This window comes from Crenobacter oryzisoli (assembly GCF_030385785.1).
GTDB lineage: Bacteria > Pseudomonadota > Gammaproteobacteria > Burkholderiales > Chromobacteriaceae > Crenobacter_A > Crenobacter_A oryzisoli.
In genome coordinates this window covers 56,595-98,594 of the sequence record NZ_JAUEDK010000012.1, presented here as the reverse complement: position 1 = coordinate 98,594, position 42,000 = coordinate 56,595, and the positions used below count along the sequence as shown (strand labels likewise).

44 protein-coding genes (1 of these 44 cut by a window edge) are annotated in these 42,000 nt (G+C 64.0%); 12 read left to right on the top strand and 32 right to left on the bottom strand.

The features are described from left to right. Positions 1 to 270, bottom strand: a 270-nt coding sequence (locus tag QU481_RS23845) for a helix-turn-helix domain-containing protein (RefSeq protein WP_353962180.1), incomplete at its 3' end; no start/stop codon positions are given. A gap of 26 nt (positions 271 to 296) precedes the next feature. On the opposite strand from QU481_RS23845, the gene QU481_RS09135 reads away from it, so the two are divergent. Both QU481_RS09135 and QU481_RS09130 read left to right on the top strand, forming a co-directional pair. Then, on the top strand, positions 297 to 749 hold the full coding sequence (locus QU481_RS09135; protein WP_289829649.1) for a TIR domain-containing protein: 453 nt from the start codon (positions 297 to 299) through the stop codon (positions 747 to 749). Between the two features lie 984 nt (positions 750 to 1,733). Then, the gene (locus QU481_RS09130; protein WP_289829648.1) at positions 1,734 to 2,243 is read left to right on the top strand and encodes a GNAT family N-acetyltransferase; all 510 of its coding nucleotides are present in this window, start codon (positions 1,734 to 1,736) and stop codon (positions 2,241 to 2,243) included. Positions 2,244 to 2,308: 65 nt separating this feature from the next. On the opposite strand, the gene QU481_RS09125 is transcribed toward QU481_RS09130, so the two are convergent. Both QU481_RS09125 and QU481_RS09120 read right to left on the bottom strand, forming a co-directional pair. Further along, positions 2,309 to 2,836 (bottom strand): YfaZ family outer membrane protein, encoded by a 528-nt coding sequence (locus tag QU481_RS09125; RefSeq protein WP_289829647.1) that lies wholly within the window; start codon positions 2,834 to 2,836, stop codon positions 2,309 to 2,311. A gap of 352 nt (positions 2,837 to 3,188) precedes the next feature. Next, a complete protein-coding gene (locus tag QU481_RS09120; protein WP_289829646.1) occupies positions 3,189 to 3,827 on the bottom strand; it encodes a YceH family protein in 639 nt (212 codons plus the stop codon). A 294-nt stretch (positions 3,828 to 4,121) separates the two neighbouring features. Between QU481_RS09120 and QU481_RS09115 the strand changes: the two genes are divergently transcribed. After that, a complete protein-coding gene (locus QU481_RS09115; RefSeq protein WP_289829645.1) occupies positions 4,122 to 4,883 on the top strand; it encodes a TlyA family RNA methyltransferase in 762 nt (253 codons plus the stop codon). Between the two features lie 32 nt (positions 4,884 to 4,915). On the opposite strand, the gene QU481_RS09110 is transcribed toward QU481_RS09115, so the two are convergent. Beyond that, a complete protein-coding gene (locus QU481_RS09110; RefSeq protein WP_289829644.1) occupies positions 4,916 to 5,410 on the bottom strand; it encodes a universal stress protein in 495 nt (164 codons plus the stop codon). Positions 5,411 to 5,597: 187 nt separating this feature from the next. On the opposite strand from QU481_RS09110, the gene QU481_RS09105 reads away from it, so the two are divergent. Together QU481_RS09105 and QU481_RS09100 are read left to right on the top strand one after the other, a co-directional pair. Next, positions 5,598 to 6,389 carry a tRNA threonylcarbamoyladenosine dehydratase gene (locus QU481_RS09105; protein WP_289829643.1) on the top strand — a complete coding sequence of 264 codons (792 nt, stop codon included), beginning with the start codon at positions 5,598 to 5,600 and terminating at the stop codon, positions 6,387 to 6,389. A gap of 185 nt (positions 6,390 to 6,574) precedes the next feature. After that, complete coding sequence (locus QU481_RS09100) at positions 6,575 to 7,198, top strand: LysE family translocator (RefSeq protein WP_289829642.1); 624 nt, start codon at positions 6,575 to 6,577, stop codon at positions 7,196 to 7,198. Between the two features lie 293 nt (positions 7,199 to 7,491). Here the strand turns inward: QU481_RS09100 and pyrC are convergent, their stop codons facing one another. Both pyrC and QU481_RS09090 read right to left on the bottom strand, forming a co-directional pair. Then, the gene (pyrC, locus tag QU481_RS09095; RefSeq protein WP_289829641.1) at positions 7,492 to 8,520 is read right to left on the bottom strand and encodes a dihydroorotase; all 1,029 of its coding nucleotides are present in this window, start codon (positions 8,518 to 8,520) and stop codon (positions 7,492 to 7,494) included. Between the two features lie 55 nt (positions 8,521 to 8,575). Beyond that, complete coding sequence (locus tag QU481_RS09090) at positions 8,576 to 8,806, bottom strand: sulfurtransferase TusA family protein (RefSeq protein ID WP_289829640.1); 231 nt, start codon at positions 8,804 to 8,806, stop codon at positions 8,576 to 8,578. Positions 8,807 to 8,954: 148 nt separating this feature from the next. Between QU481_RS09090 and QU481_RS09085 the strand changes: the two genes are divergently transcribed. From QU481_RS09085 to QU481_RS09075, 3 genes are all read left to right on the top strand, one after another. Beyond that, the gene (locus QU481_RS09085; RefSeq protein ID WP_289829639.1) at positions 8,955 to 9,452 is read left to right on the top strand and encodes a CNP1-like family protein; all 498 of its coding nucleotides are present in this window, start codon (positions 8,955 to 8,957) and stop codon (positions 9,450 to 9,452) included. 127 nt (positions 9,453 to 9,579) lie between these two features. Then, the gene (locus QU481_RS09080) at positions 9,580 to 10,470 is read left to right on the top strand and encodes a DMT family transporter (RefSeq protein ID WP_289829638.1); all 891 of its coding nucleotides are present in this window, start codon (positions 9,580 to 9,582) and stop codon (positions 10,468 to 10,470) included. 25 nt (positions 10,471 to 10,495) lie between these two features. Next, positions 10,496 to 10,852, top strand: a complete 357-nt coding sequence (locus QU481_RS09075) for a 5-carboxymethyl-2-hydroxymuconate Delta-isomerase (protein WP_289829637.1) — start codon at positions 10,496 to 10,498, stop codon at positions 10,850 to 10,852. A 79-nt stretch (positions 10,853 to 10,931) separates the two neighbouring features. Here QU481_RS09075 and QU481_RS09070 read toward each other — a convergent pair whose 3' ends face one another. From QU481_RS09070 to QU481_RS09050, 5 genes are all read right to left on the bottom strand, one after another. Further along, entirely contained in the window at positions 10,932 to 11,645 is a 714-nt protein-coding gene (locus QU481_RS09070; protein WP_289829636.1) for a ParB/Srx family N-terminal domain-containing protein, read from the bottom strand. After that, positions 11,642 to 11,770: a hypothetical protein gene (locus QU481_RS09065; protein WP_289829635.1), complete on the bottom strand. Its 129-nt coding sequence runs from the start codon at positions 11,768 to 11,770 to the stop codon at positions 11,642 to 11,644. The genes QU481_RS09070 and QU481_RS09065 overlap by 4 nt, the downstream gene beginning before the upstream one ends. 328 nt (positions 11,771 to 12,098) lie before the next feature. Continuing rightward, complete coding sequence (locus QU481_RS09060) at positions 12,099 to 12,677, bottom strand: Spy/CpxP family protein refolding chaperone (protein ID WP_289829634.1); 579 nt, start codon at positions 12,675 to 12,677, stop codon at positions 12,099 to 12,101. A 297-nt stretch (positions 12,678 to 12,974) separates the two neighbouring features. Then, positions 12,975 to 14,024: a hypothetical protein gene (locus tag QU481_RS09055; protein WP_289829633.1), complete on the bottom strand. Its 1,050-nt coding sequence runs from the start codon at positions 14,022 to 14,024 to the stop codon at positions 12,975 to 12,977. Positions 14,025 to 14,403: 379 nt separating this feature from the next. Continuing rightward, entirely contained in the window at positions 14,404 to 15,822 is a 1,419-nt protein-coding gene (locus QU481_RS09050) for a DUF2252 domain-containing protein (RefSeq protein ID WP_289829632.1), read from the bottom strand. 737 nt (positions 15,823 to 16,559) lie between these two features. Here QU481_RS09050 and QU481_RS23840 point away from each other — a divergent pair. Further along, positions 16,560 to 16,772: a transposase gene (locus QU481_RS23840; RefSeq protein WP_353962183.1), complete on the top strand. Its 213-nt coding sequence runs from the start codon at positions 16,560 to 16,562 to the stop codon at positions 16,770 to 16,772. A 194-nt stretch (positions 16,773 to 16,966) separates the two neighbouring features. Here the strand turns inward: QU481_RS23840 and moaC are convergent, their stop codons facing one another. The 21 genes from moaC to gatC form a co-directional block, all read right to left on the bottom strand. After that, positions 16,967 to 17,446 carry a cyclic pyranopterin monophosphate synthase MoaC gene (gene moaC, locus QU481_RS09045; protein WP_289829631.1) on the bottom strand — a complete coding sequence of 160 codons (480 nt, stop codon included), beginning with the start codon at positions 17,444 to 17,446 and terminating at the stop codon, positions 16,967 to 16,969. Positions 17,447 to 17,514: 68 nt separating this feature from the next. After that, the gene (locus QU481_RS09040; RefSeq protein ID WP_289829630.1) at positions 17,515 to 17,697 is read right to left on the bottom strand and encodes a hypothetical protein; all 183 of its coding nucleotides are present in this window, start codon (positions 17,695 to 17,697) and stop codon (positions 17,515 to 17,517) included. Then, the gene (gene lpxC, locus QU481_RS09035) at positions 17,697 to 18,608 is read right to left on the bottom strand and encodes a UDP-3-O-acyl-N-acetylglucosamine deacetylase (protein WP_289829655.1); all 912 of its coding nucleotides are present in this window, start codon (positions 18,606 to 18,608) and stop codon (positions 17,697 to 17,699) included. Before lpxC ends, QU481_RS09040 begins: the two co-directional genes overlap by 1 nt. Positions 18,609 to 18,709: 101 nt before the next feature. Continuing rightward, on the bottom strand, positions 18,710 to 19,894 hold the full coding sequence (ftsZ, locus tag QU481_RS09030) for a cell division protein FtsZ (RefSeq protein WP_289829629.1): 1,185 nt from the start codon (positions 19,892 to 19,894) through the stop codon (positions 18,710 to 18,712). Positions 19,895 to 19,960: 66 nt separating this feature from the next. After that, positions 19,961 to 21,172: a cell division protein FtsA gene (gene ftsA / locus QU481_RS09025; protein WP_289829628.1), complete on the bottom strand. Its 1,212-nt coding sequence runs from the start codon at positions 21,170 to 21,172 to the stop codon at positions 19,961 to 19,963. Positions 21,173 to 21,214: 42 nt separating this feature from the next. Further along, positions 21,215 to 21,943 (bottom strand): cell division protein FtsQ/DivIB, encoded by a 729-nt coding sequence (locus QU481_RS09020; RefSeq protein WP_289829627.1) that lies wholly within the window; start codon positions 21,941 to 21,943, stop codon positions 21,215 to 21,217. Next, positions 21,933 to 22,844 carry a D-alanine--D-alanine ligase gene (locus tag QU481_RS09015; protein ID WP_289829626.1) on the bottom strand — a complete coding sequence of 304 codons (912 nt, stop codon included), beginning with the start codon at positions 22,842 to 22,844 and terminating at the stop codon, positions 21,933 to 21,935. Before QU481_RS09015 ends, QU481_RS09020 begins: the two co-directional genes overlap by 11 nt. Positions 22,845 to 22,905: 61 nt before the next feature. Further along, positions 22,906 to 24,294 (bottom strand): UDP-N-acetylmuramate--L-alanine ligase, encoded by a 1,389-nt coding sequence (murC, locus tag QU481_RS09010; protein ID WP_289829625.1) that lies wholly within the window; start codon positions 24,292 to 24,294, stop codon positions 22,906 to 22,908. A gap of 47 nt (positions 24,295 to 24,341) precedes the next feature. Next, complete coding sequence (gene murG / locus QU481_RS09005; RefSeq protein ID WP_289829624.1) at positions 24,342 to 25,412, bottom strand: undecaprenyldiphospho-muramoylpentapeptide beta-N-acetylglucosaminyltransferase; 1,071 nt, start codon at positions 25,410 to 25,412, stop codon at positions 24,342 to 24,344. Between the two features lie 334 nt (positions 25,413 to 25,746). Further along, positions 25,747 to 26,904 (bottom strand): putative lipid II flippase FtsW, encoded by a 1,158-nt coding sequence (ftsW, locus tag QU481_RS09000; protein ID WP_289829654.1) that lies wholly within the window; start codon positions 26,902 to 26,904, stop codon positions 25,747 to 25,749. Further along, complete coding sequence (gene murD / locus QU481_RS08995; protein WP_289829623.1) at positions 26,904 to 28,277, bottom strand: UDP-N-acetylmuramoyl-L-alanine--D-glutamate ligase; 1,374 nt, start codon at positions 28,275 to 28,277, stop codon at positions 26,904 to 26,906. The genes ftsW and murD overlap by 1 nt, the downstream gene beginning before the upstream one ends. Positions 28,278 to 28,280: 3 nt before the next feature. Further along, positions 28,281 to 29,366 (bottom strand): phospho-N-acetylmuramoyl-pentapeptide-transferase, encoded by a 1,086-nt coding sequence (mraY, locus tag QU481_RS08990; protein ID WP_289829622.1) that lies wholly within the window; start codon positions 29,364 to 29,366, stop codon positions 28,281 to 28,283. A 47-nt stretch (positions 29,367 to 29,413) separates the two neighbouring features. Then, positions 29,414 to 30,760, bottom strand: a complete 1,347-nt coding sequence (locus QU481_RS08985; RefSeq protein WP_289829621.1) for a UDP-N-acetylmuramoyl-tripeptide--D-alanyl-D-alanine ligase — start codon at positions 30,758 to 30,760, stop codon at positions 29,414 to 29,416. Next, positions 30,747 to 32,234 (bottom strand): UDP-N-acetylmuramoyl-L-alanyl-D-glutamate--2,6-diaminopimelate ligase, encoded by a 1,488-nt coding sequence (locus QU481_RS08980; RefSeq protein WP_289829620.1) that lies wholly within the window; start codon positions 32,232 to 32,234, stop codon positions 30,747 to 30,749. Before QU481_RS08980 ends, QU481_RS08985 begins: the two co-directional genes overlap by 14 nt. A 13-nt stretch (positions 32,235 to 32,247) precedes the next feature. Next, positions 32,248 to 33,996, bottom strand: a complete 1,749-nt coding sequence (locus QU481_RS08975) for a peptidoglycan D,D-transpeptidase FtsI family protein (protein WP_289829619.1) — start codon at positions 33,994 to 33,996, stop codon at positions 32,248 to 32,250. Continuing rightward, a complete protein-coding gene (ftsL, locus tag QU481_RS08970; protein ID WP_289829617.1) occupies positions 33,996 to 34,268 on the bottom strand; it encodes a cell division protein FtsL in 273 nt (90 codons plus the stop codon). Before ftsL ends, QU481_RS08975 begins: the two co-directional genes overlap by 1 nt. Continuing rightward, entirely contained in the window at positions 34,265 to 35,227 is a 963-nt protein-coding gene (gene rsmH, locus QU481_RS08965) for a 16S rRNA (cytosine(1402)-N(4))-methyltransferase RsmH (RefSeq protein ID WP_289829616.1), read from the bottom strand. The genes ftsL and rsmH overlap by 4 nt, the downstream gene beginning before the upstream one ends. Continuing rightward, positions 35,224 to 35,670, bottom strand: a complete 447-nt coding sequence (gene mraZ / locus QU481_RS08960) for a division/cell wall cluster transcriptional repressor MraZ (RefSeq protein ID WP_289829615.1) — start codon at positions 35,668 to 35,670, stop codon at positions 35,224 to 35,226. Before mraZ ends, rsmH begins: the two co-directional genes overlap by 4 nt. A gap of 300 nt (positions 35,671 to 35,970) precedes the next feature. Continuing rightward, the gene (gene gatB / locus QU481_RS08955) at positions 35,971 to 37,413 is read right to left on the bottom strand and encodes an Asp-tRNA(Asn)/Glu-tRNA(Gln) amidotransferase subunit GatB (protein WP_289829614.1); all 1,443 of its coding nucleotides are present in this window, start codon (positions 37,411 to 37,413) and stop codon (positions 35,971 to 35,973) included. 132 nt (positions 37,414 to 37,545) lie between these two features. Then, positions 37,546 to 38,997, bottom strand: a complete 1,452-nt coding sequence (gene gatA / locus QU481_RS08950; protein ID WP_289829613.1) for an Asp-tRNA(Asn)/Glu-tRNA(Gln) amidotransferase subunit GatA — start codon at positions 38,995 to 38,997, stop codon at positions 37,546 to 37,548. Positions 38,998 to 39,067: 70 nt separating this feature from the next. Next, positions 39,068 to 39,355, bottom strand: a complete 288-nt coding sequence (gene gatC, locus QU481_RS08945) for an Asp-tRNA(Asn)/Glu-tRNA(Gln) amidotransferase subunit GatC (RefSeq protein ID WP_289829612.1) — start codon at positions 39,353 to 39,355, stop codon at positions 39,068 to 39,070. A 223-nt stretch (positions 39,356 to 39,578) separates the two neighbouring features. On the opposite strand from gatC, the gene QU481_RS08940 reads away from it, so the two are divergent. The 3 genes in view from QU481_RS08940 to mreD are tightly spaced (at most 42 nt apart) and all read left to right on the top strand, a layout consistent with a single transcriptional unit that may run on beyond the window. Further along, the gene (locus tag QU481_RS08940) at positions 39,579 to 40,619 is read left to right on the top strand and encodes a rod shape-determining protein (protein ID WP_289829611.1); all 1,041 of its coding nucleotides are present in this window, start codon (positions 39,579 to 39,581) and stop codon (positions 40,617 to 40,619) included. A 42-nt stretch (positions 40,620 to 40,661) separates the two neighbouring features. After that, positions 40,662 to 41,642 carry a rod shape-determining protein MreC gene (gene mreC, locus QU481_RS08935; protein ID WP_289829610.1) on the top strand — a complete coding sequence of 327 codons (981 nt, stop codon included), beginning with the start codon at positions 40,662 to 40,664 and terminating at the stop codon, positions 41,640 to 41,642. Between the two features lie 13 nt (positions 41,643 to 41,655). Then, positions 41,656 to 42,000 carry the 5' portion of a rod shape-determining protein MreD gene (gene mreD, locus QU481_RS08930; RefSeq protein ID WP_289829609.1) on the top strand. The gene runs 153 nt beyond the window's last position, so the window shows 345 of its 498 coding nt (coding positions 1-345); the start codon lies at positions 41,656 to 41,658; its stop codon lies beyond the right edge, outside the window.

Sequence of the window (42,000 nt, the reverse complement as noted above, 5' to 3'; positions counted from 1 at the left end):
TAGCAGTTCAACGACAACGAGGAATGCGGCGCTGTGAGGCTGAAGTTTGCGTGGTCGGCGAGGGAGGCGAGAGCGTTGCCTGGCCTTGCGCCCGGCAGCGGCGGCATCGTAGCGATGGGGGCTGCAGGCATTACGGCGCACTTCCCGGCAGATGGAGCTGGGCGCCCGCCGCAATAAGCGGGCGATGTGGCGCAGACTGTGTCCCTGCGCGGTCATTTGCATGATGCAGGCACGTTCTTCTGGGCAAAGCTGATGGTAGTGGGAGGGCATGGCAACACCTTATCAGGGTGTTGCACTTGGGGTTGGAAACCGCCGTCTTTATAGTTCATGGAAGAGACAACGAGGCGAAACAAGAGGTAAGCCGCTTTATTGAAAGCATTGGGCTAGAAGCAATTATCCTGCACGAGCAGGCAAGCTCTGGAATGACAATAATTGAGAAAATCGAACACTATTCAAGCGATGCAGACTTTGCTCTAGTTCTATATACCCCTTGCGATCAGGGGCGAGGCGTTCATGAATCAAATATACTCCCAAAATACAGAGCACGGCAAAATGTCATATTTGAGCATGGCTATTTAATGGCAAAGCTTGGCAGGAAAAATGTATGCGCTCTTGTAAAAGGGCAGATAGAAACACCTAATGATATTAGCGGTGTAGTCTACGTAGGACTTGATCCGAGTGGAGCATGGAAAACTGAGGTCGCAAAAGAATTGAAAGCATGTGGCTATACAGTCAATTCTTGGTTCTAACAGCGAGAATGAGTTAGGCAGGTTCGTCGTAATCCATCATTCTTTTGGCCAACGTTCCTAAACGATGTAACTTTTTGTCGGTCTCGCCCGACCGGCGAGTTCCTTTTCTTGCTTCGCCAAGAAAAGGAACCAAAAGAAGGCGACCCCACGACGCCGGCCCGCTAAAGCGGGCTACCCTGCGGGCGCCACAGCCAACGTGGCGGCTGCGCAACTCGCACCGGCTGAAGCCGGTACTCGGACAGTGCTCGCCGACTTCCCCCCGTTGGCCGCGCCGTCCTCGGCGGCGTCGAAGGGGAATGGGTGGTTGTCGGTAGCAATCGCTCAGTTTGTTTGGAAATACACTGGATTGCTTGGAGTTTCCGTCGGCTGTGGACAAATTGGCTCGCAGGCATCCTGTTGTGGATAACCGCAAAAAGTGACCGAACGACGTCATCTCATCGGAGAAAATGGAGGGCCGCCTCACAAACCCGACGTCGCTTTTAAACCTTACACACCCACTCATGCCGCAATCGACCTGCCCACCCCCTTTGCGCTGCCGAGCGATCGTCAAGCGGCCAGGTCTTAAGCCGCCGCATGTTCGAGTGGGCGGACGGTAGCCGCCCGCGAGTTCGGCAGCGCCTGGCCGCTTGGCAAGCGCGAGGGAAGCCGAAGGCATGCGCATCGGGGGTCGCCTTTCTTTGCCTACTTTCTTTGGCGAAGCAAAGAAAGTAGGCCGCCTCGCCGGGCGGGACCGGCGCTGTCACATTGCACGCGACTGTGGCCATCGCCCTCAGGACTCCAGTCGAGCGAGACCGACAAAGCCACAGTCCTCTTCCCATGTTGGCCAGAAAGCGTGATGGGTTGCGGCGCCCACGCCTCCACCCATCCTACGTACTGCCACCCCCTCTTTCCCCCGGTTGGCCGACGAGCGGCTTTGTCGACCCTGCGCTATCGGTTACGCTATCCCCACCCCCATCACGCCTCCGAGCAGAAAGCGACACAATCGTGCATCTCATCGAGACGAACCGGCTGTTCCTGCGCGAACTCACCGCCAACGACGCCGGCTTTATCCTGGAACTCTTGAACGAGCCATCGTTCATCAAGAACATCGCCGACAAGAACGTGCGCACGCTGGACGATGCGGTGCGCTACATCGAGACCGGTCCGGGCGCCAGCTACCGCCAACACGGCTATGGTCTGTACCTGGTCGGCTTGCGCGAATCCAACACACCGATCGGCATCTGCGGGCTGGTAAAGCGCGACTACCTGGAGCACGCCGACATCGGTTACGCCTTCCTCGAGCGCTACTGGTCGCAGGGCTACGCCTACGAATCGGCCGCCGCGGTGCGCGACTGGGCGCGCGGCACCGTGGGGTTGAACCAACTGCTCGGCATCACTTCGCCGGACAACAACGCGTCGATCCGACTGCTCGAAAAACTCGGCCTGTGCTTCGTGAAGATGATCCGGACGCCCGGTTCCACCGAAGACACCCGGCTGTTCAGCCTGTCGTTCTGAACGTGCCCCTGCCATGAAAAACGCCCCGCACTGCGGGGCGTTGCCGTTGGATCGGACCGTGTGGCTTAGAAACTCAGCCCAAGACCCAGATAAGGGCCATCGGCCAGCGTGCGGCTGCGGCTGTCGTCCTTGCGGTCGACCTGGTAATAGCGGTAGCCGCCCTCCAACGCCAAGAGCGGGATCGGGTTCCAGCGCACGCCCGCAGTGACGTCGGACACCGACTTCACCGAGCCGCTGGCGAACGACTCCGGCGCATAGTACGCCTGGCCGAACAGGCTGACGCTGTAGCCGGCGTCGACATTGATACGGCCGCCCACCAGGCCGGCGGTCGCACCGCCATCGGCGTCGAGCACCGTGCCCTTCACGCCGGCGGCGACGGTGACCGGGCCTAGCGGCAGTGCGAACTCGGCCCCCAGGCCGCCGGCCGAGCCGTTGTGATCATGCTTGAGATAGTCGAGGGTGAAGCCGATGCCTGCACCATCCGGCGTACGGCTGAAGTTGACGAAGTCGCTGCCAGCGCCAAGCGTCATGGTGCCAGCCTGCGCCGCGCCGCTGGTCACGAGGCCAGCGATCAGCAATGCCCGAATTTTCATACGGGTTGTTCCTTCCCATCTAGGTTCTACGAAGCGCCTACGCCCGCGGACATGGCCGCAGGCGCCCTCCTTCGACGCGATTAGGCGCCGGGCGCAGATGACGCGGGCGGCCAAGGGGCCGCCCGACAGCGTGTGAAGGACTGCGGAGAACCTGCATGGGCCCCGTCGCGAGCGACCCTCAGCAGGATGGAAGAGCAACGCAGGAACCGGACTGGACAGGGGGCCATGAGGGTTCCCGATCGATGGGCGAATCGATAGACTCGCCCGCTGAGCGCATCAGCCCCGTTCAGGGCCGCGCAGCAAGGTGATGGGCAGGTTCTGACAAACCGCGGTCGGTGAAACACACCCTCACTTAGGCGCCCAACTGCGCCTCAAGTTCAGCCAAGCGCGATTTTAGTGCGGCAACCTCGGCCTCGAGCGCGGCGACACGGCCGGCCAGACCCACCTCAATTGCCCCGCACTCGTCGGTGATCACGGCGGCGGCGACCGGCTCACCGCACAGGCAATGTGCCCAGCGCGCCTCGCGTTCGCCCGGCTGGCGCTCGAGTTTGGCGACCAGCGGCGGGTACTTGTCGGCCAAGGCGGCGAGCGCGGTCTCGACCTCGTCGACACCGCTGAACGGGTAGACACGGCCGGCGCGGCCCTTGATCTCGGCGGCGGTCTGCGCACCGCGCAAGAGCAGCAGTGCCAGCGCCGCCAGCCTTGCCCCCTCCAGCTTCCACTCCCAACCGAGCCGGTGCTCGTACTTGGCGACGCGGCTGCCGGCCGGTAGCCGCTCGGCAACCAGCTTGGCGGAGATCAGCGCATCGAGCGCGGCGCTGACGCGGCTCTCGGTCAGCGTCATCACCGGTTCGCGGCTGGTCAGCTGGTTGCAGGCGCTAACCAGGCTGTTCAGCGTCAGCGGGTAGGCATCCGGCGTCAGCGCCTGTTTCTCGATCAGTGCGCCGAGCACGCGCACCTCGGCCGGGTCAAATTGGTATCGGTCGTCCATCGCCACACCTCTCGGGTCATTCGGTATTGCACGATGATCGCACTGCCGCCGGCTGCGGCCAACCCTTCACTGCCCGGCTCGCGGCCGACACGGGGCCGCGTTTCCGCGATGCGACAGCTTGCCCGCTCAGCGGCCGCTGGATCTCATGCAGCCGCTTGTCGTGCGCCTCGTCGGCCAAGTCGATGTACAGCCCCACCGCCAGCAATATGAAAACGGCGCGGCAAACCCGCGCGCTTGACAGCCGCCGCACACCGCGACACCCTAGCCGCCGTTTTTGCCGCTCCGGACCCCGCCATGACCCGTGCCGATTTATTGATCGTAGAACAAGGGCTTGCCGCGTCGCGCACCGCCGCGCAGCAACTGATCGCCGCCGGCCGGGTGTATATCGACCGCGACGGCGAGCTGTCGCCACTGAGCAAGCCTAGCCAGAAACTCGCCGCCGACATCGTCTTGTCGGTCGTGCCCGACCCGTCCGACCGCTACGTATCGCGCGGCGGGCTGAAGCTCGCCGGCGCGCTCGCCGATGCCGGGCTGACCATCGACGGCTTCCACGTGCTCGATGTCGGCCAGTCCACCGGCGGCTTCACCGACTGCGCGCTGCAGGCAGGCGCCGCCCGCGTCGTCGGCGTCGACGTCGGCCACGACCAGCTGGTGCAGAAGCTGCGCGACGATCCGCGCGTGCGGTTCTTCGAGGGGGTGAACGGCCGCGCGCTCGACCATGCAGCGCTGCTGGCTGCCAACGACGGCGAACACTTCGACCTGATGGTCTGCGACGTGTCGTTCATCTCGCTGACGCTGATCCTGCCGTCCGCACTACCGCTGGTGAAACCAGGCGGCTATCTGTTGAGCCTGGTAAAACCGCAGTTCGAGGTCGGCCGCGAGGGCCTGGGCAAGGGCGGCATCGTCAAGGACGCGCGCCTCTACGACGGCGTGCGTCGCAAGATCTGCGACGCGGTCGCCGAACAGGGCCTCGCGGTACGCGGTTGGTACGACAGCCCCATCACCGGCGGCGACGGCAACCGCGAGTTCTTCGTGTTCGCCCAGCGACCCGCCTGAGCGGTTCGGCCGAGACTGGCCGAACCGCGTCGTCACATCACCGGTCGCTTGTGACTGTGCTCCTTCGACTCGTCGTCGATGCCGCGCGCGATCAACAGCGGCACCGGGCTCTCCTGTAACACCGTCTCGGCGAAGCTGCCGAGCAGGAGGTGCATCAGCCCGGTACGACCATGCGTCCCCATCACGATCAGGTCAGCGGCGTGTTCGGTGGCGAAGCCGACCAGCGCCCGCGCCATCTCGCGCCCACCGTCCCAGCTCTCACCGACGAAACGCTCCACCTTGTCGACGCCGTGCTCGCGCACCCGTGCCTCGGCCTCGTCGAGAATGGCGTCGCCGAGCTGATGCGCCATCTCGTGCAGCCGACTGTTGTCGAACATCTGCACATTCTCCACCGCCAGATCGCGCAAGTTGGCGATGTGCAGCAACGTCAGACGCGCGTCGGCGAGCTTGGCCAGCGCCGTCGCCTGCTCGAGCGCCCGGTCGGCGCAGTGGCTACCGTCGAGCGCCACCACAATATGTCGGTACATGTCCGCCTCCTTGCGTCGTGATCCTTAAGCCTGTACACGATCTTTATATAGCGTACACCGCCCTGCGTCGGCTGGCGCCCCGCCGAGGCCTCTGCTTGATCAGGCACTAGCGCCGGGACGTACGCTTGGCGAGCGGCACGCGCATGCGCTATGCTTCGCCCCTTGATTTTTCAGGACTTTACGCAAGATGAGCACCCCGCACGACGCCGACCTAGCCCGCCGTTTCGGCGGTATCGCCCGCCTGTACGGAGACGAGGCGCTGGAACGCTTCCAGGCCTCGCACGTCTGCGTCATCGGCGTCGGCGGCGTCGGCTCGTGGACGGTCGAGGCACTGGCGAGGAGCGGCATCGGCGCGCTGACGCTGATCGACCTCGACAACGTCGCCGAATCGAACGTCAACCGCCAACTGCCGGCGCTCGACCCGCACTTCGGTCGGGCCAAGGTCGAGGTGCTGGCCGAACGGGTGCAGGGGATCAACCCCACCTGCCGGCTGACGCTGATCGAAGACTTCGTCACCGAGGACAACCTCGACGAGCTGCTCGGCCGCGGCTACGACTTCATCGTCGACGCGATCGACAGCCTGCGCGTGAAGACCGCGATGGCCGCCTGGTGCGTGAAACGCCGCCAGCGCTTCATCGTGTCCGGCGGCGCCGGCGGCCAGATGGACCCGAGCCGGATCCGCATAGCCGACCTCGGCGCGGTCACCGAGGACCCGCTGCTCTCGAAGCTGCGCTACAACCTGCGCCGTCACCACGGCTTCACCCGCGAGGCGGGCAAGAAGCTGCACGTGCCGTGCGTGTACTCGACCGAGCCGCTGGTCTGGCCGCAGAGCGGCGCCGCCTGCGATGTCGACGCCGCCCCACAGGGGCTCAACTGCGGCGGCTTCGGCGCCAGCATGGCGGTCACCGCGAGCTTCGGCCTGTTCGCCGCCGCCGAGGCGCTGAAGGCGCTGGCCAAGCCGCCGCGCAAGAAAGGCTGAGCGGCGCAACGGTCACACGGCCAGCCCGCAGGGGCCGGCCAACGTCACTCCTCTCCCACTGTCGCGACCTTGATGAAGCCCGCCCGTCGCAGCGCCATTTGCCGCGACGGCGATATCCTGTCATGCTTGCACGGAAATATTTTCCATTTCCGATTTTCCGTTTCTTAACAAAGAGGAATCGCAGCGTGGGCATCGACGTCTGGCTCGTGTACGTGGCCGCCATTTTTGTCGTGATCGTGATCCCCGGGCCGCTGTCGCTGCTGATGGTCTCGAACGTGATCAACTTCGGCCTGAAGCGCTCGTTGCCCGGCATCGCCGGCGGCGTGTCCGCCTCGCTGATCCTGCTCACCGTCTCGGCGCTCGGCCTCGGCGCGCTGATCGTTTCCTCGCCCATCCTGTTCAACCTCGCCCGCTACGCCGGCGCCGCCTACCTGATCTGGCTGGGCATGCAGTCGCTGCTGACCCGCGTCACCAGCGGCATCACCACCGACGAGTCGACACTGCCGAACGCACGCCCGGCCACACTGTTCCGCCGCGCCTTCCTGCTCGGCATCAGCAACCCGAAGGACATCCTGTTCTTCATCGCCTTCCTGCCGCAGTTCATCGACCCGCACCGCTCGATCGGCGTACAGCTCTTGGTGATGGTGACGAGCTGGACGGTGGTGGACGTGGCGTGCAAGCTCGGCTACGGCAGCGCGGCGAAGGCGGTGAACGCCTTCCTGCGCTCGGTGCGCGGCAAGAAACTGTTCAATGGCGTGACCGGGGTGTTCTTCATCGGAACGGCGCTGTCGGCGCTGCTGTACGGTTGAGACGCGACGAATCAATCGCCCATAGCCTGCCCTGCCCGGATCGATCCCGATCCGGGCATTTTGTTTTTGCGCGCGGCCCAGCTACGGCCAGACCTGAGCCGGCCTTCTGTGGACAGGACCCTGGCAAGACCAAGCAGCCGGATGTCCGCGCACCACCCCGCTGCGCCCGTTTGCCTGCTTATCCACAGGCAACCGGCAGATGATGGATTTATCCACAACACAGCCCGCCCTGCCAGCCCGGCAAACAAAAACGCCCGCACAAGGCGGGCGTTGTCGATGGCAACTAGACCAGATCAGCGCAGCTGCCAGCCGATCATCTCGCCGGCGCGCAGCGGCACCAGTACTTCCTCGCCGTAGCTGAGTTCATCAGCCACCGTCCGCGGCTCCTTCACCAGCGTGATCGTGTCGCTGTTGACCGGCAGGCGGTAGAACGCCGGGCCGTTCAGGCTGGCGAACGCCTCCAGCTTGTCGAGCGCACCGGCCGCCTCGAAGGCTTCGGCATACAGCTCGATCGCAGCGTGAGCGGTGTACATACCGGCGCAGCCGCAAGCGGCCTCCTTGGCACCCTTGGCGTGCGGCGCACTGTCGGTGCCGAGGAAGAAGCGGTCGGAGCCGGAAGTCACCGCCTTCACCAGCGCCTGGCGGTGCAGCTCGCGCTTCAGTACCGGCAGGCAGTAGTGATGCGGGCGGATGCCGCCGACAAACAGCGCATTGCGGTTCATCAGCAGGTGGTGGGCGGTCACCGTGGCGGCGATGTTGGCAGAAGCCCTGGCCACGTATTCGGCGGCGTCCTTGGTGGTGATGTGCTCGAACACCACGCGCAGCTCCGGCAGGCGGGCGACCAGCGGCTCGAATACCTGCTCGATGAACACCGCCTCGCGATCGAAGATGTCGATCGCCGGGTCGGTGACCTCGCCGTGCACCAACAACGGCATACCGACCTCGGCCATCGCTTCCAGCGCCGGCATCGCCTTGTCGATGCTGGTCACGCCGGCGTCGGAATTGGTGGTAGCACCGGCCGGGTACAGCTTGACGCCGTGCACGATGCCGGAGGCCTTGGCGGCGCGGATCTCGCTGGCCGGGGTGTTATCGGTCAGGTACAGCGTCATCAGCGGCTCGAAGCGCGAGCCGGCCGGACGGGCAGCCAGGATGCGCTCGCGATAGGCTTCAGCCTGCGCCAGCGTGGTGACCGGCGGCTTCAGGTTAGGCATCACAATGGCGCGGCCCATCTGACGGCAGGTGTCGGGCAGCACCGCCGACAGCGCCGCGCCGTCGCGCAGGTGCAGGTGCCAGTCGTCGGGGCGGATCAGGGTCAATTGCACGGCAATTCCTCGGTAGACGATCGAAAAATCGAAAAAATGTTACGTTATATCAATATCACTTACGACGCAGCACCATCCGGAACTTCCCCTCGGCCGTGGTGCTCGATTCCAGCAGCGCATTGCCGGTCTGGCGGCAGAACGCCTCGAAGTCGCGCGGCGCGCCGGGGTCGGTGGCGATCACCTCGAGCACGGTGCCGCTTTCCATGCCGGACAGCGCCTTCTTGGCACGCAGGATAGGCAGCGGGCAGTTGAGCCCGGAAAGGTCAAGCTGTAGGTCGGTCTGCATGGCAATGGAATACCTCAGGATCGCGGAGTCGATTGGCCGGTCAGCCGAACCCCGCGGCCCGGCCGGCCAATCGCGCTAGAATGGACGTTTGCCATTGTACGCCGGAGGGGGGCGAAGCCCCAACCGGCCCGATCTACGGGAGATGCATTTGAAACGCCTGATCGCCGCGACCGCGCTGTCGCTGTTGGCCCTGCACGGCTACGCCAGGGACACGATGAAGTACTCGAACTATGCCTTCGACGAAGACAAGCCCTGGCAGGAAAACGACACCGCGCTGCCGACCTACCCCGCCCAGGCCGACTGGGTCGGCTTCTACGTCACCAACACCTTCGCCAACCAGGCGGCGATCGACGCCAAGAGCCTGAGCATCGACACCGACCATGTGATCCGCTACGTGCTGCAGGTGAAGAGCCCGGCCGGTGCCGAGAACCTCAGCTACGAAGGGCTGCGCTGCAGCGGCCGCCTGAACAAGACCTATGCGTTCGGCGACACCGTCAACCACCGCTGGATCAAGTCGCAGAAAGCGGACTGGAAGCCGCTGCCCGACGAACTGCGCGGCCGCGTGCGCACCCTGTTCTGCGAAAACGGTACTCCGCTGGACAGCAACGCCGCCGTGGCGCTGCTGCGCGCCGCACCCAAACAGTAAGGACACGCCTCCGCGGCCAGTCGCGCAGCGGGGCGGCGTCATCTGCAGAGGGCAGACGGATGCCCACAGCCCATGACAGGCAGGTGAAGCTCGGCGACAATGGCGCTTTCGTTCCATCCGTTTTCCCATGTCGACCCGCCTCACCGGTTCCCTGCAAGTGCTCGCCTCGGCCGCCGCCTTCGGCAGCATGGCGATCCTGGCCCGCTATGCCTACGCCGACGGCGTCAGTGCCAGCACTCTGTTGTTCCTGCGCTTCTTTCTGGCCGGCGCCTTGCTGCTGCCCTGGCTCATCTGGCAGCGCCAGCCCTGGCCGCGCGGCCGCACCCTGCTGGCGCTGATCCTGATGGGCGGGCTCGGCTACACCGCCAGTTCGCTCTGCTATTTCAACGCCCTGCGCTTCGCCTCGGCCGGCACGGTGGCGCTACTGTTCTACCTGTATCCGGCGGTGGTGCTGCTGCTGTCGACGCTGTGGCTAAAGGAAAAGCTCACCCGCCATCGTCTGGTTGCCCTGCTCCTGGCGCTGGCAGGGTTAGCGATCACCGTCGGCCAGGATCTGTCGACGCAGCCGCTGGGCCTCGTGCTCGGCCTCTCCACCGCCCTGCTCTACTCGCTGTACATCCTGGCCGGCAGCCGCTTTGCCACCGGGGCACCGGCACTCCCCGCCGCTGCGGTCGTGATCCTCGCCGCCGCCGCCAGCAACGGTGCGCTGGTCGTGGGCGCGGGCTTCCACGGCCCGGCAAGCTGGCATGGCTGGGCGGCGGTGCTGGGAATGGCGCTGCTGTGCACCGTGGTCGCGCTGGCGCTGTTCCTCGCCGGTCTCGGCAAGATCGGCGCAGCACGCGCCGCGGTGCTATCCACGCTGGAACCGGTAGTGACACTGGCACTGGCCTGGCCGCTGCTCGGCGAGGCGCTGTCAGCGACACAACTGGCCGGCGGCGCACTGATCCTGCTCGCGGTGCTGCTGATCAGCCGCGAGGCCGACCCGCAACGCACCGTGCTGACCGACCTGCACGATTGATTCCTGATCCGAAGGAGAACACCCCATGCCGCACCTCACTGTCGAATATTGCACCGAGCTCGCCGACGACCTCGCACCCCGCGAGCTGCTCAAGGCCCTCAACCGCACGCTGATCGCCAGCGGCCTGTTCAGCGCGACCGACATCAAAAGCCGTGCGGTCGCGCTCGACACCGTGCTGGTCGGCGACGGCGCGCCCGACCGCTTCGTGCACATCGAGGTGGCGCTGCTGTCGGGTCGGTCGATCGAGGTACGCCGGAAATTGGCCGAGGCGCTGCTCGCCAGCGCCGAAACGGTACTGGACGAGACCGCGCAACGGCCGCTGCAGGTGTCGGTCGAAGTGCGGGAACTGGACAAGGAGTGCTACGCCAAGCGCGTACTCTAGCGCCGCTGCGGCCGCCGATTCGGCCTGCTCTGGCCAAACGAGGCCCGCTTCGGCGGGCCTTTTTCATGCAACCGGCGCGTCAATGTGTAGGGCAAACCGCCCCCGAGTAGCCGGGCAGATCGGCGGCCGCCGGGGCGCAGGCGGCGGCGCGTGCCGCCTCGAGCGTGGCGGGCAGCGTGGCGCGCTCGATCGGGCGCCAGCCGAGCTGCTCGCCCAGGTACTGCGCCCAGGCGAACTCGATGAAGTACACCTGGCCGTCCTTGCGGAACAAACCAGCGTGCTCCGCGTAGCCGGCCAGCGAGCGATATGGGTAGTCGGGCAACGCCGCGATAGTCGCCGGCAGCGTCGCCGGATCGAGCGCCTTGCCGTGTTCGTCTTTCAGCCACGCCCAGTGGCGCGCCTGCATCGTCGGCCAGAAGCCGGCCGCATCGGCGAGTCGGCCCTCGATCTCCGCCGGTACTTGGCGCACGCCGTTATCCCACAGCGCACGGCTCAGGTGGTGGCGGTCGACCAGGTAAAAGCCACCGTCGGGGCCGATCACGATAGGGATGCGCTTCTTGATCAGATAGGTCTGGAAAGCCTCGGGCGAGTCCTTGCCGGCCCGCTTGGCCAGCCTGGCGCGCTCGTCGGCCACCTGCATCAGGCCAACGCCGGGCTGGGTCGGATGCAGCTGCACCAGCGGCACTTCGCAGCGGCTGCCGACCGCGCTCTGCGGCGTGCACGCCGGCAATGTCTCGGCCGACGCAAGGTTGCCCAAAAGCCCCAGCAGCAGCGCCAGCACCAAGCGCCTCATTCGTCACCCTTCCCGTGGCCGGACTTGCCACCTTCCTTCGTCAGCAGGCGCGCACCACCGCTCTCCATGCCAAGATCCACCGCCTTGCAGCTATCGTAGGCGGCCAACGGGATAACAGTCATCAATTTAACCACTTTGTTTTTATAAAACTTTCAAAAACCAGCATGTCTTGCCCCCTGAGCGGGACAAAATGGGGACAGGATTTTCTGGTCCCGACCAGTCAGCATTCTACAGCCACGCATTCAGCGCAGGCCAAGCCCTCAAGAACATGTCGCTCCTTGCAAAGCCACCCATCGCATCGACATTGCGCCTTTCGGCGCGCCTTGGGTGATATCGCCGCCTTGCCTCAGGGAGACATTACTGCAGGTGCGGCGCCTGGCTGTACATGGCAAGCCGAGCCTATGAGCAAACCCGTACCGACCAGGGGCACCTGCATTCACATCCCCACTAGGCTTACCAGCCCCCGCCTTCCCAATAGCTGCGCAGTTTGTCCTGCTGCTTTTTGGTCAAAACAGCATCGATGCGCTTACGCGCGTCGACCGATGTGTTGTACATCTTTTGCTGAAGTTGCTCGTAGGTCTTGTTGGCCGCATCGATCGCAGCCTTGTCGGGTTTGGGGTCCGCATACAGGTCACGCAGCTTGGCTTGTTGGTCCTGCATCTCCCCCATCAGCGCCCAATGAGACCTACGGGTTTCATCCTGGATTTTATTGATCTTGGACTGCTGTTCTTTGGTCAAATCCAGGCCGCGGCCCCAACCATAAGAGCCCATCATGCCAGGCCCCATGCCAGGGCCCCCCATCATTCCCGGCCCCATGCCGCCGCCGCCATAGCCTCCCATCATCCCAGGGCCCATGCCATAGCCGCCACCGTGGCCTCCCATCATACCGGGGCCCATACCATGACCCCATCTCCCACTGTCTGAAGATCTGGATGCCTCTGGCTGAGCAGCCAGGACGCTTGGCATCGCGGCGGTTAACGCTATCGCCAATACCGATGCTGCAAGCCGCGTGAATGGTTTAGTGTTTCTCATGGACATCTCCTATTCGTTAGAGACTTGTTTCAACCATTGGGCAGAAGCCCACTACTCTCCCGAATGCAATAGGCCGGTTCTGTTTGGCAATCCATCAATCTGCAGAGAGAAAATTGCTAAGCTAATTCATAGCATCAAAGACGCCCACAAAGTGGCACTATTGCACAGCGCTCTTCATTCTCCTGCCCTGTACCTAAGAGATAATGCAGCGTTTCTGGCTGCGGTACACTTCGACCGAGAAACTCATCATCGAACGGACCAATACTGGCGACACCGGCCTGCGCCAGCTCATTCAGATCAACCTGCCGGGATGGTAATGATCGGCTGCCCCTTCGCAGGTCCAGTATCCGTCAGCGAAAAAATCATCATCAGCGCCGTAAAGCCCAATTTAGACCTGAAGTCCCGATCGTCGATCCAGTACCAGTAATTGCGGTATGGCACGGCCACAATGGCATCGTCCGGCTTGTCGCGCCCGCTGTGGATTCGGACGAGGGGCTTGAAGCCATCGACCGGGTCTGTATCGAAAACTGCCGTTTTGAGCACCCGGCCTTCGGCCACCATCGCATCGGGCACCTCGATAGAAGCCGCAATATCCATCAGGATTTCCAGCATAGAGCGGGTGACCAGCGCAAGTTCCGTGTCGTTTGCGGGGGCCGAGCCGTAGACCACGTGAAATTCATTGAGGCTTTGGCGGATGCCGAGGATCTCTCGTACGGTCTGTCTGTCCTGCTGAAGTGCCGACGTCATCTTCTTCCGGTTCAGGATCAGCACAACCAATTCAGCGCCCTTTGTCTTGTCGATCCGCATACCCACGGCCCCAGAGGCCTGAACCCGACGCAATGCCGCACAGAGTGTCAGGAACTCCGGATCGGCCCCCCTCGCCCGCGCTCCCGCTCCGAAGCGGTTCTGCACCCCGTTGGCGGAGCTGACCAGCAACTGCATGATGAAGTCTGCCGCATAGCCGGACTGGATCAGAGAGAGCACAACCCCGGGAGCGATAGGGGTCATCAAGCTGCGGGTGAAGCGATCACCGCTCAGGGGGTTGTAAGTGATGGTGGGCTTATCGGCGTAATGTCCCGAGCCCCCTAAGGCCGTGGAGTCGAACGCCACAGAACTGCCAGATGCCCATGTACTGCCCAAGCTGACCTGCGCCTCAAGCGTGTAGGAGTTGGTGATCGAGGCGACATCCAGAAACATCGGTGTGTCCCCGTAACGCATCTTGACCAGATTGAGCAGCATCATCTGCTTCCAGGAATGGTTGATCGCGTGATCGTAATCGAAGCGGTCTCGGCCAATCGTTCCTGGGCCCATGCTGGCGCAGCCCGAAATAGCGAGGGCCATCGCCATGGCAGCCACGGCAGCAAACACCCTCCGCTTTACCGGTAAGTACGATCGAGTTCCCATCGTGACTCCGCTAGGCATTGCCATTCAATGGTGGCCGGGCAGGCATTGGACGGTCAGGCAGAACCGGGGGGCCGCGTCGCTGAACTCAGGCATACGCACGCACCTGCCGCTACGTTTTCCTGCCTTGTCCCATCCTGTCCACCAGATCATCAACAAACCGCGCTGAGTGAGCGCAGTGCTTCACTCGGTACTGGCTGGTGCAGATATGCCCCCTGCTGCGGGCTTGGTAGAACAGCAGGGCGGCTCCCTGCGCCGATTTCCGTAACAGCGCCGATCAGCTTCATGCACTGTTCTAATGCTCGGTATCGAAGCAAGATTAACTTTATAAGTCTTCCTCGATCAGCGCCTCGACTCGACCATGGTTCACCGCCGCCACCAGCAACGTGTGGTCGAGTAGAGTCTGAGCCGCATACGCCAAGGCAAACTTGCCGATGGCCTCGTCGAATACGGTGGACTTGCCCAAGTAGCCGCTAATCAATGACGCGGCCGCCCAGCTCGATTTGGCATGAGCGTGGGCCAGGGTCCAACCGCACACTTCGGCGTACCGTTTGAGCATCTCTGCGGATAATCCGACCAATGGGAGGGAAAATTTCATGTCCCGCAACTGGCGTCCAAAGTAATGGAAGCCGCGCTGGCCATGTGTCCAGCCCAGAAAAATGTCGCTGGAGGACTGCATCAGTCGCTGGCCGATGACGACACGTTGCCCGTGATTGTCGTAGAGGCTCTTGCCTGCATAAGGTTCAAGCACGGAAGGACAGGCTTCCTTGAATTGCAGAAGCAGCGGGTGGTCGTCCGCGGAGAAAAAAAGCCCGACAAGACAGCGTGTTCCTACGCTGCCGATGCCGACTACCTTCACCGCTATGTCTGCCAGACGGTAGTTGTCGAAGAGGCAACGCCGCTCATCTGGCAAAGATAGGCGATAAGCTTCCAGCGCATCATGAATTACTTTCACCTGGTTCGTTTCCGTCATATGGAAGAGCACCGGCGGTTGATCGACGAGGCGGCGATGCCCCTCTACCGACTCCACAATCTTGGGCGCCAGATATTCCCCTACACGGCTACGCGCCTTTTCGGCAAAAGCTTCCCGCCTCTTTTTTGCCTCGGCACCCGGCGCCATGTCGATAAGCGTTTGCACATCGAGACGGTGATACCACACTTCCAGCGGACTCATCTTTGAATACATCCGCATGCGCTCCCGATAAGCGCGCACGCACTCAATCGCGCAAGCCTCAGCATCCTTGTCGGAGAGGTTGTCATCGCGTGCAGCGACCGCAAAACTGGCCGCCAGACGTTTGACATCCCACTCCCACGGCGCGGGAAGCGTTTCATCGAAATCGTTGATGTCGAAGATCAGATTACGCTCGGGGGTGGCGAACAGGCCGAAATTCAAAAGATGACAATCCCCACAGGCTTGCACCCGAATGCCAGAGGTGGGCGTGTTAGACAGGTCGTAAGCCATCAGCCCTGCGGAGCCACGCAGGAAAGTGAAAGCGCTGCGCAACATGCGCCCGTAGCGGATCGGAACCAGTTCGGCGAGTCGCTCGCGGTTGGACTCTTCCAGCACGTCAACGGGATCGCGGCGTTTGGCTGAGGGACTCCACTCGGCGTGGCTCTCACGCGGCACTGCCGTGCGCGTCGCCTTGCCAGCCGCGATGAGCTCTGAGCGCGGCAACAACACCTGCGCGTGGTACCCTCCTCCCACCTTCTTCGCTTCCGCGTACTTTTTCTTGAGGGTGGCCATCTCCTTCGCTCCTTTCATCTCACCGTGGTACGTGAACGGCTTCCCGCCTTGGTCTGGGTCAAGCCATGCAGGGGCATCCGCTCAGGAATGCCGCGAACCTCAAGTAGAGTGGGCATTCGCCCGCATTGCCCCCCGCAGTTCAAGGCACATGTCAGCGGTGAAAGCCGTCGGGGGTCAGAACCAGGCGGCGATTTGCAAGGGCGTCCTGCCTACTAAGGCCCGTCGCCTCCGCAGCCGAGAGAGCCTAGCCTGCCCCCGTCATCGACGGACTCGTCAACGAGCCTGACTGGCTTGCCTTTTCAACAAGGCCATCGCCTTGTAAGCCGCCTTGTAAGCCGTTTCCCCCCCCGTGAGTCGCGTCTCCGGCTGCCTGCCTGCGCGCGTACATATAGTCTAGGTGGCAAGGCGTTCTCACACATCCTCAGCCGCGATGTGACATGACGACCGTCAACCAACGAGTGCCAGACGTTCGAGCAGCATGCGTTTGCCCATAGCCAACGGGTGGGCGATGACCTGTTCGCCAGGTCATGAGCGACTAAAATTGTCCCCCTCGGCCTGTCAGCCAATGCGCGTAAATTTGCTTTATAGAGGGACTTTGCTGAATAAATCGTCCATGCCGAGCGGTGCCGCTAAAAAGACACCATGAGAAAACCCCGCCCTCACAAGAGCAAGACACCTACTGGCAAATCGATAGCACCGCTCTCAAGACCCATGGGAAGCTCAGGCTGGATAGAAACATGGTCAAACGAGGTAGCCAGCCCGCCTTCTCCGATGCGGTCATTCAGTTCGACAATCAACTACCCGTTCGATCTGACGCTGTGACAGACGATTGGCAAGAGAACCTTCTGAGATTGGCCAATCTGGAATGGCCCGGGCCTGACTTCAGCAGGCAGTCACACCGGCAAAAAGTCCTGCAAGTCCGTATCCCGGCCTGGCAAAGGGATGACTAGTGGGGGAAGTGGAAGCTCAACCCTACATCGCCGCCCTGGCGGATGATTGAAGCCATTGGGGCACCTCGTTGGGACAAACGAGGGACAAGAAGTGAATTTCAGCGGGTTGGGTCAACGAACCGGCAACAAGCCAGCCAGCCTCATCGGTCAACTGGCTTTGCCACAACAGCTAGCTGTTTCAAAAAAACAGACAGTTAGCCTTCGACCTTCCAGTGGCCGGACTTGCCGCCTTCCTTCTCCAGCAAGCGCACGCCGCCGATCTCCATGCCGCGATCGACCGCCTTGCACATATCGTAAATGGTCAACAGGCCGACGTTGACCGCCGTCAGCGCCTCCATCTCCACCCCGGTCTTGCCGACCGTCTCGGCGGTCACCACGATGCGCACCGCGTGTGCTGCCTCAAGCAGCTCCAGCTCCACCGCCACCCGGGTCAGCGCGATCGGGTGACACAGCGGGATCAGGTCGGCAGTGCGCTTGCTCGCCATGATCGCGGCAAGCCGGGCAATGCCGATCACGTCGCCCTTTTTGTGGCTACCGCTCTGCACCAGCGCAAAGGTGGCCGGCTGCATGCGGATATGGCCCTCGGCCACTGCGCGGCGTGCGGTATCGGCCTTGGCGCCGACGTCGACCATGTGGGCCTGGCCGGAGGCGTCGAAATGAGTCAGTTCAGACATGGGGATTCCTCGTTACACGATGCTCTACAGTGTAGCGGGCTACCGGAATGGCAGCGAGGCAGGAGGTGTTACAGCAGGAAGCGCCGGGCAACCCAAAACAAGGCTACCAGGCCGGCGACGTAGGCCGACCAGCGGATCGCCAGCCTGGCCCGGTACAGATACTCGCGGTTGCGCGTCAGCATGTAGCAGGTGATCGCCCAACCGACGATCAGGATCACCGCCAACAGCCACATCCGCAACAGCCAGAACATCAACCCACGTCCGGAAGGCGGTGAAAGCTCGACGGCACCTGGGTCGGGTCGGTGAAGCTGACGTATTCCCAGGCATCAGGCACAGCCAACAGCACGCGCAGCAGCTTGTTGTTCATCGCATGGCCGGACTTGTGGCCGGAGAAGGCACCGATCAGCGGATGGCCGATCACGTACAGGTCGCCGATCGCATCGAGAATCTTGTGACGCACAAACTCGTCCGGGAAGCGCAGCCCCTCCGGATTGAGCACGTACTCGTCGTCGATCACGATCGCGTTGTCGAGGCTGCCGCCCAAACCCAGCCCGTGGCTGTGCATGTACTCGACCTCGTGCATGAAGCCGAAGGTGCGGGCGCGGCTGATTTCCTCGATGTAGGAATGGTGGGCGAAATCGATCGCCACGGTCTGCGGCGCCTGATTGAACGCCGGATGGTTGAACTCGATCGACAGCGTCACCTTGAAGCCGTCGTGCGGTTCGAGCCGCACCCATTTGTCGCCTTCGACCACTTCGATCGGCTTGAGGATGCGGATGAAACGCTTGGGCACCGTCTGATCGACGATGCCCGCACTCTGCAGCAGGTAGATGAACGGGGCGGCGGAGCCATCCATGATCGGAATCTCCGCCGCGCCCACCTCGATCAGCAGATTATCGAGGCCCAGCCCGGCAATGGCGGACATCAGGTGCTCGATCGTGCCGACACGCACGCCGGTATCGGTTACCAGCGTCGAGGAGAGACGCGTGTCGTTCACGAGCGAAGGCTGCACTTTCACATCGACCGGCTCGGGCAGGTCGGTGCGACGGAAAGTGATGCCCGCATCAGGCGCGGCCGGCTTCATCACGAGCAATACCCGCTCGCCGGAGTGAAGGCCTACGCCGGTAGCACTGATGGGCTGAGATAGCGTGCGCTGCTGGATCATGGTAATCGCGACGGGCAATAAGACGGATACGCTGATGTTAACACAGCGCGACCCGGTAACTTATTGATTGCCGCAAGCCACTCAATAGCGCAAAACTATCAATCTGCCTGCTTGCGCAGGAACGCCGGGATATCGTACGACTCGCTCACCTCCGGATTGGAGAAATCGGTCGACAGCGGGGCCGAACGACGGCCGCTCTGACGCATCACCGCCGGCACATCCAGATCGTTGTAGTCAATCACCTCGACCGCTCGGTCGTCGGTGCCGGTCTTCACGATCTTGATGTAGTCCGGACGCTCGTCGCGCTGCGGCTTCTTCGAGCCCAGGCCGGTGGCGATCAGCGTCACGCGGATCGCGTCTTCCGGCATGTCTTCCACTTCGGCGGTACCGAACTTGATCTGCGCCTCATCGTCGGCGTACTGACGCACGATGCCCATGATCTCGCGGTATTCGCTCATCTTCAGGCAGCCCGGCGCGGTCGAGATGTTCACCAGCACGCCGCGGGCGCCGTCCAGGGTGATGTTGTCCAAGAGCGGGCTGGCCACGGCCTGTTCAGCGGCTACGCGAGCGCGGTCGATGCCGGCAGCGTGCGAGGACCCCATCATCGCCAGGCCCATCTCGCTCATCACGGTGCGCACGTCGGCGAAGTCGACGTTGATCAGGCCCGGGCAGGTGATCACTTCGGCGATGCCGGCCACGGCGCCGCGCAGCACGTCGTCGGCGGCGCGGAAGGCTTCGCGCATGGTGATGTCTTCGCCCAGTACTTCCATCAGCTTGTCGTTCGGGATCACGATCAGCGAGTCAACGTGCTTCTTCAGGTCTTCGATGCCGGCCTGCGCCACGCTCTGGCGCTTGCCTTCGTGCTGGAACGGACGGGTCACCACGCCCACGGTCAGGATGCCCAGCTCCTTGGCCACTTCAGCCACCACCGGTGCGGCGCCGGTTCCGGTGCCACCGCCCATGCCGGCGGTGATAAACACCATGTTGGCGCCACGCAGCGCATCGGCGATACGCTCGCGGTCTTCCAGCGCGGCGTTGCGGCCCACTTCAGGGTTGGCGCCAGCGCCCAGGCCACGGGTCAGCGTGGTGCCCAGCTGCAGGCGGATCGAGGCGCGGTTGCGCTTGAGCGACTGCGCGTCGGTGTTGGCGCAGATGAACTCCACACCGCGCAGTGTGCCCTCGATCATGTTGTCGATCGCGTTGCAGCCTCCGCCGCCAACGCCGATCACCTTGATGACCGCCTCCTGGGCGGTCTCCTGCATTACCTCAAAAACCATGCTCATCTTCACTCTCCTCGTTGGAACTGAGCGTTCACACCCGAGCCTCGTTACCCGAAGTCTGCCGGCGGCTCAGAAATTGCCGGCAAACCATGCTTTCATCTTGGAGAACATCGAACCGATGCTGCCCGCCTCCACCTTCGGCCCTACCTGGATCTGCGTCTGGTCCTTGCCATACATCAGCAGGCCGACGCCGGTCGAGAAACGCGGATTCTTCACTACTTCGGCCAGACCGCCGACGTACTTCGGCGCACCGATACGCACCGGCAGGTGGAACACCTCTTCGGCCAATTCGACCATGCCCGGCATCATCGCCGCGCCGCCGGTCAGCACCACGCCCGACGACAACAGCTCCTCAAAGCCGGAACGGCGCAGCTCGAGCTGCACCAGTTGGAACAGCTCCTCGACACGCGGCTCGATCACCTCGGCCAGGGTCACGCGCGACATCTGGCGCGGACCGCGCTCGCCCACGCCAGGTACCTCGATCATCTGACCCGGCTCGGTCAGGGACACCAGCGCCACACCGTGCTGGATCTTGATGTCCTCGGCTTCCTTGGTCGGGGTGCGCAGCGCCATCGCGATGTCGCTGGTGATCTGGTCGCCGGCGATCGGGATCACCGCGGTGTGGCGGATCGCGCCATTGGTGTACACCGCGATATCGGTGGTACCGCCGCCGATGTCGATCAGGCACACGCCCAGGTCTTTCTCGTCCTCGGACAGCACCGCCATCGCCGACGCCATCGGCTGCAGCACAAGGTCGGCCGCTTCCAGGCCGCAACGGCGCACGCACTTGCCGACGTTCTGGGCCGCCGACACCGCGCCAGTAACGATGTGCACGCGGGTCTCCAGCCGCACGCCGCTCATGCCGAGCGGCTCGCGCACGCCTTCCTGGCCGTCGATGCTGTATTCCTGCGTCAGGATGTGCAGCACCTGGTGATCCGGCGGGATCGTCACGGCCCGGGCGGTCTCGATCACGCGATCGATGTCCATCTGGGTGACTTCGCGATCCTTGATCGCCACCATGCCGTGCGAGTTCACGCTCTTGATGTGGCTACCGGCGATGCCGGTGAACACCTCGTGAATCTTGCAGTCGGCCATCAGCTCGGCCTCTTCCAGCGCTCGCTGGATCGCCTGCACGGTGGATTCGATGTTGACCACCATGCCGCGCTTCAGACCGCGCGACGGGGTCTGGCCCATGCCGACGATGTTGATCTGGCCCTCATCGAGCACCTCGGCAACGATCGCTACGATCTTCGAGGTGCCGATGTCCAGACCCACCAGCATGTTTTTGCTTTCCTTAGCTTTGCTCACCTGTCGCTCCAACACTTAAGGCTTTGTCTTGTGCGCCGGGGTGCCCTTGTAATCCGGCATCCGCACGGCGAATCCATTCGGGTAACGCATATCCACGTACTCAATCTTGTACGGCAGCGCTGCCAGGTTTCCCTTCCAGTACTCGGCGAAGCGACGCGCCCGCGCCTCTACGTCGTCGCGGCCCAATTCGAGCCGAATCTCGTTCGACAGTTCGACACGCCATGCGCCGCGCGCCGACATTTCCACCTGCACGGCGCTCAGGCCGGAACGCGAAAGCGCCTGCTGGATCTTCGGCAGTGCCGTCGCCAGCGTCTTCTCGCTGCCTGCCGACCCGATCAGCACCGGCAGGTTCTGATCACTCGCCGCGTCGAACCACTCGCCGTTGGTGTCGATCAGCCCGTTCTCGCCCCAGCGCGCCAGGGCGACATGTTCTTCCACCGTGATGAACAACGCATCCGGCCAACGGCGGCGCACCTGCGCATCGCGCACCCACGGCAGCTTCTGAAACGCCGCGCGGGTCTTGTCGATGTCCAGCGTAAAGAACGTGCCGGCCAACTCGTGCTCGGCGATGTACTTCAACTGCACCGGCGTCACCCTCTTCAGCGCGCCCTGGATATAGATCGAACGCACCGGGAACAAGGGCGAGTGCACCAGCCAGAAACCACCGGCGTACAACAGCATCGCCAGCGCCGCCAGCCTCAGCGCATTCGCCAGGCCCCTAAGCGCCTGGTGGTTATCCCACATGAGCCGCAGCCAGCACCTTCACACACAGGTCCTCGTAACTGAGGCCCTCCGCACGCGCCGCCATCGGCACCAGGCTATGACTAGTCATGCCCGGGTTGGTATTCACCTCGAGAAGGTAGATTCCCCCCTCCTCGTCCATCAAAAAGTCCACCCGGCTCCAGCCGGCGCAGCCGAGCACCCGGAATGCCGCCAGGCACAGTTCGCGCGCCCGCTGCTCCACCTCCGGCGTCAGTCCGGACGGGCAGCGGTACACCGTGTCGTCGCGGAAGTACTTGGCCTGATAGTCGTAATACTCCGTGGCCGGCTCGATCTTGATGGTCGGGTAGGCCTTGTCGTCGACGATCGCGCAGGTGTACTCGCCGCCACCGATAAAACGCTCCGCGATCACGATCGGGTCGAACTTGCGCGCTTCTTCATAGGCCGCCTTCAATTCGCCAGGGTTCTTCACCTTGGTCACGCCGATGCTCGAGCCCTCGGTCGACGGCTTCACGAACAGCGGCAGGCCAAGCTTCGCCTCAATCGCATCGAAGTCGCTGTTGTCGGTCAGCAACTCGAAATCCGGGATCGGCAGGCCCGCACCCTTCCACAGCAGTTTGGTACGCCACTTGTCCATGCAGATCGCCGAGGCCATCACGCCGCAGCCGGTATACGGGATGCCCAGCGTCTCGAGCGCGCCCTGCAGCGTGCCGTCCTCGCCAAACGGTCCATGCAGGATGTTGAACACCCGGTCGAAGCCCTCGCTCTTCAGGTGCTCCAACGGTTTCTCGGCCGGATCGAAGGGGTGTGCGTCGACACCCTGCGACAGCAGCGCCGCCAGCACGCCGCTACCGCTCATCAGCGATACCTCACGCTCCGCCGAGCTACCGCCCATCATCACTGCCACTTTGCCAAACTGCTGCATGCTCATTTCTATCCTGTAAGGCCGGGCGTCCCCGGCCGGTTACTTGTCTTTCTACTGGTCTTTACTGGGCGGCCACCAGCTTGGCCGGCACCGCGCCGATCGACCCTGCGCCCATCGTCACCACCACGTCGCCCGGACGTGCCACATCGAACACGGTCTGTGGCAGCGCAGCGATGTCGTCGACGAATACCGGTTCGACCCGACCGCCGACCCGCACCGCACGCGCCAGCGCGCGACCGTCAGCAGCAACGATCGGCGCCTCGCCGGCGGCGTACACCTCGGTCAGCAAGAGCGCATCGACGGTCGACAGCACCTTGACGAAGTCCTCGAACAGGTCGCGGGTGCGGGTGTAGCGGTGCGGCTGGAATGCCAGCACCAGTCGCCTGTCCGGAAACGCACCGCGCACCGCGGCGAGCGTCGCCGCCATCTCAATCGGGTGGTGGCCGTAGTCGTCGACCAGCGTGAAGTGACCGCCATCGATCGCCACCTCGCCGTAGCGCTGGAAGCGCCGGCCAACGCCGGCGAATTCGGCCAGCCCCTTCTGGATCGCCTCGACACTGGCACCGCATTCGATGCCGATCGCAATCGCGGCCAGGGCATTCAACACATTGTGACGACCCGGCATGTTCAGCACCACCGGGAAACGGGTGAGCAGACCATTCTTTACCACCACCTCGAAGCGCATCCGGCCGGCGTCAGCCTCGACGTTCTCGGCATAGACATCGGCGTCATCCGTGAGGCCATAGGTGGTCACCGGCTTCTTCACTTGCGGCAGGATCTCACGCACGTTCGCGTCGTCGATGCACAGAACGGCGCGGCCGTAAAACGGCAGACGGTGCAGGAAGTCGACGAAGGCCTGCTTCAGCTTGTCGAAGCTGTGGTCGTACGTATCCATGTGGTCAGCGTCGATGTTGGTCACCACCGCCATCACCGGCGCTAGGTGCAGGAACGACGCATCCGACTCGTCCGCCTCGGCCACCAGGAAATCGCCAGTGCCGAGTCGGGCGTTGCTGTTCGCCGCGGTCAGCTTGCCGCCGATCACGAAGGTCGGGTCGAGCCCGGCCGCCGCCAGCACCGACGCGGTCAGGCTGGTCGTCGTGGTCTTGCCGTGCGTACCGGCGATCGCGATGCCCTGCTTGAAGCGCATCAGCTCGGCCAACATCATCGCACGCGGGATCACCGGGATGGCGCGCTCACGCGCGGCCAGCACCTCGGGGTTGTCCGCCTTCACCGCCGTGGAGGTCACCACCACGTCGGCATTTTGGATATAGGTCGCATCGTGACCGAAGAACACGCGCGCGCCGGCCTCGGCCAGCCGCTTGGTCGCGACGCCATCGGCCATGTCGGAGCCCGACACGGTGTAGCCGAGGTTGAGCAGCACCTCGGCGATGCCGCACATGCCAACGCCGCCAATGCCTACGAAATGTATGTGTTTGACCCTGTGTTTCATGCTGCTTCTCTGTCACCTTCCCCGCCGCCGGTTGGCCGCGAGACAAATCATTCCTGCGTCAGTTGTTCGCACACGTCGGCAACCCGCGCCGCCGCGTCGGTCAGGGCCTTGGCACGTGCCGCCTCGGCCATCCTCAGGCACTCGGCCCGGTTCAGCCCCCTCAGCCAACCGGCGAGGCTCGCTGCGTCGAAATCCTTCTGCTGCACCAGCCGTGCCGCACCGGCATCGGCCAGGAACTTCGCGTTGCCGGTCTGGTGGTCGTCCACCGCATGCGGGAACGGCACCAGCAGGCTGCCGACGCCAGCGGCGGCAAGTTCCGCCACCGTCAGCGCCCCGGCACGACACAACACCACGTCGGCGGCGGCGTATTCGGCCGCCATGTCGGCGATAAAGGCACGGCAGTCAGCCGCCACGCCGGCCTGCCGGTAGTTCGCCTGCAACGCCTCGATCTGCTTCGCGCCGGCCTGATGCACCACCAGCGGACGCTCGCTTTCGGCCAGCATCGCCAGCGCCTGCGGCACGGTGTCGTTGAACACCTTGGCGCCGAGGCTGCCGCCGACCACCAGTACGCGCAACGGACCGCTACGGCCGGCGAAGCGCTCGGCCGGCGTCGGCAGCGCGGCGATGTCGGCGCGCACCGGATTTCCGACCAGGCCCTGCGCCCCCGGGAACGCGCCGGGGAAAGCGAACAGCGTGCGGCTGGCGATCTTGGACAGCACCCGGTTGGTCAGCCCGGCCACCGAGTTCTGCTCGTGCACCACCAGCGGCTTCCACAACAGCCGCGACATCAGGCCGCCCGGAAACGCCGGGTAGCCACCGAAGCCAATTGCGATGTCCGGGCGATGATTGAAGATCACCACGGCGCTCTTCAAGAGCGCCCGCACCATCACGAACGGCAGTGTCAGCTTGCGCAACAAACCGTTGCCACGCACGCCGCGAATCTTCAGCGTCTCGATCTCGATGCCGTGCTCCGGCACCAGCCGCGTTTCCATGCCGCCGTCGGCACCCAGCCAGATCACTGCCCAGCCGCGCGCCGCCAACTCCTTGGCGACCGCGAGGCCCGGGAAGATGTGTCCGCCGGTGCCACCGGCCATCACCATGATCGTGCGCTTTGCCATGTATCCTTCTTTACCTGCCTGTTCGGCCCATCTGGGGCCGCTATTGTCTGCTCGTTTCGCATACGACGCACTGCTAGTCGCCAAACGGTGTCGCCTCTATATGAAGCGCGACACTCTATGCCAATGTTCTTTTTTGCGCTACATCTTGTAGTCGCGCATCACCCGACGGTTGTTGCTCTCGCCCCCTCCGCCGGGGTCGGGCTTTCGCCCTTCGACCTGTCGGTCCCGCTGCCCGGCTACACCTTGTAGCCACGCATCACCCGGCGGTTTTAGCTGCGCTCCCTCTCGCCGAGGTCGGGCTTACGCCCTCGGGCCTATCGGCCCCGCTGCCCGGCTACACCTTGTAGCCGCGCATCACCCGGCGGTTTTCCCAGTCGACCCTGAGCAGCACCGCCATCGCCGCCAGGTTCATGATCAGCGCCGAGCCGCCGAACGACATCAGCGGCAGAGTCAGACCTTTGGTTGGCAGGATGCCCATGTTCACGCCGATGTTGAAAAAGGTCTGGATGCCGAGCCAAATGCCGATGCCCTGCGCCACCAGCGCCGGGAAGTAGCGCTCCAAATCCTTGGACTGGTCGGCGATGCGGAACGCGCGACGCACGATCCAGGCGTACATGCCGATCACCACGCAGATGCCGACGAAGCCGAACTCCTCGGCGATCACCGCCATGATGAAGTCGGTGTGCGCCTCGGGTAGGTAGAACAGCTTCTCGACGCTGGCGCCCAGGCCAACACCGAACCATTCGCCACGGCCGATCGCGATCAGCGAGTGCGACAGCTGGTAGCCCTTACCGTACGGGTCGTCCCACGGGTCCATGAAACCGAGCACCCGCTTCATCCGGTACGGCGACAGCACGATCAGGAGCACCACCGCGACCACGCCGAAGATCGCCAGGCCGGTGAAGATGCGCATATTGATGCCGCCGAGGAACAACAACCCCATCGCGATCGACGCCACCACCATCAGCGCACCGAAGTCTGGCTCCATCAGCAGTAGGAACGCCACCACCAGCATCACGCCGAAGATCGGGAAGAAGCCCTCCTTGATGCTGTCGAGCTTGGCGACGTTCTTCACCACATAGCGCGCACTGAACAGCACCATCGCGAATTTCATCACCTCGGACGGCTGCACGTTGAACACGATCAGCGAGATCCAGCGCCGCGAGCCGTTCACCACCCGGCCGATGCCGGGGATCAGCACCGCAAACAGCAACACCAGCGCGATCAGGAACACCCAGCCCGCCCTTTCCTCCCAGAACTTCACCGGGATGTGGAACACCATGTAGGCGAGCCCAAGACCGATCGTCATGAACACCGCGTGCCGCACCAGGAAGAAGTAGCGGCTGTGCATGGTGGGGTCAGCCTCGGCCGAGGCAATCGACGCCGAGTACACCATCACCAGGCTGAACGACAGCAGCAGCGCGATCGCCCACGCCAGCGCCTCGTCGAGGGCGGTAGTGGGGACGAAACGACGAGCCTGGGCGCCGACCATCATGACGGATGTCGCTCCTGTTTGATCGCTGCCACCGTGTCGATGAACACCTGGGCGCGGTGGGCGTAGTTACGGAACATGTCGAGGCTGGCGCAGGCCGGCGACAACAGCACCACGTCGCCACTTACGGCCAATGCGGCCGCCTGGCGGGTCGCCTCTTCCAGCGTCGCGCAGTCGACCAGCATCAGGTCCGAGCCTTGCAGCGCCGCGCGCAGCCTGGGCGCATCACGGCCGATCAACAGCACCGCGCGGCCAATGCGCGCCAGAGCCGGTTTCAGCGGCGCGAAATCCTGGCCCTTGCCGTCGCCGCCGGCGATCAGCACCACCTTGCGGGTCATGCCGTTGAGCGCCGCCTCGGTGGCACCGACATTGGTGCCCTTCGAGTCGTCGATGTAGGCGACGCCGTCGAACTCGTCGATGAGCTCGACGCGGTGCGGCAGGCCCTTGAAGGTGGTCAGGCCGTCGAGCAGCACCGTGCGCGGCAGGCCGATCGCCTCGGTCAGCGCCAGTGCAGCCAGCGCGTTGGCGGCATTGTGCAGGCCGGTCAGCTGCAGGCTGGCGACGTCGAGCAGCTTCTCACCGCGCGAGGCCAACCAGTAGCGGCCATCCTTCTGGATCAGGCCATAGTCGGCCGATGCATCCTGCAGAGAGAACCACGCCACCGTCCGGCTCGGGCGGCTCATCGCACGGCACAGCGCGTCGTCGCGGTTGAGTACCTGCACGCCGCTACCGCCAAACACTGCGGTCTTGCTGTGCGCGTAGTCGAGCAGATCCTGGTAGCGGTCGAGGTGGTCTTCGGAAATGTTCAGCACCGTCGCTGCGTCGGCGGCGAGGCTGGTGGTGGTCTCGAGCTGGAAGCTCGACAGCTCAAGCACCCACACGTCCGGCCACACGCCGCTCCGTTCGCGCTCCAGCAGCGCCTCCAGCACCGGCAATCCGATGTTGCCAGCCACCACCGTGTCGAGACCAGCGGCCTGGCACAGATGGCCGACCAGCGAGGTGACGGTGGTTTTGCCGTTCGAGCCGGTGATCGCGATCATCTTGCCCGGGCGCGACTGCAACGACAGCGCCAAGAGTTCCACGTCGCCGACCACCGGGCCACCAGCCGCAATGTACGCAGCTACCGCCGGCGTTGCTAGCGCCACACCGGGACTGACCACGAGCAGATCGGCGTCGGCGAAGCTGGTCTCGTCGAATGCGCCGCAACGCAACGCCACGCCTGGCAGCCGTTCGGCCAATGTCGCCGTGTTCGGCGGAGTCTCGCGGCTGTCGGCCACTGTGACGCGTGCGCCGTGCGCGGCGAGCCACATGGCGCTGGCAAGCCCGGTATCCCCCAGGCCGACGACGATGACGTGCTGATTGGCGAAGTTCATGGCTTACCTCAGCTTCAGCGTCGACAGGCCGGCCAGCACCAGCATCATGGTGATGATCCAGAAGCGCACCACCACCTGGGTCTCCTTCCAGCCCTTCAGCTCGTAGTGATGATGCAGCGGCGCCATGCGGAACACCCGACGGCCGGTCAGCTTGAACGATGCCACCTGCAGCATTACCGACAGCGCTTCCATCACGAACAGGCCGCCCATGATGAACAGCACGATCTCCTGGCGCACGATCACCGCCACGGTGCCAAGCGCGGCGCCCAAGGCCAAGGCGCCAACGTCGCCCATGAATACCTGTGCCGGGTAGGCGTTGAACCACAGGAAGCCCAGGCACGCGCCGCAGATCGCCGCGCAGAACACCACCACCTCATGCGCACCAGGGATGAACGGCAGCGCCAAGTACTTGGAGAACACCGCGTGGCCGGCCACATAGGCGAAGATCGCCAGTGCCGCCGCGACCAGAACCGTCGGCAGCGCGGCCAGGCCGTCCAGGCCGTCGGTCAGGTTCACCGCGTTCGAGGTGCCGACGATGACGAAATAGGTCAGCACGCAGAAGCCGATCGCGCCGAATGGGTAGACCACGTTCTTGAAGAACGGCACGATCAGCTCGGTCGACGTCGGCAGGCTGGCGGTACCGATCAGGTACACGCCGGCACCGATCGCGATCACCGACTGGCCGATCATCTTGGCGCGCGCCGACAGACCCTTCGGGTTCTTGTGGACAACCTTCTTCCAGTCGTCGATGAAGCCGATCGCGCCGGTGCCGAGCAGCACCGCCAACAAGAGCCACACGTATTTATTGTCCAGCTGCGCCCACAGCAGGGTGGTGATCGTGATCGACAACAGGATCAGCGATCCGCCCATCGTCGGCGTACCGGCCTTGACCAAGTGGGTCTGCGGGCCATCATTGCGCACCGCCTGGCCGACCTTCAGTTCGGTCAGCTTGCGGATCACCCACGGGCCCAGTACCAGCGCAATGCCGAGCGAAGTCAGGCACGCCAGCACCGCGCGCAGCGTGATGTAGTTGAACACTTTAAATGCGCGGACGTATTCACCCAGCCAATCCGCTAACCAAACAAGCACTTATCAAACTCCCAATCATTCCAGCCCGCCCCGTGGCGTGCCGTGTGTTATCCGTTCACCAGGTGGTCGACCACCCGTTCCATCTTCATGAAGCGCGAGCCCTTCACCAGCACCGTCGCGTCGGTTTTCAGCTCGGCATCCAGCGCTGCCAGCAGCGCCGGCAGCTCGTCGAATGCTTCGGCACCGTTGCCGAACGCCTCGGCCGCGCGACGGGCCAGCGGCCCCAGCGTCAGCAGCCGCTCAATGCCCCGCTCACGGGCATACGCGCCGACCTCGGCGTGCAGTGCCGGGGCGGTGTCGCCCAGTTCGCCGATGTCGCCCATCACGAACACGCGCGGCGCGGCGAAGCCGGCCAGCACGTCCAGCCCGGCCTTCATCGAGTCCGGGTTGGCGTTGTAACTGTCGTCGAGCACGGTGGCGCCGCAAGCGGCACGCTTCTGCTGCAACCGGCCCTTCACGCCAGCGAACGCGGCGAGGCCCGCCGCGATCGTCGCGAGAGGCACCTCGAACGCCAGCGCCACCGTCGCGGCGGCCAGCGCATTACGCACGTTGTGCAGCCCGGCAGCCGGTAGCGTCACCGCCACCTTGTCCGCCGGACTCACCAACGTGAAACGGCTGACCAGGCCGGCCAGCTCCACCGACTCGGCGCGGACCTCGCCCTGCTCCAAGCCGAAGCTCAGCTGGCGATGCCGGGTGGCCGCCTCGCGGAACAGCGCCGCGTTGCCATCGTCGGCGTTGATCACCGCCAGTCCCGTTTCGGCCAGGCCCTCGAAGATCTCTGCCTTGGCGCGGGCGATCCCCTCCACCCCATCGAAGCCACCCAGATGCGCGCGCAGTGCATTGTTCACCAACGCCACGTCGGGACGCGCCAGACGGGTCAGGTAGGCAATCTCGCCCGGATGGTTCATGCCCATCTCGATCACCGCATAGCGGTGCTGCCCGGTCAGCCGCAACAGCGTCAGCGGCAGGCCGATATCGTTGTTGAAGTTGCCGGCGGTGGCGAGCACCGCATCGGCGCCGGCATGCGCCGCAAGGATCGCCGCCAGCATCTCCTTCACCGTGGTCTTGCCGTTCGAACCGGTGATGCCGGCCAACTTCGGCGACAACCTGGCACGCCAGCCGGCCGCCAGCCGGCCCAGCGCCGCATGCGGATCGGCTACGCGGATCAGTGTGGCGCCCGGCAACGCGAAATCGTCGGCGACCAGCGCCGCCACCGCGCCGTCGGCCAGCGCCTGGGCGACGAAGTCGTGCGCGTCGAAGCGCTCGCCGCGCAGCGCGACGAACAGGTCGCCGGCCTGGATGGCACGGCTGTCGGTGACTACCCGGCCGACCGCGGCATCGACGCCGTCCAACCGGCCGCCGGCGAGCTGGGCTGCGAGCTCAAGCGTCAGCATGCGCGGCTCCCCAGGCGGTCAGCGCGTCCTCGGCGACGCGGAAGTCAGAGAACGGGTGCTTCACCTTGTTGATATCCTGGTACTCCTCGTGCCCCTTGCCGGCGATCAGCACCACGTCGCCCGCGCGCGCGGCCTTCACCGCCCAGTGGATCGCCGCGGCGCGGTCGACCTCGACATGGCCCGGCGACTTCATGCCGGCCAGGATGTCTACCAGAATGGCCTGCGGGTCCTCGGTGCGCGGGTTGTCGCTGGTCACCACCGCCACGTCGGCGAAGCGCTCGGCGATGCCACCCATCATCGGCCGCTTGCCGGCATCGCGGTCGCCGCCGCAGCCGAACACGCAGAACAGCTTGCTACCGGCCGGCCGGATCTCGGACAGCGTCGACAGCGCTTTTTCCAGCGCGTCTGGGGTATGCGCGTAGTCGACCACTACCAGGGGTTCGTGACCGCCGCCGACGCGCTGCATACGACCGCGCGCGGGCTGGATGCGGCCCAATACCCGGGCCGCGTCGGCAAGGGTGACACCGTTGACGCACAGCGTCGCAAGGCAGGCGAGCAGGTTGGCGGCGTTGAAACGGCCGAGCAATGCAGTTCGGATTGCCACCTCGCCCCACGGCGTGGTGACATCCATCACCAGGCCGTCCAGCGAAGCGGTCAGCGACAGTGGTCGCACATCGCCCTGTTCGAGACCGTAGCTCACCACTTGGGTACGTTCTTTATCGATGGCGGCGATCAATTCCCGGCCGAAAGCATCATCGGCATTGATCACCGCATGCTTGAGTCCTTCCCAGTGAAAAAGTTTCGCCTTGGCAGCGCCATAGCTCGCCATATCGTGGTGATAGTCGAGGTGGTCGCGGGTCAGATTGGTGAACACGGCGGTGGCGAAGCTGACGCCGTTGACGCGCGACTGGTCGAGGCCGTGACTCGACACTTCCATCGTCACCACCCGGGCGCCCTGGCGGTGGTATTCGGCCAGGCGCTGCTGGACGGTGACCGGGTCGGGCGTGGTGTGAGTGGTCTCGGTCAGCTCTCCATAGAAGCCGTTGCCGACGGTGCCGATCAGCGCCGCCTTCTGGTCGAGCAGGCTGAACGCCTGCGCCAGCCAGTGCGAGATCGAGGTCTTGCCGTTGGTGCCGGTGATGCCGATCACGGTCATCTGGCGGCTGGGTTGGCCGAACACGTGGGCGGCAACGATGCCGGCGCGCTCGCGCAGGTGCGGCACCGGCAGATTCGGTACGGTCCACTCCGGCTTCCAGGCGAAGCCGTCGGCATCATCCCACAGCACTGCGGCGGCGCCGTGCGCCAGCGCGGCTGGAATGAAGTCGCGGCCGTCGGTGTATTCGCCACGGCAGGCCAGGAACACGTCGCCGGGCAGCACGCGGCGGCTGTCCGCCTCGACGCGGCGGGCCGGAACGCCCAGTTTGTCGAGTTCGGCCAGGTTCCAGGCCGGCAGGGGGGTCAGACGACTGATCATGTCCTTAACTTCTTTAAAAGTCGGCCGGTACCGGAGTCGACTCCGGTAGCAGGGTATTGTTGGTAGGCTCGTCCGGCTGCACGTTCAGCACGCGTAGCGCGCCGCCTGCCACCGCAGAGAACACCGGCGCGGCCACCGCGCCACCGTAGTATTTGCCAGCGGACGGTTCGTCGATCATCACCGTCACGATCAATTTCGGGTTCTTGCCTGGCGCAAAGCCCATGAACAGCGCACGGTGCTTGTCGGCCACATAGGTATGGCCCTCCAGCTTGCGCGCGGTACCGCTCTTGCCGCCGATGCTGTAACCGATGATGCGGCCGCCGACTGCGCCGCCACCCGGTTCACTGTTGGCGACCAGTACGCCCTTCATCTCGTCGGCAGTTTTCTGGCTGAGCACGCGCTTGCCCGGCATCGGCGCGTTGGTCTTGTACAGCGACAGCGGCAACAGCACGCCGTCGTTGGCGAAGATCGTGTAAGCACGCGCCATCTGCAGCAGGCTCACCGATACGCCGTAGCCGAATGACATGGTCGCCTGCTCGATGGGCCGCCAGCTCTTCCAGTTGCGCAGCCGACCGGACGCTTCACCCGGAAAGCCGGAGCCAGGATTGCGGCCGAAGCCCAGCGAGTCGTAGTAGGTCCAGAAATCCTGCGGCGCCACCATCAGCGCGAGCTTACTGGCGCCGACGTTACTGGACTTCTTGATGATGCCGGTGATGTCCAGGCTGGGTTGCGGCGACACGTCGCGGATGGTGGCCGGACCGATCTTGTAGGTATGGGTGTCGAGCACCGTGTTGACGCGGGCCTTGCCTTCCTCGAGGGCGATGGCGATCGACAGCGGCTTCATCGTCGAGCCCGGCTCGAACAGGTCGATCACCGCGCGGTTGCGCAGCATCTCGGGCGTGGTGCCTTCGCGGTTGTTCGGGTTGAACGACGGATAGTTGGCCAGCGCCAGCACCTCACCGCTCTTGGCGTCGAGCACCACCACCGCACCAGCCTTGGCCTTGTTCAGCTCGACCGCATTCTTCAGCTCGCGGTAGGCGATGTACTGGATGCGTTGATCCATCGCCAGCACCAGCGTCTGGCCGTTGCGCGGCCGCTCGATCGCCGCCAGGTCTTCGACGATGTGACCGCGTCTATCCCTCAGTACCACGCGACTGCCGTTCTTGCCGGCCAGCATCTTCTCGCGCGCCAGCTCCAGGCCTTCCTGGCCTTTGCCGTCGACACCGGTGAAGCCGATGATGTGGGCGAACGATTCGCCCGCCGGGTAATAACGACGGAACTCCTGCTGACCTGCCACGCCCGGAATGCCAAGCGCGGCGACCTTGTCGGCCAACTGCGGGCTGATCTGGCGCTTCAGGTACACGAACTCGCGCCGCTTGTCGGCGAACTTGCCGGCCAGCTCGGACGGTGGCAACTCCAACAGCCTGGCGAGCTCGGCAAGCTTTTCCGGCGGCACCGGCTGCATGCCGGCCGGGCTTGCCCAGATCGACTGCACCGGGGTGCTGATCGCCAGCGGCTCGCCGTTGCGGTCAGTGATCACGCCGCGGTTGGCCTCCATCGTCAGCGTGCGGCGGAAGCGTGCATCGCCCTGGCCGACCAGGAAGTCCTGCTGCACCACTTGCATATACATCGCGCGCAGGATCAGTACCAGGAACAGACCGCCGAGCAGCGCCAACACGAAACGCACACGGCCCGGGCCCATCGAAGGGGCCGGACCGGGGTTGTTGAGGCGGCGATTGTGGTTAACAGAGACGGCACGCATCACGTGCCCCCTTTCGGTGCGATCGCCTGCACCTCCCGGGGCGCGGGCAGATGCATGTCGAGTCGGCTGGTGGCGGCGTGCTCGACCAGCGCGTGCGCCCCCCAGGTACTCTGTTCGAGAAGCAGCTTGCCGTAATCGACATCAAGCTGGCGCGCCAATTTCTGCTCGCGGTTGAGCTCGATATAGAGCTGACGCGAGACGTGCTGCGCGGTGACCACCGCCATGGCGGCGAACACCAAGACCACGAGCAGAACGGCATTGAGACGGTTCATCGAAGCGACTCCGGCCAAGGGGCGGCGGTACGCTCCGCGACGCGCAGCACAGCCGAACGGGCGCGCGGGTTCTCGCGCACCTCGTCGGCACCGGCGCGGATCGCCTTGCTGGCGAGCTTCAGTGGTGCCTCACCGATGTCGGCGGCTCGCACCGGCACCCAGCTGGGCAGCTTGTCGGCGGTGCTGGCGTCCTTCATGAAATGTTTGACGATGCGGTCTTCCAGCGAGTGGAAGCTGATCACCGACAGGCGTCCGCCGACGCTCAAGCGGCGTGCCGCTTGCGGCAGCACCGCCTTCAGCTCGTCGAGCTCGCGGTTTATATAGATGCGGATCGCCTGGAAGGTACGCGTCGCGGGGTCCTGACCTGGTTCGCGAGTATGGACGTTTTTCGCAACGAGGCTGGCGAGCTCGCGCGTCGTCGTGATCGGGGCGTCAGCCCTTGTCGCAACAATGGCTGCTGCAATCTTGTGAGCAAACCGCTCTTCACCATAAGTCTTGATCACCTCTTTGATATCGGCTTCGTCGGCGACGGCCAGCCACTCAGCTGCAGTCAGGCCACGCGTGGTGTCCATGCGCATGTCGAGCGGGGCGTCGAAGCGGAAACTGAAGCCGCGGCTGGCGTCGTCCAACTGCGGCGACGACACGCCCAGATCCATCAGCACACCGTCGACTCTGTCGACGGCCAGACGGTCGAGTTCGTGCGCAAAGGTCTCAAAGCCTTCGTGCACGATGGTGAAACGGGTATCTTCGGCGGCCAGCGCGTTGGCGACGGCAACGGCCTGCGGGTCCTTGTCGAACGCAATCAACCGGCCGTTCGGACCGAGCCGGGACAGCAGCGCACGACTATGTCCGCCACGGCCGAACGTGCAATCCACGTAGGTACCGTCTGGGCGAACGGCCAAGGCGTCGACCGCCTCGGTTAACAGCACCGTGCGGTGTACAAAGGCAGCGGTGCTCACAACGAGAAATCTCCAAGGTTGGCCGCAAGATCGGCCGAGTCCAGTTCCAGTGCCGCGTCGGTCTGGGCATCCCAGTCGGCGACATTCCACAATTCGAAGCGGTTGCCCATCCCCACCAACGCAACATCCTTGCCGAGCTTGACGCGCTCACGCAGCCGCGCCGGCAAGAGAATACGCCCGGCAGCGTCCATCTCCAGCGTCTCGGCATGACCGAGCACCAGGCGCTGGTAAGCCTTCAGCGTGGGATTGCCGGTGGGCAGCCGCATCAGCCTTTCCTCCACCGGCCTCCAGTTGACCTCGGGATAGATCAGCAGATGGTCGGGCGAGTCGAGCGTGACCACCAGGTTCGCGCCGAACGCAGACAACACCATCTCCCGGTGCCGGGCCGGAACGGCCAGGCGACCTTTGCTATCGAGTGACAGTGCGCTAACGCCGCCGAACATGATAGTTGACTAATGGCCCGTTGAGAGTCGGTCAGGGGTAAAACGCCCCACTTTCACCCACTTTTTCCCACTTTCCGCCACTATAGGGAAGATGATTGAGCCGGTCAACAACGATAGACTTGAATCGCCTTTTGCGACAATGACTTAGGAATGTCCCGCCAACACCAATAGATTCGGCAAATCAAGGCAACCGAACATTAAATCAAATGATTTAATTACAAACAATCTACCGATTTAATAACGAATAAAAAAACACGGACGGCATACCAAAAGGCATGCCATCCGCATTGATTTTAGCTATTAAGCCGCGCCGAGCTTCTGCTTAAGGATTTCCTGAACTTGCGCCGGGTTGGCCTTGCCCTTCGACGCCTTCATCACTTGGCCGGCCAGTGCATTCAGCGCCTTTTCCTTGCCGGCGCGGAACTCCTCGACCGCCTTCGGATTGGCGGCAATCGCCTCGTCGACCATCTTTTCGATGGCACCGACGTCGGACACCTGCTTGAGACCGTCGCGCTCGATCACTTCGTCGGCGGACAGCTCACCGCCCCACATCGCCTCGAACACCTGCTTGGCGAGCTTGCTCGATACCGTACCGTCGGCAATGCGCACGATCAGGCCAGCCAGACGCTCGGCCGACAGCGGGCTTTGCGCGATATCGAGACCGTCTCGGTTCAGGCTAGCGGCCAGTTCGCCGTTGATCCAGTTGGCGGCAAGTTTGCCCTGACCGGTCGCCGCGGCAACCGCCTCGAAGTAGCGGGCCAACGCGTAGCTGCTGGTGAGCAGGTTGGCGTCGTACGCCGACACACCGAAGTTCTCGGCGAAGCGCTCCTTCATCTGGCCCGGCAGCTCCGGCATCGACTCACGCACGGCGTCGATCTGCTCCTGCGTAATCACCACCGGCAACAGATCCGGGTCCGGGAAGTAGCGGTAATCGTGCGCGTCTTCCTTAGAACGCATCGCGCGGGTCTCACCCTTGTCCGGATCGAACAACACGGTCGCCTGCTGTACCTTGCCGCCATCCTCGATGGTGTCGATCTGCCACTGGATCTCGGCCTCGATCGCCTGCTGCAGGAAGCGGAACGAATTGAGGTTCTTGATCTCGCGGCGAGTGCCGAATTCGACTTGTCCCTCGGGACGCACCGACACGTTGGCGTCGACGCGGAAGCTGCCCTCCTGCATGTTGCCGTCGCAGATGCCGAGCCAAGTCACCAGTGTGTGCAGCGCACGGGCGTAGGCGACCGCCTCTTCGGGCGAGCGCATATCCGGCTCGGACACGATTTCCAACAGCGGGGTGCCGGCGCGGTTCAGGTCGATGCCGGACACCCCCGACAGCCCTTCCAGGCCTTCGTGGATCGATTTGCCGGCGTCCTCCTCGAGGTGGGCGCGGGTCAGGTGGATCACCTTCTCCTCGTCGCCGACCTGGATCGTCAAGGTGCCGTGTTGGACGATAGGCAGGTCCATCTGGCTGATCTGGTAGCCCTTGGGCAGGTCCGGGTAGAAGTAGTTCTTCCGCGCAAACACATTCTTCTTATTAATAGTGGAACCGAGCGCCAGGCCGAGGCGGATCGCTTTTTCCACAGCGGCCTTGTTCATCACCGGCAGCACGCCCGGCAGCGCCAGCTCCACCGCGGAAGCCTGGGTATTGGGCTCGGCACCGAAGGCGGTGGACGAGCCGGAGAAGATCTTGGAGGCGGTGTTGAGCTGCACGTGCACCTCAAGACCGATGACGACTTCCCATTTCATGGTCGAGAAATCCTTCTATTTATCCGCCACGGAAGCACACGGAAAAGCGCGGATCACGGCAACTGTCTGCACCATGTCGCCCGATTCCTGCCGTGTCTTTCCGTGTGCTTCCGTGGCTAAAAAATCAAATCCTTACAGCGCCGGCGCCTTGCGGTGCCAGTCGGTCGCCTGCTGGAACTGGTGCGCCACGTTCAGCATCTTCGCTTCGCCGAAGTAGTTGCCGATGATCTGCAGGCCGATCGGGCGGCCGTTCGCGGCAAAACCGGCCGGCACGCTCATGCCCGGCAGGCCGGCCAGGTTCACCGACAGCGTATAGATGTCCGACAGGTACATCTCGACCGGGTCGTTCGACTTCTCGCCGATATTGAACGCGGCGGTCGGCGCCACCGGACCGAGGATCACGTCGCACTGTTCGAACGCCTTCTTGAAGTCGTCGGCGATCAGTCGGCGGATCTTCTGCGCCTTCAGGTAATAGGCGTCGTAGTAGCCGTGGCTGAGCACGTAGGTGCCGACCAGGATGCGGCGCTTCACCTCGGCGCCGAAGCCCTCGGCGCGGCTCTTCTCGTACATGTCGACCAGGTCTTTGTACTCGGCGGCCCGGTGACCGTAACGCACACCGTCGTAACGCGACAGGTTGCTCGACGCCTCGGCTGGCGCGATCACGTAATAGGCCGGGATCGACAGCTCGGTGTTCGGCAGCGACACCTCGACTACCTCGGCACCGAGCTTCTTCAACTGGGCCACCGCCTCGTCGATCACGCGCGCCACGTCGGCCGACAGGCCGGCGGCGAAGTATTCCCTCGGCAAGCCGACTTTCAGACCAGAGAGCGAATTGCCCAGTTCACGGGTGTAGTCCTCGGTCGGACGCTCCAGGCTGGTCGAATCGCGCCCATCGAAACCGGCGATGGTGTTGAGCAGCAGCGCGCAGTCCTCGGCGGTCTGCGCCATCGGGCCGCCCTGGTCGAGCGAGGAGGCGAATGCGACCATGCCGTAGCGCGACACTACACCGTAGGTCGGCTTGATGCCGGTGATGCCGCAGTGACTGGCCGGCTGGCGGATCGAACCGCCGGTATCGGTACCGAGCGCGGCCGGCGCCAGGCGCGCCGCTACCGCCGCGGCCGAGCCGCCGGAGCTGCCGCCCGGAATTGCCGCCAGATCCCACGGATTCTTCACCGGGCCGTAGTAGCTGTTCTCGTTGGCCGACCCCATCGCGAACTCGTCCATATTGGTGCGGCCGATGGTAACGAGGCCGGCGGCGCGCACGCGCTCGATCACGTGCGCATCGTACGGGGCGATGAAGTTGTCGAGCATCTTCGAACCGCAGCTGGTCTTCCAGCCCTGCTGGCAGAAGATGTCCTTGATCGCCAGTGGCACGCCGGTCAACAGGCCGGCCTGCCCCGCGGCGCGCGCCGCGTCGGCGGCGGCCGCCTCGGCCAGCGTTTTTTCGGGGTCGACGGTGATGAAGGCGTTCAGGGTGGGGTTGAGCGCAGCGATGCGATCGAGGAACTGGCCGGCGAGCTCGGCGCTCGATACCGACTTCGCAGCCAGTGCGGCCGACAGTTCTTTCAGGGTAGCGTTAATCATGATGTGACAAACCTACAGCAAGATGGATATTGGCCGAAATGGAACCAACATCCGATGATCCGGTCGAGAATTACTCGATGACTTTAGGCACCAGGAACAGGCCAGCCGCCACCTGCGGCGCCACTGCCTGGAAGGCGTCGCGATGATTGGTCTCGGTGACCACATCGTCACGCAGACGCAGGCTGACATCCTGCGGGTGGGCCATCGGCTCGATGCCGTCGGTATTTACCGCCTGCATTTTTTCTATTAGACCGAAAATGTTGTTGAGCTGGGCGCCGGTCGCGGCAATTTCCTCGTCGGTAACCGCGATGCGGGCGAGGCGTGCGATACGGGCGACATCCTGATGCGTCAGCGACATGGAGACCTCTGAAACCTTTAATAATCCAAGCTTTATAGGGTATCATAGGGAGTTTGTTTCTCCCAAGATTAACGATGCGTCACGAGGGCGGCGCCAGGCCTTTTGCAGCCTGGTTTGACCCCCTGCGGGGCGGACACTTTGCACACGGCGGCGGCGCCGACTCCGGCGATGGGGCCGAGTGCGGCGATTAAGCTCCGACAAAACACATTCAGGATTGCTTCCAATGTTTCGTCTGTTGACCGGCTACTTTTCCAACGACCTTGCCATTGACCTTGGCACCGCCAACACCCTAATCTACATGCGCAGCAAAGGCATCGTGCTCGACGAACCGTCGGTGGTCGCGATCCACAGTGACGCGCCGTCGAACAAGAAATCGATCCTCGCCGTCGGCGGTGAAGCGAAGAAGATGCTCGGTCGCACGCCGGGCAGCATCCAGGCTATCCGACCGATGAAGGACGGCGTGATCGCCGACTTCACCGTCACCGAGCAAATGCTCAAGCAGTTCATCAAGAAAGTGACCTCCAGCCGCCTGGCTGCCAGCCCGCGCATCGTGATCTGCGTGCCGTGCGGCTCGACCCAGGTGGAGCGCCGTGCGATCAAGGATTCGGCGCTGGCTGCCGGGGCACGCCGCGTCGAGCTGATCGAGGAGCCGATGGCCGCGGCGATCGGCGCCGGCCTGCCGGTGGAAGAGCCGACCGGCTCGATGGTTGTCGACATCGGCGGCGGCACCACCGAGGTGGGCATCATCTCGCTGGGCGGCGTGGTGTACTCCAACTCGGTGCGTGTCGGCGGCGACAAGTTCGACGAGTCGATCATCAACTACATCCGCCGCAACTACGGCATGCTGATCGGCGAAACCACGGCCGAAGAGATCAAGAAGACCATCGGCTCGGCCTTCCCGGGCGCCGAGGTGCGCGAGATGGAGGTGAAGGGCCGCAACCTCGCCGAAGGCATCCCGCGTTCGTTCACCGTGTCGAGCAACGAGATCCTCGAAGCGCTGACCGAGCCGCTCAACCAGATCGTGTCGGCGGTGAAGATCGCGCTGGAACAGACGCCGCCGGAGCTGGGCGCCGATATCGCCGACAAGGGCATGGTGCTCACCGGCGGTGGCGCTTTGTTGAAGGACATCGACCGCCTGCTGGCCGAAGAGACCGGCCTGCCGGTCATCGTCGCCGAGAACCCGCTGACCTGCGTCGTGATCGGCTCGGGCAAGGCGCTCGACAAGATGGACAAGGTCGGCACCATCTTCACCAACGTACCTTAAAGCGGGAAGCCGCGCCGCCCGCTTGAGGGCGGCGTTTTTTGCATGGATTTCGCCAATACCCCCAGCTTTTTCCGCCAGGGACCGCGCCCGCTCGTCCGGCTAATCAGCTGCGCGACGCTGTCGGTCGCGCTTCTGGTGGCGGACAGCCGTTACGGCCTGATGGAGCCGGCGCGCGAGGCGCTGTCGGTGGTGCTCTACCCACTGCAATGGGCGGTCAACGCGCCGGTCAGCGGCGTGCGCGACCTGAGCAGCTTCTTCACCACGCAATCCGAGCTGCAGCAGGAGAACGCCAAGCTCAGGACTGCGGCGCTGAGCAATGCCGCCCAGCTCGGGCGTCTCGCGACGGTGGAGCGAGAGCTGACCGAGCTGAAGGCGCTCGCCCAGATCGCGTCCAGCCGTACCGACGTCGCCGCGCAGGCCGAAGTGCTGTACACCGGTCGCGATGCCTTCACCTACAAGCTGATCATCGATCGCGGCACCAACGCCGGCTTGAAGGGCGGCATGCCGGTGCTCGACGGCCATGGCCTGCTCGGCCAGATCACCCGGGTGCAGCCGTTGACCGCCGAGGTAACATTGGTGGTCGACAAGAACCAGATGGTGCCGGTGATGATCGAACGCACAGGGCAGCGAGCGATCCTGTACGGCTACGGCGGCGGGGTGGAGTTGCGCTACATGCCGATCCACGCCGACATCAAGGAAGGTGACCGGCTGGTCACCTCGGGCATCGACAGCGTGTTCCCACCCGGTGTGCCGGTGGCTCAGGTCGGCAAGGTCGACCGCAACGCCGGCGCCGCGTTCGCCCGAGTGGCCTGCATCCCGTACGCTGGGGTGCAGAGTTCGCGCTATGTGCTGGTGGTGAGCGAGAAATCGATGCCGCCGGCTCCTGCGCCGGCGCAACCTGTAGTGCCCCTCGACGCCAAGGCGGCCAAAGCCGCAGCCAAGGCCGCCAAGAAGGGCGAGGGCAAGGACGCCAAAACCAAGTCGACCGCCAAAGCGGCCACACCCGCCTCGGGTCCACGTTAGGTTTTATAGATAGATGGAACGTCCGCAGGAACTCCTCAAACCAGTGAAGCGCCGGCTGATCTACCTGACCTTTGCGCTGGCACTGATCGTCGAGCTAGTGCCGCTGCCGGTCGGCTCGGTGCGCTGGCTGCCCGACTTCGTCGGCATGCTGATCCTCTACTGGGTGCTCAACCAGCCCAGCCGGGTCGGCATCGGCACCGCCTTCCTCCTCGGTCTGATCGCCGATGTCGCGACCGCTGGGCTGTTCGGCCAACATGCGCTCGCGTACACCATCACCGCCTACCTGGTGCTGCTACGCCAGCGTCAGCTGGTGATGTTCAACCTCGGGGTGCAGGCGATCGTGGTCCTGGGCCTGCTG

Coding starts and splice junctions, on each gene's coding strand:
- QU481_RS09125 (WP_289829647.1), bottom strand. CDS start 2,836: ATGAAAATTCGGGCATTGCTGATCGCTGGCCTCGTGACCAGCGGCGCG.
- QU481_RS09120 (WP_289829646.1), bottom strand. CDS start 3,827: ATGGACGACCGATACCAATTTGACCCGGCCGAGGTGCGCGTGCTCGGC.
- QU481_RS09115 (WP_289829645.1), top strand. CDS start 4,122: ATGACCCGTGCCGATTTATTGATCGTAGAACAAGGGCTTGCCGCGTCG.
- QU481_RS09110 (WP_289829644.1), bottom strand. CDS start 5,410: ATGTACCGACATATTGTGGTGGCGCTCGACGGTAGCCACTGCGCCGAC.
- QU481_RS09105 (WP_289829643.1), top strand. CDS start 5,598: ATGAGCACCCCGCACGACGCCGACCTAGCCCGCCGTTTCGGCGGTATC.
- QU481_RS09090 (WP_289829640.1), bottom strand. CDS start 8,806: ATGCAGACCGACCTACAGCTTGACCTTTCCGGGCTCAACTGCCCGCTG.
- QU481_RS09080 (WP_289829638.1), top strand. CDS start 9,580: ATGTCGACCCGCCTCACCGGTTCCCTGCAAGTGCTCGCCTCGGCCGCC.
- QU481_RS09075 (WP_289829637.1), top strand. CDS start 10,496: ATGCCGCACCTCACTGTCGAATATTGCACCGAGCTCGCCGACGACCTC.
- QU481_RS09070 (WP_289829636.1), bottom strand. CDS start 11,645: ATGAGGCGCTTGGTGCTGGCGCTGCTGCTGGGGCTTTTGGGCAACCTT.
- QU481_RS09060 (WP_289829634.1), bottom strand. CDS start 12,677: ATGAGAAACACTAAACCATTCACGCGGCTTGCAGCATCGGTATTGGCG.
- QU481_RS09055 (WP_289829633.1), bottom strand. CDS start 14,024: ATGGCGATGGCCCTCGCTATTTCGGGCTGCGCCAGCATGGGCCCAGGA.
- QU481_RS09050 (WP_289829632.1), bottom strand. CDS start 15,822: ATGGCCACCCTCAAGAAAAAGTACGCGGAAGCGAAGAAGGTGGGAGGA.
- QU481_RS23840 (WP_353962183.1), top strand. CDS start 16,560: ATGGTCAAACGAGGTAGCCAGCCCGCCTTCTCCGATGCGGTCATTCAG.
- moaC (WP_289829631.1), bottom strand. CDS start 17,446: ATGTCTGAACTGACTCATTTCGACGCCTCCGGCCAGGCCCACATGGTC.
- QU481_RS09040 (WP_289829630.1), bottom strand. CDS start 17,697: ATGTTCTGGCTGTTGCGGATGTGGCTGTTGGCGGTGATCCTGATCGTC.
- ftsZ (WP_289829629.1), bottom strand. CDS start 19,894: ATGAGCATGGTTTTTGAGGTAATGCAGGAGACCGCCCAGGAGGCGGTC.
- ftsA (WP_289829628.1), bottom strand. CDS start 21,172: ATGCTGGTGGGTCTGGACATCGGCACCTCGAAGATCGTAGCGATCGTT.
- QU481_RS09020 (WP_289829627.1), bottom strand. CDS start 21,943: ATGTGGGATAACCACCAGGCGCTTAGGGGCCTGGCGAATGCGCTGAGG.
- QU481_RS09015 (WP_289829626.1), bottom strand. CDS start 22,844: ATGCAGCAGTTTGGCAAAGTGGCAGTGATGATGGGCGGTAGCTCGGCG.
- murC (WP_289829625.1), bottom strand. CDS start 24,294: ATGAAACACAGGGTCAAACACATACATTTCGTAGGCATTGGCGGCGTT.
- murG (WP_289829624.1), bottom strand. CDS start 25,412: ATGGCAAAGCGCACGATCATGGTGATGGCCGGTGGCACCGGCGGACAC.
- ftsW (WP_289829654.1), bottom strand. CDS start 26,904: ATGGTCGGCGCCCAGGCTCGTCGTTTCGTCCCCACTACCGCCCTCGAC.
- murD (WP_289829623.1), bottom strand. CDS start 28,277: ATGAACTTCGCCAATCAGCACGTCATCGTCGTCGGCCTGGGGGATACC.
- QU481_RS08985 (WP_289829621.1), bottom strand. CDS start 30,760: ATGCTGACGCTTGAGCTCGCAGCCCAGCTCGCCGGCGGCCGGTTGGAC.
- QU481_RS08980 (WP_289829620.1), bottom strand. CDS start 32,234: ATGATCAGTCGTCTGACCCCCCTGCCGGCCTGGAACCTGGCCGAACTC.
- QU481_RS08975 (WP_289829619.1), bottom strand. CDS start 33,996: ATGCGTGCCGTCTCTGTTAACCACAATCGCCGCCTCAACAACCCCGGT.
- ftsL (WP_289829617.1), bottom strand. CDS start 34,268: ATGAACCGTCTCAATGCCGTTCTGCTCGTGGTCTTGGTGTTCGCCGCC.
- mraZ (WP_289829615.1), bottom strand. CDS start 35,670: ATGTTCGGCGGCGTTAGCGCACTGTCACTCGATAGCAAAGGTCGCCTG.
- gatB (WP_289829614.1), bottom strand. CDS start 37,413: ATGAAATGGGAAGTCGTCATCGGTCTTGAGGTGCACGTGCAGCTCAAC.
- gatA (WP_289829613.1), bottom strand. CDS start 38,997: ATGATTAACGCTACCCTGAAAGAACTGTCGGCCGCACTGGCTGCGAAG.
- gatC (WP_289829612.1), bottom strand. CDS start 39,355: ATGTCGCTGACGCATCAGGATGTCGCCCGTATCGCACGCCTCGCCCGC.
- QU481_RS08940 (WP_289829611.1), top strand. CDS start 39,579: ATGTTTCGTCTGTTGACCGGCTACTTTTCCAACGACCTTGCCATTGAC.
- mreC (WP_289829610.1), top strand. CDS start 40,662: ATGGATTTCGCCAATACCCCCAGCTTTTTCCGCCAGGGACCGCGCCCG.